This is a genomic window from Salipiger mucosus DSM 16094 (genome assembly GCF_000442255.1).
GTDB classification, from domain to species: Bacteria; Pseudomonadota; Alphaproteobacteria; order Rhodobacterales; family Rhodobacteraceae; genus Salipiger; species Salipiger mucosus.
In genome coordinates this window covers 240877-295425 of the sequence record NZ_KE557276.1, presented here as the reverse complement: position 1 = coordinate 295425, position 54549 = coordinate 240877, and the positions used below count along the sequence as shown (strand labels likewise).

Here is a 54549-nt window from a genome sequence, read left to right as displayed (position 1 = left end):
GAGCAGGAGATCCTCGACGGGATGGAGGAATTCGCCGGCCGCGCCGACCTCAGCCGCGAGGAATTCGTGCAGGCGCTCGCGGGCGCCGGCGTCGCCGAGCAGACCTTCCGCGACTTCGTGACGGCCGGCTTCGCCTGGCGCGAGCTGGTGCGCGCCCGCTTCGCCAACCGCGCCTCGGTCAGCGAGGACGAGATCGACCGCGCCCTCTCGGCCGGCGGCTCGGGCGGCTCGAACGTGCGCGTCCTGCTCTCCGAGATCATCATGCCGCTGCAGCGCGGACAGGAAGAGGCGATCCGCGCCCGCGCCAACCAGATCGCCGGCATGACCTCGACCTCCGAGTTCTCCGCCGCCGCGCGCCAGTATTCCGCCACCGCGACCCGCGAGAACGGCGGCCGCCTGCCCTGGCAGAACCTGACCGAGCTGCCGCCGCCGCTTCAGCCGCTGGTCCTCGGCCTTGCCCCGGGCGAGGTGACCGACCCGATCCCGGTGCAGGGCGCCATCGCGCTCTTCCAGATGCGCGACATCGAGGAGACCGGTTATTCCGCGCCCGAGATCGGCGCGCTGGAATACGCCGCCTACTACATGCCCGGCGGCCGCTCGGCCGAGACGCTGGCCCGCGCCCGCGTCCTCGATGAGCAGGTCGACCGCTGCGACGACCTCTACGCCGTCGCCCAGGGCCAGCCCCCCGAGGTGCTCGACCGCCAGACCCTGCCGCCTTCCGAGATCCCGACCGACATCGCCTACGAGCTGTCCAAGCTCGACGCCGGCGAGGTCTCGACCGCGCTCACGCGCTCGGGCGGACAGACGCTGGTCTTCCTGATGCTCTGCGGCCGCACCGTCGCCGCGAACGAGGACGCCGACCGCCAGCAGGTCACCATGAGCCTGCGCAACCGCCGGCTGACCGCGCTCTCGGAAAGCTACCTCGCGCAGCTGCGCGCCGACGCCCGCATCGTCGAGAAATGAGCCCCGCGCCCATTGCGCTCAGCTGCGGAGAGCCCTCCGGCATCGGCCCCGAACTGGCCGAGGCCGCGTGGGAAATCCTCGGCACCGACCTGCCCTTCGCGTTGATCGGCGCGCCGGGCCACCTGCCGGGCACCGTGCCGCACGTCGAGATCGGCGACATCTCCGAGGCCCCGCAGGCCGCCCGCGACGGCCTGCCCGTGCTGCCGATCGACATGCCCGGCCCCCGCGTGCCCGGCACGCCGCAGCCCGCGCAGGCCGCGGGCGTCGTCACCGCCATCGAGCGCGGCGTCGCGCTGGCCATGTCGGGCGCGGCCTCCGGGCTCTGCACCCTGCCGATCTCCAAGCAGGCGCTGATTGAGGGCGCAGATTTCGCCTATCCCGGCCACACGGAATTTCTCGCCGCGCTCGCGGGCGTCGACGAGGTGGTCATGATGCTGGCCAGCGACACCCTGCGCGTCGTGCCTGCCACGATCCACATTCCCGTCTCCGAGGTGCCCGCCGCGCTCACTCCCGAGCTTTTGGAAAAGCGCCTGCGCATCACCCACACCGCGCTGATCGAGCGCTTCGGCATCGCGCAGCCGCGCATCGCCGTCGCGGGCCTCAACCCCCACGCCGGCGAGGGCGGCCGCATGGGCCGCGAGGAAATCGAGATGATCGCGCCGGTCCTCGACCGCCTCCGCGCCGAGGGCATGGACATCGCCGGGCCGCTGCCCGCCGACACCATGTTCCACGCGCGGGCCCGGGCGCGCTACGACGCGGCGGTCTGCATGTATCACGACCAGGCGCTCATCCCGATCAAGACGCTGGCCTTCGACGAGGGCGTCAACGTCACCCTCGGCCTGCCCTTCATCCGCACCTCGCCCGATCACGGCACCGCCTTCGACATCGCGGGCAAGGGGCTGGCGAATCCTTCCTCGACGCTCGCCGCCCTGCGCCTCGCCTGGCGGCTGGCCGGCGGCACCGCCTGAGCGGCGCGAAGTCCGCAGGGGCATTGCCCCCCGCGCGGCCCCGGCGTATCCCGGTCGGACCATGACAGGTCAGGCCACAGCATGAGCACCATCGACGGACTCCCGCCCCTGCGCGAGGTCATCGCCTCGCACGATCTGCGCGCGCGCAAGGCGCTGGGGCAGAACTTCCTGCTGGACCTCAACCTCACCGCCAAGATCGCGCGGCAGGCGGGCGACCTCTCGGGTATGGACGTGCTGGAAATCGGTCCCGGCCCGGGCGGTCTCACCCGCGGGCTGCTGGCCGAGGGCGCCCGCCGCGTGCTCGCCATCGAGAAGGACGCGCGCTGCCTGCCCGCGCTCGAGCAGATCGCGCAGGCCTATCCCGGACGGCTCGAGGTGATCCAGGGCGACGCGCTGCAGGTCGATCCGCTGGCGCACCTGAGCCCGCCCATCGCGGTCTGCGCCAACCTGCCCTACAACGTCGGCACCGAGCTTCTGGTGCGCTGGCTCACGCCGGACGACTGGCCGCCCTTCTGGCAGACGCTCACGCTCATGTTCCAGCGCGAGGTGGCCGAGCGCATCGTCGCGCAGCCGGGGAACAAGGCCTACGGACGGCTCGCGGTGCTGGCCCAGTGGCGCTGCGAGGCGCGCATCGTCCTCGGCCTGCCGCCCTCGGCCTTCACGCCGGCCCCCAAGGTGGCCTCGGCCGTGGTGCACCTGCGCGCCCTGCCCGAGCCGCGCTTTCCGGCCGATCCCAAGGTGCTGGAACGCGTCGTGGCGACGGCCTTCAACCAGCGCCGCAAGATGCTGCGCGCCGCGCTGAAGGGCCTGTCGCCCGAGATCGAATCCGTTCTGGAACGCGCGGGCATCGAGCCCACCATGCGGGCCGAGCAGGTCTCGCTCGAACGCTTCTGCGCACTGGCCCGCGAACTGGCCTGAAGACGGGCCGCTCGCGACCCGCCGGCCTTATTCGGCGGCGTCCGAAGTCGTGGGCTCGCCCGACTTGCCGTCGCCGCCCTTGTCGGACTTCTCCGCCTTGTCGCCTTCGCCCGAGTTGTCCTCGGTCTTGGCCGGCTTGCGCGGCTTGCGCGGGCTGCGGCTGCGCTTGGGCTTCTCCGGCTTGTCGGACTTCTCGGCCTTCTCGCCCGAGCTGCGGTTCTCCGGCGTCTCCACCAGGCCGCTGTCGCTGTCGTCGCCGCCCAGGTCCAGCACGTCGGACTGCTGCGCGCCGCCGGTGTCGCCACCGCCGCTGCCGCCTTTGCCGCCACTGTTGCTGTTGCCACCGTTGCCGCCGCCTTCAGGCGCCTGCTGCCCGCTCTCGTCGGGTTTGGACTCCTCGCGCTCGGCCTGCTTCTGCGCATCGCGCTCGGCGCGTTCGCGGTCGCGCTGCGCCTGGCGTTCGCGGTTCTCCCGCTCCTGCTGTTCGCGGCGCTGATCGGCTTCCTTCTGCGCCTCCGACAGCATGCGCATGTAGTGCTCGGCGTGCTGCTGGAAGTTCTCCATCGCCACGCGGTCGTTCCCGAGCGAGGCGTCGCGGGCCAGCTGGTTGTACTTGTCGATGATCTGCTGCGGCGTGCCGCGCACCTTGCCTTCGGGGCCACTGCTGTCGAACACGCGGTTGACGACATTGCCCAGCGAATTGCGGTTGCGGTTGTTCTTCGACCGCGAGCGGGATTTCGAGGATCGCATCTCTTCGCTATCAGTCCTGTATCTGACTGTCCCGGTGACCCTGTGGTGCGCGAGGCGCGCCTTTACTGACCGGGTCACTCTCATGGAGGGTTGGCGTCGGGCGGGACCGCCGTGAGGCATCCACCGCGCCGACCCCCTCTACCAATCATGTCGGGGGCCTCGTGACAAGAAAAAAACCGGTCGAATCGGCCTGATTCCCGCGGGATTCCGCATGTTTTCGCCGGTCAGGCGGCCCCGAGCCGTCCTGAAACCACCCGGTCGCGCCCGTCGAGGTCGGGCGTCACGCTCACCCGCGCGAGCCCCGCCGCCTCGAAAAGCCGCGCCACGGCGGGCCCCTGCGTGGGCCCGATCTCGACCATCAGCCGTCCGCCCGGCGCCAGATGCGCCGCCGCCCCCGCCGCGATCGCGCCATAGGCCGAAAGCCCGTCGCCCTCGTCGGTCAGCGCCATGCGCGGCTCGTGCCCCAGCACCTCCGGCGAGAGCCCCGCCATCTCGGCGGCGGCGATGTAGGGCGGGTTCGACACGATCAGGTCGAACCGCTCCGGCCCCTCCAGCGCGCCATACCAGTCGCCCTGCGCCAGCGTGGCGCGCGGCTCCAGCTTCATCGCGTTGCGGTTCCAGTAGGCCACCTCCAGCGCCGCCGCGCCCAGGTCGGTGCCCGTGCCCGTCGCGCCCTCGCGCTCGGCCAGCAGCGTCAGCAGGATGCAGCCCGAGCCGGTGCCCAGGTCCAGCACCCGCGCGAAGGGCTCCGAGAGCGCCGCCTCGACCAGCACCTCGGTCTCGGGGCGCGGGTCCAGCACATCGGGCGTCACCAGGAACTCGCGGCCGTAGAACAGCCGCCGTCCCGTCAGGTGGCTCACCGGCTCGCGCGCCGCGCGCCGCGCGATCAGCGCCTCGAAGCTGGCCCCGGCCGCGTCCCCGACCGGCTCGGGCAGGAACAGCGTCAGCCGCCCCGGCGGCACCTTCAGCACATGCGCCAGCAGCCGCCGCGCATCGCGGCCCGCGTCGGGAATCCCCGCCTCGACCAGCCGCGCCGTGGCCCGCGCCAGCAGGACCGAGCCCGTCACGCCCGCGCTCATTGCATCTCGGCCAGCTGCGCCGCCTGCGCCTCGGCGGTCAGCGCATCGACGATCTCGTCGAGATCGCCGCCCAGGATCTGCTCCAGCCGGTAGAGCGTCAGCCCGATGCGGTGATCGGTCATCCGCCCCTGCGGGAAGTTGTAGGTCCGGATGCGCTCGGACCGGTCGCCCGAGCCCACCTGCGCCTTGCGGTCCGAGGCGCGCGCGTCGGCCGCCTTCTGCCGCTCCATGTCGAAGAGCCGCGTGCGCAGCACCTGCATGGCGATCTCGCGGTTGCGGTGCTGCGACTTCTCGGAACTCGTGACCACGACGCCGGTGGGAATATGCGTGATCCGCACCGCCGAGTCCGTGGTGTTGACGTGCTGCCCGCCCGCGCCCGAGCTGCGCATGGTGTCGACGCGGATGTCGCCCGGGGCGATCTCGATGTCGACCGCCTCGGCCTCGGGCAGCACCGCGACCGTGGCGGCCGAGGTATGGATGCGCCCGCCGCTCTCGGTCTCGGGCACGCGCTGCACGCGGTGCACGCCGGATTCGTACTTCAGCCGGGCAAAGACGCCCTCGCCCACGATCCGCACCACCAGCTCGCGCAACCCGCCCAGCTCGCTGGGCTGCTCCTCGATCACCTCCCAGCGCCAGCCCCGCGCCTCGGCGTAGCGCTGGTACATCCGCGCCAGATCGCCCGCGAAGAGCGCCGCCTCCTCGCCGCCGGTGCCGGGCCGGATCTCGAGGATCGCGGGCCGCGCATCGGCCGCGTCGCGCGGCAGCAGCGCCAGCTGCAGCGCATGCTCGACCTCGGGCAGCCGCGCGCGCAGGGCGGGCAGCTCCTCCTCGGCCAGCGCGGCCATCTCGGGATCCGCCAGCATGGCCTCGGCCTCGGTCAGATCGCCCTGCAGCGCCTCCCATTCGTGGATGCGCTCGACGACGGGCTTCAGCTCGGCGTATTCGCGCCCCAGCGCGGCGATGTCGCCCTCGCCCGTGGCCATGCAGGCCTCGAGGTATTCAAAGCGGTCTCGGATCTGCTGAAGTCGTTCTGCGGGCACCATGGCGCACTCCATGTCCCGAAAGCGCGCACAGGGTCAAGGCCGGGCGCGGCCCAAATTCCTTGGCAAGGAATCTGCAGATCTCTTCGAAGAGACTGGGCCCCTCAGCCCCCGGCGCGCAGGTCCGCCAGCCAGCCCTCGACGCGCTTGCGGTTCACGCCCAGGTCCGACTGCCCGAAGCGCTGCCGCGCGTAGAGCTCGAGGTGATCCTCGGCCTGCTGCACCGTGGTGTAGTCGGGAAAGCCCATCCAGAGCGAGCGGCTGACGTAGGTCACGCGGCCCTCGGTGGGCGTGCCCGCCAGCACCTCGGTGCGCGGCTCCTCGAGGATGATGCGGTGCAGTTCCTGGAAGGTCTCGGCGCCGCCGTCGATGCGCCGCCGCACGCCGCTTGCGAGGTCCTGGTCGGCGGTCACCTGCGGGTCGACGTGCCAGACCGCGGGGTCCGAGGGCGCCAGGCGAATCCACGCGAGGCCGCCGATGACGACAAGAACGATCAGCCAGAAGAACATGCGCACGATCCCTTACCCTCCACGCCTGGGGCCCGACAGCGGGCCGCTTTGGCCCGCCGGGCCAGCCACCGCGCCCTGTTCGCACGATTCCAACCACCGGGAAAAGGCCCAAGACCCCGTCCTCGCGGGAAATTGCCCGCCGGTCAGCGCCGGGTCCAGCCCCAGAGGCACAGCAGTTCCGTCGCCACGTGCGCCCCCGCGATGGCGGTGGCCCCGGTGGTGTCGAAGGGCGGCGAGACCTCGACCACGTCACCGCCCTTGAGGTCGATCCCCGCCAGCGCGCGCAGCATCACCGCCGCCTGGTTGCTCGTCAGCCCGCCCCAGACCGGCGTGCCCGTGCCCGGCGCAAAGGCCGGGTCCAGCGCGTCGATGTCGAAGGTGATGTAGCAGGGCCGGTCGCCCACGATCCGGCGCGCCCGCTCGGCGATGGCCTCGGGGCCCTCGCGGTGCACCTCGCGCGCATCGAGGATGGTGAAGTCCAGCGGTTCGGGGTTGTCGGTGCGGATGCCGATCTGGACCGAGTGCGTCGGGTCCACGATCCCCAGCTTCGCCGCCTTGTACATGAAGGTGCCGTGGTCGATCCGGTCCATGTCGTCATCGGCCCAGGTGTCGCCGTGGGCATCGAACTGGATCACGCTCATCGGCCCGTATTTTTCCGCGTAGGCCTTGAGGATCGGCAGCGTGATGAAGTGATCGCCCCCCAGCGTGACGGACCCCGCGCCGGCCCCGAGAATCCCCGCGATATGGGCCTGCAGCGTGGCCGGAAAGGCCGGCACGTCGGCATAGTCGAAGGCAAGATCGCCGTAGTCGGCGATGGCGAACTCGCTCAGCACGTCGTAGCCCCAGCCATACGGCGCGTCGCAGGGTTGCAGCAGCGAGGCCTCGCGGATCGCCCGCGGCCCCAGCCGCGTGCCCGGCCGGTTCGTCACCGCCTGGTCGAAGGGCACGCCCGTCACCGCGACATCCACCCCCGCGAGGTCCTTGGTGTACTTCCGCCGCAGGAACGAGGCCGCGCCCCCGAAGACGTTCTCGAAGCTCGGCCCCTTCAGATCCTCCCGGGTAAAGGCATGATCGATCTGCGTTTTCGCGTCTTCCAGCGCCATGACGGCTCCTCTTGTCCTGTTACGCCCCGCCGCCCGGCAGCGGCAGCGACCGCTCCACCAGCCGCGCCAGCAGGCTCGCGCCCACCGGCGCGATGGCGTCGTTGAAATCGTAGGCCGGGTGGTGACACATCGGCGTGTCGCCCTGCCCCACGAACATGTAGGCGCCCGGCCGCGCCTCCAGCATGTAGGCGAAATCCTCGGCCGGGGTGATCGGCTCGCAGTCGCCCTCGACGTTGCGCTCGCCCACCACCTCGCGCGCCACCTCGGCGGCAAAGCGCGCCTGCTCGGCATGGTTCACCAGCGGCGGGTAGCCGCGCTCGTAGATCACCTTCGCGCTGCAGCCATAGACCGCCGCCTGCGCCTCCGCGATGGCGGTCAGCCGCGCCTGCGCCATGTCGCGCACCGCGGGCCGGAAGCTGCGCACCGTGCCGCCCAGCCAGGCCGTCTCGGGGATGATGTTGTCCGCCGTGCCCGCGTGGATCTGCGTGACCGAGACCACCAGCCGGTCCAGCGGATCGGCGTTGCGGCTCACGATGGTCTGCAGCGCCTGCGCCGTGGCCGCGGCCGCCGGGATCGGGTCCAGCGTGGTCTGCGGCTGCGCCCCGTGGCCGCCACGCCCGGCGATCTCGATGCGGAACTCGTCCGCCGAGGCCATCAGCGGCCCCGGCGCCGTCGCCACCTGTCCCACCGGCCGCCCCGGCGTGTTGTGCAGCCCGTAGACCTCGGCGATGTCGAAGCGCTCCATGATCCCCTCGTCGACCATGACCTTGCCGCCGCCACCGCCTTCCTCGGCCGGCTGGAAGATCAGCGCCGCGCGCCCCGCGAAATTGCGCGTCCCGGCAAGGTATTTCGCCGCCGCGAGCAGCATCACCGTGTGGCCGTCGTGCCCGCAGGCATGCGCCATCCCCGGCACGGTCGAGGCATGCGCGGCGCCCGACAGGTCCTCCATCGGCAGCGCGTCCATGTCCGCCCGCAGCCCGATGGTCCGCCCCGGCGCGCGCCCCTCGATCACCGCAACGACGCCGGTATGCGCGATCCCCTCGTGGATCTCCGTGATGCCGAAACTCTTCAGCTTTTCAACGACGAAGGCGGCGGTCTTCACGCAGTCGAACAGCAGCTCGGGATGGGCGTGCAGGTGCCGCCGCCAGGCGGTCAGCGTCTCGGCCTCGGCGGCGATGGAATTGATGACGGGCATGGGCTCTCCGGTGGCGGGCTCGGGCGCATGAAACCGCGAAGCCCCCCGCTCCGCAAGGGCCCGCCCGCACTGGACTCCGCCCGGACGATGCCGCAGGACAAGGGCAAGACCGCGAAGGGAGACCGCAGCATGAGCGACGATCTGATCCACGACCCCAAGGGCGGCATGCCCCGCCTGCTCGAGATCATGCGCCGTCTGCGCGACCCCGAGACCGGCTGCCCCTGGGACGTCGCGCAGGACTTCTCGACCATCGCCCCCTATACCATCGAGGAGGCCTACGAGGTCGCCGACGCCATCGAGCGCGAGGCCTGGGACGAGCTCCGGGGCGAGCTGGGCGACCTGCTCTTCCAGTCGGTCTTCCACGCCCAGATGGCCGCCGAGCGCGGGCTCTTCACCTTCGACGAGGTGGCCGACACCATGTCCGACAAGATGGTCGCCCGGCCACCCCCATGTGTTCGGCGCGGAGTCCAACGCCAAGAGCCCCGACCAGCAGACCCGCGACTGGGAGGCGATCAAGGCTGCCGAACGCGCCGAACGCGCCGAGACCGGCGTGCTCGACGGCGTGGCCCTCGGCCTGCCCGCGCTCCTGCGCGCGCTCAAGCTGCAGAAGCGCGCCGCCCGCGTGGGCTTCGACTGGCCTTCCACCGACGAGGTGATCGACAAGATCGTCGAGGAGGCGCAGGAGCTGCGCGAGGCCACCGACCCCGACCACGCCGAGGAGGAATTCGGCGACCTGCTCTTCGTCATGGCCAACCTCGCCCGGCACATGGACATCGACCCCGAGGCCGCCCTGCGCCGAGCCAACGCCAAGTTCACCCGCCGCTTCGGCGCCATCGAGGAGGCCCTCGCGGAACAGGGCCGCAGCCCCTCGGACAGCGACCTCGCCGAGATGGACGCGCTCTGGGACGCGGCCAAGGCGCGGGAGAAGGCCGGCAGAACCTGAGATCAATTGTCGGGATTGACCCGATAGAAATAGTCGGATTTAAGACGCGCGAACGAACGCCCAAGAGGAGGAATTCATGTCGCTGCGTTTCGCATCCACGCTCGCCCTGCTGGCCACCGCCACGCCCGCGCTCGCGCAGGAGGTCAATCTCTATTCCTATCGCCAGCCGGAACTGCTGAAACCGCTCACCGATGCCTTCACCGAGAAGACCGGCATCACCGTGAACGTCGCCTATCTCGACAGCGGCATGGTCGAGCGCCTGCAGGCCGAGGGCGACCGCTCGCCCGCCGATCTCGTCTTCACCGTCGACATCTCGCGCCTCGCCGCGCTGGTCGACGCCGGCGTGACCCAGTCGGTCGAAAGCGACGTGCTGTCGGAAAACGTGCCCTCCGAGTACCGCGATCCCGACGGCCAGTGGTTCGGCCTGACGACGCGCGCGCGCATCGTCTATGCCTCCAAGGACCGCGTGGACCCCTCCGAGGTCACCACCTACGAGGATCTCGCCGATCCCAAGTGGGAAGGCCGCATCTGCACCCGCTCGGGCACCCACCCCTACAACGTGGCGCTGGTCGCGGCGATGCTGCACCACCACGGCGAGGAAGAGACCAGGACCTGGCTCGAGGGCGTGAAGTCGAACCTCGCGCGCAAGCCGCAGGGCAACGACCGCGCGCAGGTCCGCGCGATCTGGGCCGGCGAGTGCGACATCAGCCTCGGCAACACCTACTACATGGGCAAGATGCTGCAGGACGAGGAACAGCAGGAGTGGGCCAACTCGGTCAACGTGCTCTTCCCCGAGTTCGAGGATGGCGGCACGCACGTCAACATCTCGGGCGTCGCGATGACCCAGTCCGCGCCGAACCGCGAGAACGCGCTTCAGATGATGGAATTCCTCGCCTCGCCCGAGGCGCAGGAGGTCTATGCCCACGCCAACTTCGAGTACCCGATCGCGCCCGGCACCGAGGCCGACGAGCTGGTGCAGGGCTGGGGCGAGTTCGACGCCGACGAGGTCAACCTGATGACCCTCGCCGGCCTGCGCGGCGACGCCCTGCGCCTCATCGAAGAAGTGGATTTTGATGGGTGACCTGCGGTCCGCGCCTATGGCGCGGCAATCGCTCCAGTGGAGCGATTGAGCAGGTCACGGGCGGAGCCCCGGCACGGGCGGAGCCCCGGCACCGGCGGAACCCCGGTCACGGGCGGAGCCCCGGTCACGGGCCCGGCCTCAGGCCGCCAAGCCCCGAGCCCTTCCAACGGCCCGCGCTCCCCGCGCGGGCCGTTTTCCGTTCAAACCCGTGCCGGCTCCCACGCCTCACAGCAAAGCGCCCTGCCGCTCCCCGAAGTAATCCAGCACCGCCCGCACCCGCGCGGTCCGGCGCAGGTCGGGATGCGTCAGCAGCCAGAGGTCGACGGCCAGCGCGTCGATCTCTTTCCCGACCTGCACCAGTTCGCCATCCGACACGCCGAGGTAGCAGGGCAGCACCGCGACCCCGATCCCCGCGCGCACGGCGGCCTGCAGGCCCAGCACGCTGTCCACGCGGGCGACGCAGGCCGCCTCGCAGCCGCTATCGCGCATCCAGGCGCGCAACTGGCCATAGCCCATCGAGGCGCTCGGCCCGATCCAGGGCAACTCCGCCAGGTCCGTCCCCGGCGCGACCTCCAGCGAGCGGTGCGCGTAGACCGCCTGCCGGATTCGCCCCAGCCGCTTGCCCACCAGGTGCGGCTCCGGCGCCGCGGCGGGCCGGATCGCCACGTCGGCTTCGCGAAAGGACAGGTCGGAGACCGCGTTCGACAGCGCCACCTCCAGCACGATCCCGGGCTCGCGCTCCCGCAGGCATGCGATCTCGGGCGCCAGCAGCCCCGCGAGCAGCGTGTCGGTCGTCGCCAGCCGCACCACACCCGAGGGCCGCAGATCGCGCCCGGCCAGCCGCCGCTCGGTCTCGTTGGTCAGCGCCTCGATCTGGCGGGCGGCGGCGACCAGATCCTCGCCCGCCGTCGTCGGCACGTAACCCGTCCGGAACCGCTCGAAAAGCCGCACGCCCAGCCGGTCCTCGACGGCGTTGATCCGGCGGAACATCGTGGGATGGCTCGTCCCCAGCCGCTGCGCCGCGCCGGTCAGCGACCCGGCCTCGGCGATGCGCAGCACGGTCTCGTAATCGGTCCAGTCGAGCTTATCGTTCATACCTGAAAGTCCGGCTTGCAGAGTCTTGTGACGACATATCAGAAATGAACATTCAACGTCAGGGGCACGCCATTCCGACGACAGAGGCCCCCCAATGCAAACCCACATCGTTCACGCCCACCCCGAGCCGCAGTCCTACAACGCGGCCCTCACCCGGACCGCCGCGCAGGCGCTGCGGGCACGGGGCGGCACCGTGACCGTCACCGATCTCTACCGGGACGGCTTCGACCCGGTCGAAGCCCCGCGCCACTACCACGACCGCGCCGACCCGGACCGCTTCGCGGCCCTCGCCGAGCAGCGCCACGCCTGGACCACCGGCACCCTGCCCGGCGCAGTCAGAGCCGAGATCGCCAACCTCGAGCACGCCGATCTCGTGATCCTGCAATTCCCGCTCTGGTGGCACGGGCCGCCCGCCATCCTGAAGGGCTGGATGGACCGCGTCTTCGTGAGCGGCGGTCTCTACACCAGCCGGATGCGCTACGACGCCGGCTATTTCCGCGGCCGGCGCGCGCTGGTCTCGCTCAGCACCGGCGCCCCGGCCGAGGCCTTCGGCCCCGGCTGCCGCGGCGGCGACCTCGGGACGATGCTCTGGCCGGTGCACTACTCGATGCACTACATGGGCTTCTCGGTCCTGCCGCCCTTCACCTCCCACGGGGTGCAGGGGCACGGCTACAGCTACGAGGACGCGCAGGCCGCCGAGGATCGCCTGACCCGCAACTTCGCCACTTGGCGGCGCCGTCTCACGGCGCTCGACGGTGACATTCCGCTCGACTTCCCCGGCTGGTCCGACTGGACCGCCGAGGGTCGGCCGATCGCCAAAGGTGAAGACGCCCTTGCAGCACCGTGACGCAGGGTCCGGGGTCGGCGGGACGGCGGGCGGGGCGAGGCTCCGCAGGAGCGAGCGCCGTCCCGTCGCCCGGCCCAAACGAAAACGGCGCCCCGGAGGGCGCCGCATCAGGCAGTCTGTACGAAAACCCCGTACGACACGTACAGGAGGACCTTACGAGGCTTCCTTGATGAACTTCACCGCGTCGCCGAAGGTCTGGATGGTTTCGGCCGCGTCGTCCGGGATCTCGATGCCGAACTCTTCTTCGAAGGCCATCACCAGCTCGACGGTGTCGAGGCTGTCTGCGCCCAGGTCGTCGATGAACGAGGCGCTTTCGGTCACCTTGTCCTCTTCGACGCCGAGATGCTCGACGACGATCTTGCGCACGCGATCAGGAATATCGCTCATGTCTTGTCCTCACATGTGTCCGGGCCCCGGGGCCCCTTTCTTCCCCCCGCCGTGGGGGTGGCTGCTCTGATGCCCGAATACGGGCGCAAGGGCGCACCCTCAAGGGCCGCCCCACGTTCCTTTGCGCGCCTATATCACACGCGCGCGTGATGGCAAATGCTTTCGCAACTGCCGGCAAATCCCTGTCACAGCATGGCCATTCCGCCATTCACGTGCAGCGTCGCGCCCGTGGTATAGGCCGCCTCGGGGCTTGCGAGATAGAGCACGGCGGCGGCGATTTCCTCGGGCGCGCCCATGCGTCCGGCGGGCACCTGCTGCAGCAGACCGGCGCGCTGGTCGTCGGTCAGCTTCGCGGTCATCGCCGTCTCGATGAAGCCCGGCGCCACCGCGTTCACGGTGATCCCCCGTGTCGCAACCTCGTGGGCCAGCGACTTGGACATGCCCACCATGCCGGCCTTTGCGGCGGCGTAGTTGGCCTGGCCCGGGTTGCCGATCGAGCCCACCACCGAGGAGATGTTCACGATCCGGCCCCAGCGCGCCTTCATCATGCCGCGCATCACGCCCTTGCAGAGCCGGAAGGTCGCCGAGAGGTTCACGTCCAGCACGCTCTGCCACTCGTCGTCGGACATCCGCATGAAGAGGTTGTCGCGGGTGATGCCGGCGTTGTTCACCAGGATATCGACCGCGCCCATGGCCTCGGCCGCCTGCTTCGGCAGCGCGGTCACCGCCTCGGCGTCCGACAGGTCGCAGGGCAGCACATGCGCCCGCTCGCCCAGCTCCGCGGCCAGCTCACGAAGCGGAGCCTCGCGTGTCCCCGAGAGCCCCACGGTCGCCCCGGCATCGTACAGGGCCCGAGCGATGGCGCCGCCAAGACCGCCCGACGCGCCGGTAATCAGCGCGCATTTTCCAGTCAGGTCGAACATGCTGTCGCCCTCCTCCAATCAAGTTTCGACAATACGGCGCCGCCTATCCCATTCACGGCGCCACGCGACAAGCCCCCAGGCCTCCCGCCGCAGGGATGGTTCAGGCCGGCGCGGCCTCGGCGGCGGCGACCACGTCATCGGGCGTGCCGACGGCACGCGTCGCGGCCGGACGGTGGATGCGCCGCACCATGCCCGAAAGCGCCTTGCCCGCGCCGATTTCCCAGAACTCGGTGACACCGGACTCCACCATGGTGGCGACGGATTCGCGCCAGCGCACGGCCCCGGTCACCTGCTCGACCAGCAGGCGGCGGATCTCCGCCGGCTCCTGCACCGACGCTGCGGTGACGTTGGCCACCAGCGGCACGCGGGGCGCGGCGATCTCGACCGCCTCGAGCGCCTCGGCCATGACCTCGGCCGCCGGCGCCATCAGCGCGCAGTGGAAAGGCGCGCTCACCGGCAGCAGCATGGCCCGCTTGGCGCCCTTCGCCTTGGCGATCTCCACCGCCCGCTCGACCGCGGCACGGTGCCCCGAGATCACCACCTGGCCCGGGTCGTTGTCGTTGGCCGCCGCGCAGACCTCGCCTTCGGCGGCCTCCTCGGCCACCGCGCGCGCGCCTTCGAGGTCGAGCCCCAGCAGCGCCGCCATGGCGCCCTCGCCCACCGGCACCGCCTGCTGCATCGCGCGCCCGCGCGTGCGCAGCAGCCGCGCCGCATCGGCCACGCCAAGCGCGCCGGCGGCGGTCAGCGCAGAGTATTCCCCCAGCGAATGCCCGGCCACGAAGGCCGCATCGGCCACCGAGACCCCCTCGGCCTCGAGCGCGCGCATCGCCGCGAGCGAGGTCGCCATCAGCGCCGGCTGCGCGTTCTCGGTCAGTGTCAGCGTCTCGGCCTCGCCCTCCCAGATCAGCCGGGACAGCGGCTCGCCAAGGGCCTCGTCCACCTCGTCGAAGACGGCCCGCGCCGCCGGATAGGCCTCGGCCAGCGCCTGGCCCATGCCGATCGCCTGCGCGCCCTGGCCGGGGAAGATGAATGCTCGCGACATGCGGGGCCTCCTTGCCTGCTTTCGTTCTGACCGCGCTCTTTAGCGATACCGTCCCGCCCGCGCAACGTCTGCGGCGCGCGCACCATGTCTGTGCGCAGGCTCAGATTGCGCTGCGGCGCAGCAACGTTAGCTCTGTCGTCAACGCAGTTTCGGGACGGGAGCCGACCATGTCGCTTGCCAACACTTCCACCAGCTACGGCAGGATCAGCCGCAGCTTTCACTGGCTGATCGCCCTCGGCATCGCCGTCATGATCCCGCTGGGCTGGATCGCGCACTGGTGGTCCTTCGACACCGAGTCCCAGCTCGCGGTCAAGGCGCTGCTCTTCTCGGTTCACAAGACCGTGGGCATCGCGATCTTCGTCATCGCTCTCGCCCGCATCCTCTGGGCCCTGACGCAGCCGCGCCCCGCGCCCCTGCACCCCGAGCGCCGGGCCGAGACCGCGCTGGCCGAGGCGGTGCACTGGACCCTCTACGCCTCGCTGGTGCTGGTGCCGCTGACCGGCTGGATCGAACATGCCGCGACCGAGGGCTTCGCCCCGATCCTCTGGCCGCTCGGCCAGGACCTGCCCCTGGTGCCGAACTCGCCGGCGCTGGCCGAGACCTTCGCGGGGCTGCATTTCCTGTTCCAGTGGGTGCTGACCGGCGCGCTGGTCCTGCACATCGCGGGCGCGGTGAAACACGCCGCGGTGGACCGGGACGACACGCTCGCGCGCATGGCCCGCGGCCGCTCCGCCGGTCGCGCCACGGCGCATGGCGCAGGAATCGCACCGGCCGTGCTTTCGCTCGCTGTCTGGGCCGCGGTCATCGCCGGCGGCGCCGCGGCAGGCTACTTCACCGAGGACGAGCGCGAGGCCCCCGCGCTGGCCCAGGTCGACTCGGCCTGGCAGGTCGAGGAAGGCGCACTCGGGCTGCGCGTCAGCCAGATGGGCTCGGCGGTCGAGGGACGGTTCACCGACTGGACCGCCGACATCGACTTCACCCGCCGTGACGCGCCCGGCAAGGCGGGAGAGGTCACGGTGCAGGTCTCCGTGCCCTCGCTCGAGCTGGGCTCCGTCACCTCGCAGGCCCTGGGGCCGGACTTCTTTGCCGCCGAGACGCATCCGACCGCGACCTTCTCGGCGGACATCATGCAGGTCGCCGACGGCTACGAGGCGCAGGGCACGCTCGCGCTCAAGGGCGCCGAGGTGCCCCTCACCCTGCCCTTCACGCTCATGCTCGAGGACGACCGGGCCGAGATGTCGGGCCGCGCCACGCTCGACCGCCGCGACTTCGGCATCGGCGAGAACATGACCGACCCCGAGCAGCTGGGCTTCGAGGTGGCGGTCATCGTCGAGCTGACCGCGCGGCGCGCCGACCCCGCGCAGTGATTTCATCTTTCCCCAAATACGCGACCGAGACCGCGCCGGGCACTGACAGGCCCCCCGCCTTCCCTCTGGCGCGGTCGCGGGGGGCGTGCTAACGCCCCTCGCATGACGCAGATCACCCTCCGCCGCCCCGACGACTGGCACCTGCACCTGCGCGATGGCGCCATGCTGCAGGCCGTGACCCCCGAAAGCGCGCGCCATTTCGGCCGTGCCATCGTGATGCCCAACCTCGTGCCGCCGGTGGTGACCGGCGCCCAGGCCGCCGCCTACCGCGAGCGCATCGAGGCCGCGATTCCCGAGGGCAGCGATTTCACGCCGCTGATGACGCTCTACCTCACCGAGGAGACCGATCCGGCGGACGTGGCGCAGGCGCATGCCGAGGGGCTTGTCACGGCGGTGAAGCTCTACCCGGCGGGGGCGACCACGAACTCGGCCTCCGGCGTGCGCGACTTCGACCGGGTGCGACCGGTGCTCGAGACCATGGCCGAGCGCGGCATTCCGCTATGCGTGCACGGCGAGGTGACGGATCCCGAGGTCGACATCTTCGACCGCGAGGCGGTCTTCATCGACCACGTGCTCGACCCGATCCGCCGCGCCACGCCGGGGCTGCGGGTCGTCATGGAGCACATCACCACCCGCCAGGGCGCCGACTATGCCCGCGCGGGCGGGCCGGACCTCGGCGCGACGATCACGACGCACCACCTCGTGATCAACCGCAACGACATCCTCGTGGGCGGGATCAAGCCGCATTACTACTGCCTGCCGGTGGCCAAGCGCGAGGAGCACCGCCGCGCCCTGGTCGCCGCGGCGACCTCGGGCGAGGCCAGTTTCTTTCTCGGCACCGACAGTGCCCCGCACGTGGATGCGGCCAAGGAATGCGGCTGCGGCTGCGCGGGCTGCTTCACGGCGACCAACACGCTCTCGATCCTGGCCGAGGTCTTCGAGGCGCAGGGCGCGCTCGACCGGCTCGAGGCCTTCGCGTCGCTGAACGGGCCGGCCTTCTACGGGCTGGCGCCGAACGAGGCGACGGTCACGCTGGAGAAGGGCGCGCCGGTCACCTACCCTGAGAAGATCGACTGCGCGGACGGTCCCGTCACCGTCTTCGATCCGCGGATGCCGCTGCACTGGCGCGTCCTCTGAGAGGGGCCAGGGTTTTTCGGCGAAGAATCTTGCGCGCCACCCGGCCGGTTTGCCCGGGGGCCGACCCGGGGTTTGCGTATTTGGAACAAGAAGAAGCGCGCGGGTGCTTCACCGGGCGGGCGCGGCGCGCTAAGGAGCGCGGCACAGAGCCAAAGGAGTGCGCCCCATGATCCCCTCGTCCTATCCCCCGCCCGAAGAGATGGCCCGGCTGACCGCGCGGATGCTCTGGGAGATCGAGGCGGTGCATTTCATGGGCGACACGCCCTTCACGCTGGCCTCGGGCCTGCCCTCGCCGGTCTACATCGACTGCCGCAAGCTGATTTCCTTCCCGCGGATTCGCGCGACGCTCATGGACTTCCTGACCGTCACCGTGATGCGCGAGGCCGGCTTCGAGGCCTTCGACAACATCGCCGGCGGCGAGACCGCGGGCATTCCCTTTGCCGCGCTGGTGGCCGAGCGCATGGGCCTGCCGATGACCTACGTGCGCAAGAAGCCCAAGGGTTACGGCCGCAACGCGCGCATCGAGGGGGCCATGTCCGAGGGCGAGCGGGTACTGCTGGTGGAGGACCTGACCACCGATGGCGGCTCCAAGCTGAGCTTCGTGGACGCGATCCGCGAGACCGGCGCCTCCTGCGCGCATACGGCGGTGATCTTCTACTACGGGATCTTTCCCGAGACCACGAAGACTCTGGGTGACCACGGCGTGGCGCTGCATCACCTCTGCACCTGGTGGGACGTGCTCGCCGAGGCGAAGGCGCGCGACGTGGTGCCCGTGGAGACGCTGGCGCAGGTCGAGGCCTTCCTTCACGACCCGCGCGGCTGGCAGGCGGAAAACCGCGCCTGAGCACACATGGAGCGGTGGATAACTCCACCGCTCGAATCGCGTGGGCCGGCAAGATGTTGCGCGGCATCAGGCATGTGGTACCATATCGGGAGGGCAGTGTGGCCACCGGGGGCCATCCCCGGGGTTATCCCGGCGGTTATCCACGAAGTTGTTCCATCTTGGTAAAACGCCCCCGGACGGCATAGAACCCGCGAACACCGGGGCAACGGGGCAGAGAGGCGCAGGCATGAACGACATCAGCGTATTCAACGCGACAGGCGTGGAGGTCGAGCAGGCGGAGACCATGCCGCATTCGATCGAGGCCGAGCAGCAGCTTCTGGGCGCGATCCTCACCAACAACGACGTCTACGACCGCGTGGCCGGCATCCTGAACGCGCAGCATTTCTATGACCCGGTTCATTCTCGGATCTACGAGATCGCGGCAGCGCGGATCGCCAAGAACAACCTCGCCTCTCCGGTCACGCTCAAGGCCTTCATGGAGGACGACGAGGGGCTCAAGGAACTGGGCGGCCCGGCCTACCTCGTGCGGCTGGCGGGCGCCGCGGTCTCCTCCTTCGCGGTGCGCGACTACGCGCAGATGATCTACGATCTCGCGGTGCGCCGCGACCTCATCGGGCTGGGACGCGACATCTCGGCCCGCGCCTCGAAGGTCGACGTGACCTCGGAGCCCAAGGAACAGATCGTCGCGGCCGAACAGGCGCTCTACAAGATCGCCGAGCAGGGCCAGGCCGACGGCGGCTTCCAGTCCTTCCTGCGCGCGGTGACCGACGCGGTCAACGTGGCCAACGCCGCCTACCAGCGCGAGGGCGGCCTCGCGGGCATCTCCACCGGCCTCGTCGACATGGACAAGAAGCTGGGCGGCCTGCACCCCTCGGACCTGCTGATCCTCGCCGGGCGCCCCTCGATGGGCAAGACCTCGCTCGCGACGAACGTCGCCTTCAACATCGCCAAGGCCTACAAGCGCGGGCAGCGCCCCGACGGCACCGAGGGCGCGATCGAGGGCGGCGTCGTGGGCTTCTTCTCGCTCGAGATGTCGGCCGAACAGCTCGCGGCGCGGATCCTGTCGGAGGCGGCCGAGGTGCCCTCGGAGCAGATCCGCCGCGGCGACATGACCGAGGCCGAGTTCCGCCGCTTCGTCGACGCGGCCAAGGCGCTCGAGGCCTGCCCGCTCTACATCGACGATACGCCTGCGATTCCCATCGCCCAGCTTGCCGCGCGGGCGCGACGGCTCAAGCGGACGCACGGGCTCGACGTGCTGATGGTCGACTACCTGCAGCTGGTGCGCGGCACCGCCGACAACCGGGTGAACGAGATCGCCGAGATCTCGATGGGCCTCAAGGCCGTGGCCAAGGAACTCAACATCCCCGTGATCGCGCTCTCGCAGCTTTCGCGCCAGGTCGAAAGCCGCGACGACAAGCGGCCGCAGCTGTCGGACCTGCGGGAATCGGGCTCGATCGAGCAGGACGCCGACGTGGTGATGTTCGTGTTCCGCGAGGAATACTACGTCGAGCGGGAAAAGCCCTCGGACGACCGGCTCGACGAGATGGCCGCCTGGCAAGAGCGCATGGAGCGGCTGCACGGCAAGGCCGAGGTCATCATCGGCAAGCAGCGTCACGGTCCCATCGGCACCGTGGAGCTGAGCTTCGAGGGCCGCTTCACCCGGTTCGGCAACCTCGTGAAGCCCTGGCAGCAGGGCGAGGACGCGGGCTTCTGAGGCGCAAGCGGGCACGCCCCCGCACCATGCCCTGCGTTCCGCCGCGGCCAAGACGCTTTTCGCCTTGACCCGGCGGGCCAGCGTGGCATTCAACCCGCATGGCCCAGGCACAGCTCACCATCGATCTCGACGCGCTGCGCGCCAACTGGCGCGCGCTCGACGCGAAAACCCGTTGCGAAACCGCCGCCGTGGTCAAGGCCGACGGCTACGGTCTGGGTGCCCACCGCGTCGCCCCGGCGCTGGCCGAGGCGGGCGCGCGCAGGTTCTTCGTCGCCCTCGCCGAAGAGGGCGTCACCCTGCGCCGCATCCTCGGGCCCGGCCCCGAGATCAGCGTCTTCTCGGGCCACATGGCCGGCGATGCCGCTGCGATCTCCGAGGCGCAGCTGGTGCCGATGATCAACGACATCGACCAGATGCTGCGCCACGTCGAGGCGCTGCCCGGCCATCCCTTCGGCATCCAGCTCGACAGCGGCATGAACCGGCTCGGCATGGAGCCCGCCGAGTGGGCCGCGCTGCGCGACGTGGCACTCTCGCAGAACCCGCGCCTCGTGATGAGCCACCTCGCCTGCGCCGACGAGCCCGGGCACCCGATGAACGCCCAGCAGCGCGACACCTTCCGGGAGATGACCGATGGCATCGACGCGCCGCGCTCGCTCTCGGCCACCGGCGGCGTGCTGATGGACGAAAGCTTTCACTTCGACGTCACGCGCCCGGGCATCGGCCTCTACGGCGGCCGCCCCTTCACCGAGGCGCGGCACGTCGCCACGCTCGAGATCCCCGTGATCCAGTCGCGCGAGGTCCTGCCGGGCGAAACCGTGGGCTACGGCAACACCTGGACCGCCGAGCGGCCGACCCGCGTCGCCACGATCTCGGGCGGCTATGCCGACGGCATCCTGCGCGCACAGGGGCCGGCGGGCTACCTCATGGCGGGCGAGACGCGCTGCAAGATCCTCGGCCGCGTCTCCATGGACCTCATCGGCGTCGACGTGAGCCACCTCGAGACCGTGCCGGACGCGCTCTCGCTGCTGAACGCGCACCAGGGCGTCGACACGGTGGCCGATGCCGCCGGCACCATCGGCTACGAGGTGCTCACCTCGCTCGGCTCCCGCTACGCGCGGCGCTACACCGGCCAATGACCGCCCTCGCGCTTCTGGCCGCGCTCGGCCGGCTGGTCCCTGGCCGCGCTGGCGGTGGTGGGGCGCGTCGCGCTCTTCGCCGCCTCGGCGCTGAGCCACGTGGTCCGCCCGCCCTTCTACCTGCGCGAATTCGGCCAGGCCCTGCTGCACATCGGCTGGCTCTCGCTGCCCGTGGTGGGGCTCACGGCGGTCTTCACCGGCGGCGCGCTGGCGCTGCAGATCTACTCGGGCGGCGCGCGCTTCAACGCCGAGGCGGTGGTGCCGCAGATCGTCGCCATCGGCATGGTGCGCGAGCTGGGGCCCGTGCTGGTGGGCCTGATGATCGCGGCGCGCGTCACCTCCTCGATCGCGGCCGAAATCGCCACCATGAAGGTAACCGAGCAGATCGACGCGCTGGTCACGCTTTCGACCCACCCGATGAAATACCTCGTGGCGCCGCGCGTGCTGGCGGGACTGCTGGTCGTGCCGCTGCTGGTCGCGGTGGGCGACGTGATCGGCATCTTCGGCGGCTACGCGGTGGCGACCGGCAGCCTCGGCTTCAACCCGGCAGCCTACCTCAAGAACACCGTCGACTTCCTCGAGACGCTCGACATCGTCTCCTCGCTCGCCAAGGGCTGCGCCTTCGGCGGCATCGCGGCGCTCATGGGCTGCTATTTCGGCATGCACTCGGGCCGCGGGGCGCAGGGCGTGGGCCGCGCGACCAAGGGCTCGGTCGAGGCGGCGGCAGTGCTGATCCTCGCGGCGAACTTTCTGCTCACGGGGGCGTTCTTCTCGCTATGATCACCCTGTCCGGCGTCCACAAGAGCTTCGACGGCAACGCGGTCCTGCGCGGCGTGGACCTGCGCGTCGAGAGCGGCACCTCGATGGTCATCATCGGCGGCTCGGGCACGGGCAAGTCGGTGATGCTCAAATGCATCCTGGGGCTGGTCGAACCCGACGCCGGCACCATCGAGCTCGACGGACGCGACGTGCACCAGGGCGACCGCGACGCCTTTCTCGCGCGTTTCGGGATGCTCTTCCAGGGCGGCGCGCTCTTCGATTCGCTCCCGGTCTGGCAGAACGTCGCCTTCCGCCTGCTGCGCGGCCCGCTCAAGCGCCCGCGCGACGAGGCGCGCGCCATCGCCGTCGAGAAACTGCGCCGGGTGGGCCTGAAGCCCGAGGTCGCCGACAAGCTTCCCGCCGAGCTCTCGGGCGGCATGCAGAAACGCGTGGGCCTCGCCCGCGCCATCGCCGCCGAGCCCGAAATCATCTTCTTCGACGAGCCCACCACCGGCCTCGACCCGATCATGGCCGGCGTCATCAACGACCTGATCCGCGAAATCGTGACCGAGATGGGCGCCACCGCCATGACCATCACCCACGACATGAGCTCGGTCCGCGCCATCGCCGACGATGTCGCCATGCTGCACGACGGGATGATCAAGTGGTCCGGCCCCGTCGCAAAGATGGACGCCGCCCCGGACCCCTTCCTGCAGCAGTTCATCCACGGCCGCGCCGAGGGCCCGATCGAGGCCGTCCGATGACCGCGTTCGATCCGCATCCCGTCCTGCTGGCCTTCGTCTTCGTGAAGACCTTCGTCTACCTCGAACTCGTCGCCGTGCTCGCGCTGCTGCGGCTCGCCTTCAGCGCGCGCTGGTCGCGGCTCGCGGCCTTCCTTGCCATGGGCCTTGCGCTCGCGGGCATCGCGATCACGCTGGCCCCCGTCATGAACCTCGCCTCCCATCCCGCCTATGCCCCGGCGGCGCGCTTCATGGCCGGGGGACAGGGAATGTGGGGCCTCCTTCTTCCGTCCGTCCCGCTGGCGGCCAGCGCCATGCTGCCCCGTCCCCGGGCCCGCTGGATCGACCTGGTCCACGCGCTGGCGCTCTGGGGCCTCGTGGGTCTCTGGATCGCGACCAGGCTCGTCTGAGCCGCCCGGTCCTTCTTCTTGTTCCAAATACGCCAATCCGCTCTCGGCATGGCTTGACGACGGCGGAAGCGCCTCCCGTGCATTGACGCGTGCCACGCCGACACTTCCTTTCAAAATCAAAAATTGTTGCTACCGGCGAAACAAAATCGCCTTTTGGAAAAAAATCTAGGTCATTTTGAAACCTTCAGGTTACTCTGGGCGATATATTTATTAACAAGACGATTTTCGCGAGGGACTTGCGATGACAATGCCGGCACGTGCCGCAGGCTATTTCCTGCGTGACCTGATGCAGCGACTTTCGCTCATCGCAATCATCGCTCTCGCAGCAGCCCTTGTCTTGTATTCTATAGCCTGCGCAACAGGTTACGCCTCCTGGCTCACCCTCGACATGAGATTCGGCGACCAGATTGTCCCCGACGCCGGCATCTACGTTCAGCTCGGCATCACCGCGCTCGCTGTCGGACTGCTCTTCTTCCTGCCCGCGAACGGCCGGATCATGGCGCTCGAGACCTCGCACCGGCGCTTCCACATGAACATGAAGGACGTGGCCCGCGCCTATGCCGCGTCGCACCGTGCAGACCGCGAAGGCGTCTTCAAGCTGCCCTCCGAGTTCGATTCGGTGCGCGAGCGCATCGCCTTCCTGCGCGACCACCCCGATCTCGCCGACCTCGAGCCCTCGGTTCTCGAGGTGGCGGCGCAGATGAGCCACATCTCGCGCGAGCTGGCGCAGACCTACTCCGACGGCAACGTGCAGCGGGCGCGCGACTTCCTGACAGCGCGGCAGCAGGAGATCGAGGATTTCAATATCCGCATCGAAGAGGCCAAGGCTGTCGTCAACGACATGCGCACCTGGCACACGCGGGTGGAACTCGAGGAATCCGTGGCCGAGGCGCAGCTGGCCCGCCTGCTCGAGGAACTCGACGAAATCCTGCCCGAGATCCTCTCCGAGGCGCCGGCGCAGGAGGACGAGACCGCCGATGCACCGGTGGCCGAGCCCCTGCCCGAGCACGACGCGCCCGCCGAACGGCCGGCCGCACCGGCGATCGCCGCCGCACGCCAGGCGCCAGACCCGCGCGTGGTCACGCTGACGGCCGCGCAGCGCGCCGCGGAATAACCGCGCGCTTGCCCCCGGACCGAAGCTGCGCCTAGAAGGCGGCATGGCGAAATCCTCCAAGACCTTCGTGTGTCAGTCCTGCGGGGCCACCTTTTCCAAGTGGTCGGGCCGCTGCGAATCCTGCGGCGAGTGGAACACCATCCAGGAAGAAACTCCGCTGTCGCAGGGACCCGCGGGCAAGACGCTGGGCAGCTCGCGCGGCAAGGCCGTGGCGCTGCACGACCTCTCGACCGCCGAGGCGCCGCCCCCGCGCAGTGCCAGCGGCATCGCCGAGCTCGACCGCGTGCTGGGCGGCGGGCTGGTGCCCGGCTCCGCCGTGCTGGTCGGCGGCGATCCCGGCATCGGCAAGTCCACGCTGCTCCTGCAGGCCGCCGCGGCCTTTTCCAAGGCCGGGCTGGGCGTCGTCTATGCCAGCGGCGAGGAAGCCAGCGCGCAGGTTCGCATGCGCGCCCAGCGGCTGGGACTGGCCGACGCGCCGGTCAAGCTCGCAGCCGAAACCAACCTGCGCGACATCCTCACCACCCTCGAGGCCGAGCGCCCGGGCCTCATCATCATCGACTCGATCCAGACCATGTGGGCCGACAACGTCGACAGCGCGCCCGGCTCGGTGAGCCAGGTGCGCGCCGCCGCGCACGAGCTCACGAACTTCGCCAAGCGCCGGAACACCGCCGTCATCATGGTGGGCCACGTCACCAAGGAGGGCCAGATCGCCGGCCCCCGCGTGGTCGAGCACATGGTCGACACGGTGCTCTACTTCGAGGGCGAGCGCGGTCACCAGTTCCGCATCCTGCGCAGCGTCAAGAACCGCTTCGGCCCCGCCGACGAGATCGGCGTCTTCGAGATGACCGGCGGGGGCCTCTCCGAGGTGGCCAACCCCTCGGCGCTTTTCCTGTCGGAGCGCGGTCAAACGGCGCCCGGCTCCACCGTCTTTGCCGGAATCGAGGGCACGCGGCCGGTCCTGGTGGAATTCCAGGCGCTCGTTTCGCCCACCCCGCACTCGCAGCCGCGCCGCTCGGTCGTCGGCTGGGACGGCGGGCGGCTGGCGATGATCCTCGCGGTGCTGGAATCGCGCTGCGGCATCCCCTTCGCGGGGCTCGACGTCTATCTCAACGTCGCCGGCGGCATCCGCATCGCGGAACCCGCGGCCGACCTCGCCGTCGCCGCGGCGCTTCTTTCAGCGCGCGAGGATACGGCATTGCCCGCGGAAACCGTTGTTTTCGGAGAAATCTCGCTGTCCGGCGCGCTGCGTCCGGTGGCGCAGACGGAAAACCGGTTGAAAGAGGCGCAAAAACTTGGTTTCTCCACGGCGATCCTCCCGGAGGGCGGCAAGGCCGCCGGTTCGGGCGGCATGACGCTGACGCAAAAGCCCGATCTGGCAGCAGTCGTCGGAGATATTTTCGGCGCCGGATAGGCGCGGCGGACATTCGGCGCCGGCACGGCGCAGCGGACAAGGAACGGTTCCATGGACGGATTCACAGTCGTCGACGCGGTGGTCGCGGTCGTCATCGTGCTTTCGGCACTGCTGGCATACTCCCGCGGCCTCGTACGCGAGGCACTGGCCATCCTGGGCTGGATCGCGGCCGCGATCCTCGCGGTGATCTTCGCGCCCCAGCTTCAGCCGCTGGTCAAGGAAGTTCCGGTCATCGGTGAATTCCTGTCCGACAGCTGCGAACTCTCGATCATCGCCGCCTTCGCCGCCGTCTTCGCGCTCGGGCTGGTGCTCTTCTCGCTCTTCACGCCGGTCTTCGCCGGTCTCGTGCAGCGCTCCGCGCTCGGCGGGCTGGATCAGGGGCTCGGGTTCCTCTTCGGCGTGGTGCGCGGCATCGTTCTCGTGGCCGTGGCCTTCTTCGTCTACGAAACGGTCATGACCGCGCAGGACACGCCGATGATCGACAACTCGCGCTCGGCGGCGATCTTCTCGCAGTTCACTGACCGGATCGAGGGTCAGAACCCCGAGCAGGCGCTCGGCTGGATCACCAGCCAGTACGAAAGCCTCGTGAGCGTCTGCGAAGCCCCCGGCCCGAACGACGCCTGATTGCTTTCGACCCGCCTTTGTGCAGGCGCGCGGCACCACCGCGACCTGTTACAAGTTCGCGCGGTCGTTATGTGATCCTTCCGTGACAGTGGTCCCTCGGGAGAGTATGGAGGGGCCATTCCCGCATACAGGATTCGGAGCCGCCCTTGTCCGAGCGCCAGATGCCGCCCACCCATCCCTTCGACTTCGACGCCGCCGAGGGAGATACCCTGCACGAAGAGTGCGGCGTCTTCGGGGTCGTCGGCGTGACCGACGCCGCCAACTTCGTGGCCCTCGGGCTGCACGCGCTGCAGCACCGCGGCCAGGAGGCCGGCGGCATCGTGTCCTACGCCCCGGACGAGGGGTTCAACTCGGCCCGCCGCTTCGGCTACGTCCGCGACAACTTTACCCGCGCCTCGCTGATGGAAACACTGCCGGGCTCGCTGGCCATCGGCCACGTCCGCTATTCCACCGCCGGGTCCAAGGGCGCCGCGATCCGCGACGTGCAGCCCTTCTTCGGCGAGTTCTCGATGGGCGGCGCTGCCATCGCCCACAACGGCAACATCACCAATGCCGAGGCGCTGCGCCGCGAGCTGATCGACCGTGGGTCGATCTTCCAGAGCTCCAGCGACAGCGAGTGCATCATCCACCTCATGGCCCGCTCGCTGCAGCGCGACATCCCCGCCCGGATGGAAGACGCGCTGCGCCGCGTCGAGGGGGCCTTCTCGGTCGTCGCCATGACGCGGACCAAGCTGATCGGCGTGCGCGACCCGCTGGGCGTGCGGCCGCTGGTGCTGGGCAAGGTCGGCGACGGCTGGGTGCTGTCCTCCGAGACCTGCGCGCTCGACATCATCGGTGCCGAATACGTCCGCGAGATCGAGCCAGGCGAGATGGTGGTCATCACCGAGAAGGGTGTCGAGAGCATCCGCCCCTTCCGCCCGCAGCGTTCGCGCTTCTGCATCTTCGAGCACGTCTATTTCTCGCGCCCCGATTCGATCATCGGCGGCCGCTCGGTCTACGAGACGCGGCGCCAGATCGGCGTCGAGCTGGCGCGCGAAGCGCCCGTCGATGCCGATCTCGTCTGCCCTGTGCCCGACAGCGGCACGCCGGCCGCCATCGGCTTCGCGCACGAGTCGGGCATTCCCTACGGCATGGGGATCATCCGCAACCAGTACATGGGCCGGACCTTCATCGAGCCGACCGAGCAGATCCGGAACATGGGCGTGCGGCTCAAGCTCAACGTCAACCGCGCGCTCATCCGAGGCAAGCGGGTGATCCTGGTCGACGACTCGGTCGTGCGCGGCACGACCTCGCGCAAGATCAAGGAAATGATCCTCGACGCCGGCGCGGCCGAGGTGCACTTCCGCATCGCCTCGCCGCCCACGTCCTGGCCCTGCTTCTACGGCGTCGACACGCCGCAACGGGAAAAGCTGCTGGCCGCCACGATGTCCGAGGACGAAATGCGCGACCACCTGGGCGTCGACTCGCTGAAGTTCGTCTCGCTCGACGGGCTTTACCGCGCCGTTGGCGAGGCGTCGGGCCGCAAGGCCGACTGCCCGCAGTATTGCGACGCCTGCTTCTCGGGGGAATACCCGGTGGAACCCTCGGACATGATCGAGAAGGGCTTCCAGCTCAAGACGGCGGCCGAGTGAGCCTTCTCGACCTCGACGCACGCTGGCGCCGCTTCAACGATCCAGACCGCGCCTGCCCCTGCTGCGGGCGGCGCTTCTCGGGGATCTTCGACCTTGGCTTCGAAGCGCCCGACGCATGGCCCCACGGCCCGCGCGAGGATGACGAGCTGCGCGTGGGCGAGGACCGCCTGACGCCCGAGCTCTGCCGCCTGGACGCCCAGTATTTCCTGCGCGGCGTGCTGCACGTCCCGGTGCGCGGCGCGGACGACGCGCTGGCCTTCGGCCCCTGGGCCGAGGTGCCGCGCGAGCTGCTGCACGCCTATCTCGACAGCTTCGAAGGCGCCGGTTTCGCCGGCGGCGAGGGCCTGCTTGCCAACGCCCTGCCCGGCTTCGAGGAGAGCGAGGGCACGCCGGTCACGCTGGCCGCCACCGACTCGCAGGAGCGTCCGGCGCTCGCCGCGCAGGACGGCCCGCTGGCCGAGGCGCAGGCCGGAGGCATCAGCTTCGACGCGCTGCTCGACCTCTACGCGGCGGCAGGGCACGACATTCGGCCGCACCTCGCACAGGACTAGGCAGGCGCCTTGCGCGGCTCGGCGCCGATGTGCGCACCGGGCCGGCGGCAGCCTGCCGATGTCACGAAGCCGCCCCTTTTCCGGATGGCGACGGGGGGGTATGTCATCGCTTCGTGCCGCGCCCGAGGGCCGGCCGTTCCAAGGCAACAGAGTTTTCAGACATGCTCGACACTTCCCTGCGTCCCCGGCCCCGGCCGGAGGATCTCGACACGACGTATCGCACGCCCTTCGTCTCATCGAAGGGAGAAGCACAATCCAAGGCAACGACGCGTGCCCGGATGAATCCGCGCGACCTGATCGTGCTGGGCGTCTTCGGTGCATCCGACGACATGCGCGCGCTGTTGCGGCTGCCCAACGGACGGGTCACGCAGGTCGGACGCGGCGACCGCGTGGGCGGCCGACAGGTCGTCGCCATCGGCGAGGATGGCGTGGTGGTCTCGCGCTCCGGACGCACGGAGCGGCTCGAAATTCCGTCCTGATCCCTGCACGACGCGGCGGCCTTGACGCCGCCGCGTTTTGCGCCGAAACCCCTGCCCCATGACCGATCGCATCGCACTCGTCACCGGCGCCTCGCGCGGCCTGGGCTTCGCCCTCGCCGAGGCGCTCGCGCCCCGCTACCACATCGTCGCCGTCGGCCGCACCACGGGCGCGCTCGAGGCACTCGACGACCGGATCAAGGCCAAGGGCGGCTCGGCCACGCTGGCTCCCAATGGACATCGTCCAGCCCGAGGCCATGGCCCAGCTCTGCCGCTCGTATCCACGACCGCTGGGGCGGCGTGGCGCTCTGGGCGCACACGGCGGTGCACGCGGGCCCGCTGACACCGGCGAGCCACATCGATGGCAAGGACTGGGCGCGCTCGGTCGACACCAATCTGCGGGCGCTGGGACACCTCGTGCCCTACATCACGCCGCTGCTGGGGGCCGACGGGCTCGCGCTGTTCTTCGAGGACGACCACGCCGGCGAGAAGTTCTACGGCCACTACGGCACCACCAAGGCCGGGCAGATCGCGCTCGCGCGGTCCTGGGCGGCCGAGACGGTCAAGACCGGCCCCCGGGTCGAGATCCTGTCGCCGCAGCCGATGGACACCACCGTGCGGATGCGCTTCCATCCGGGCGAGGACAAGTCGGTGCTGGCGCGCCCGGCGGACGAGGCCGCGCGTCTTCTGGGCGGTCTCGACCTGCCCTGACGCGGGGCGCCCGCGCCCGCTTGCCCCTGCCCTGCACTTTCCCTATTCAGGGCCAAACAGGGGCAGATCATGCGTATTCTCATCACCAACGACGACGGTATCAACGCGCCGGGCCTTGCGGTCCTGCAAGCCATCGCCGAGGAGATCGCGGGCCCCGACGGCGAGGTCTGGACCGTCGCGCCGGCCTTCGAGCAGTCGGGCGTGGCGCATTGCATCAGCTACACCCATCCCACGATGATCAGCGAGCTCGCGCCGCGCCGCTTTGCCGCCGAGGGCAGCCCGGCGGACTGCGTGCTGGCCGGGGTGCACGACGTGCTCGACGGCACGCCGCCGGACCTCGTGCTTTCGGGGGTCAACCGCGGCAACAACTCGGGCGAGAACGCGCTCTATTCCGGCACGCTCGGCGGCGCCATGGAAGGCGCGTTGCAGGGGCTGCCCGCGATCGCGCTCTCGCAGTACCTCGGACCCGGCACGCGGGATCTGGAAAATCCCTTCGAGGCCGCCGCGACGCACGGCGTCGAGGTGGTCCGGCGCATCCTGTCGCTGACCGACGACGGCACCCCGGACTACCCGCTCTTCTGGAACGTGAACTTCCCGCCGGTGGCGGCCGACAAGGTGCGCGGCACCAGCCTCGCGCCGCAGGGCCGCCGGCATGGCACGCGGTTTTCCGCCGTGGCGCATCTGTCGCCCGCCGGGCGGCGCTTTCTCTGGGTCAAGGGCGGCGACCAGCGCGCCCCCGCGACCGAGGGCAGCGACGTGGCCGGCAACCTCGAGGGCCGGATCACCGTCACGCCCATGCGCGCCGACCTGACCGCGCACGACGCGCTGGCGGCCATGAGGGACGCCTTCGCATGAGCTTCGACGCCGAGGCCAAGATGCAGCTTCTCTTCGCGTTGCGCTCACGCGGCGTGACCGAGACGCAGGTGCTCGAGGCCATGGAGAAAATCGACCGCGGCGCCTTTGTCACCGGGTATTTCGCCGAACGCGCCTACGAGGACATGCCCCTGCCGATCGCCTGCGGGCAGACCATCTCGCAGCCCTCGGTGGTCGGGCTGATGACGCAGGCGCTCAAGGTCAGCGCGCGCGACAAGGTGCTCGAGGTCGGCACCGGCTCGGGGTACCAGGCCGCGGTGCTCAGCCAGCTTGCCCGGCGGGTCTATACCGTCGACCGGCACCGCCGGCTGGTCGCCGCCGCGCGGCGGGTCTTCGAGACACTCGATCTGGCCAATATCACCGCCTTCACAGCCGATGGCAGCCACGGTCTCGCCGACCAGGCGCCGTTCGACCGCATCATCGTCACCGCCGCGGCCGAGGATCCGCCCGGCCCGCTCTTGGCGCAACTGCGCATCGGCGGTATCATGGTGCTGCCCGTGGGCCAGTCCGACGCTGTGCAGCGGCTGATCCGGGTGACCCGCACCGAGGCGGGGTTCGACTATGACGAGTTGCGCCCCGTGCGCTTCGTTCCGCTGGTGGAGGGGTTGGCCCGTGACAGCTGACCGCCCGCGCAATGCCATGACGCCCCGGCCAACAAGGGGCGCATACGAGGATATCGAGATGGACCGCATTTCCCGCCACCGTTCCCGTCTGGTCGCACCGCTGGCCCTGCTTGCCGCGCTCGGGGCCTGCTCGGAACCGCTGGACTTCGACATGAGGGGCCGCATGGGCGGCCAGGTCGACACCAGCCAGGCGGCGCTCGGCGTGACCGCCGACCGCCCGGCGCCCGACAACCGTGGCATCATTTCCTACCCCGGCTACCAGGTCGCGGTGGCGCGGCGCGGCGACCGGCTTGCCGACGTGGCGACCCGCATCGGCCTGCCGGTGGGCGAGCTTGCGCGCTACAACGGCATGCAGCCTGACGACCAGCTGCGCGACGGCGAGATCGTCGCCCTGCCGCGCCGCGTCTCCGAGCCTTCGCCGGCCACCGGCGCAACCACGACTGGCCCCATCCGTCCGGCTGCCGAGGTCGACATCACGACGCTGGCCTCGAACGCCATCGACCGCGCGCCCGCCGACACCGGCACGGCCCCAGCCCGCGGCCGCATCGAGCGGCGTCGAGCCGGTCCGCCACCAGGTCAAGCGCGGCGAGACCGCCTATACCATCGCCCGGCTCTACGACGTGACGCCTCGCGCGCTGGCCGAATGGAACGGGCTCGGGCAGGACTTCTCGCTGCGCGAGGGCCAATACCTGCTGATCCCCGTGGTCCAGCGCGAGGAGGCATCCACCGCGCAGGACGACACGCCCGCCCCCGGCAGCGGATCGCCCACGCCGCAGCCGCCATCTTCCTCGGCACCCCTGCCGGAGGACGAGCCCTCGGCCGCCTCAAGCGCGGCCGCCGAGGCCGAGGCGGAATCCGAGCCGGTGGCGGACATCGGCCAGTCGCAGCCAGCGGCCCCGGCCCCGGCGGCCTCGAATGCCGCCATGGCCATGCCGGTGAGCGGCGCGATCATCCGCGAGTACTCGAAGGGCCGCAACGACGGCATCGACATCTCGGCCGACGCAGGCACCCCGGTGAAGGCCGCGGCCAGCGGCACGGTCGCGGCGATCACCAAGAATACCGAGAACGTGCAGATCCTCGTGATCCGTCACCCGGACGAGGTGCTCTCGGTCTATACCCACGTGGACCAGCTGAAGGTCTCCAAGGGGGACGCCGTCAGCCGCGGCCAGACCATCGGCGCGGTGCGCGCGGGCGATCCGGCCTTCCTGCACTTCGAGGTGCGCAAGGGCTTCGAGAGCGTCGACCCGTTGGGCTATCTCCAGTAAAAAATCGGCCCACGAAAATTTTTGGCCCGCGCGGATCCCGCGCGGGCCATTTTTTTCGGACGAAAGATCCCGGGATCATCAGACGCTGACGCCGCACCGTCCCGCGAGGTCCGTGAAATACTGCCATGCCACGCGGCCCGAGCGGGAGCCGCGCGTCGCCTGCCACTCGATCGCCTCGGCGCGCATGGTCTCGTCGTCGATCTCGACCCCGTGCGCCGCGCAGTAGCCTCGGATCATGTCCAGGTACTCGTCCTGGCTGCAGGGGTGGAACCCGAGCCAGAGCCCGAAGCGATCAGAGAGCGAGACCTTCTCCTCGACCGACTCCGAGGGGTTGATGGCCGAAGAACGCTCGTTCTCGATCATGTCGCGCGGCATGAGGTGGCGCCGGTTGGACGTGGCATAGAACACCACGTTGTCCGGGCGTCCCTCGACACCGCCGTCCAGCACGGCCTTGAGGCTCTTGTAGTGCTGGTCGTCATGGCTGAACGACAGGTCATCGCAGAAGAGCACGAAGCGCTTGTCCGAGCCGCGCAGCAGCGACAGCAGCCGGCCCACGCTCGGCAGATCCTCGCGCTGCAGCTCCACGAGTTTCAGGTCGTGCCCCTCGGCGCGAACCTCGGCATGCACCGCCTTGATCACGCTCGACTTGCCCATGCCGCGCGCGCCCCAGAGCAGCGCGTTGTTGGCCGGCAGGCCGCGGGCGAACTGCATGGTGTTCTGCATAAGCGTGTCGCGCGTGCGGTCGATGCCGAGCAGCAGGTCGAGCTCGACCCGGTTCACCTCCGGCACCGGCACCAGCCGGTCGGGCTCGACGTGCCAGACAAAGGCCTCGGCCTCGTCGAGGTCGGGCCGGTCCAGCGGCGCCGGAGCGATACGCTCCAGCGCCGCCGCAATGCGGTCGAGTGTCATGTCGGTCACTTTCGGTCGTCCCCGTCGTCTTCGGGTTCGTCGTCAGCCTCGTCAGCCTCGTCCGCGTCGAACTCGTCCATCAGCGGATCGTTCTCGGTGTCGGGCTCTTCCTCGAACCAGAGGCCCTGGGCCTTCAGCTCTTCCTCGCGCTTGCGCTCCACGCGGCGCACCAGGAAGATCGAGATCTCGTAGAGGCCGTAGACCACCACGAAAAGGATCACCTGCGTGATGACGTCCGGCGGCGTCACCAGCGCGGCAAGCACGAGGATCGCCACGACGGCATACTTGCGCACGGCGCCCAGCCCCTCGGCCGAGACGAGCCCGGCCTTGCCCATGAGCGTCAGCAGGACCGGCAACTGGAAGCAGAGGCCGAAGGCGACGATGAACTTGATCGTGAGGTTGAGGTATTCCTGCGCCGAGCCCTGGAAGACCACCGACAGGCCCTGGTTGACCTCCTCGCCGGTCACCGCCTCGCCGCCGGAGCCGAACTGCTGGAAGCCCAGGAAGAAGTCGTAGGCCAGCGGCGTGACGACGTAGAAGGCAAAGCTCGCGCCCAGAAGGAACATGAAGGGCGAGGCCAGCAGGAACGGCAGGAAGGCACCCTTTTCCGAGCGGTAGAGCCCGGGCGCCACGAAACGCCACATCTGGTTGGCGATGTAGGGAAAGGCCAGCATGAAGCCGCCCAGGAACGAGATCTTGATCGCCACGAAGAAGCCTTCCTGCGGCGAGATGAAGATCAGGTCGCAGTCCTGACCGCGCTCGGCCAGAACCTGGCAGAGCGGCGCGGTCAGGAAGTTGAAAATCGGCGTGGCGACGCCGAAGCAGATCACCATGCCGATGACGAAGGCCACGACGGAATGGATGAGCCGCGTGCGCAGCTCCGCGAGGTGCTCGATCAGCGGGGCGGCGCTGTCCTCGATCTCGTCCTGGTCGGCGTGGCTCATGCCTGGTCGTCCTTCTTAAGCCCGGCCTCGAGGTCGTCGGCCTTGCGCGCGGCCTCTTCGGCGCGTTTCGCGGCCGCCTCGGCCTCGCGCTTCTGGCGATCTGCCGCGGCGCGTGCGGTGCCCGCCTCGATCTTGCGCTTCTGCTCGGCGCGCTCGGCCTTTTCGGCCTCCTCGGCGCCGGGATCCTTCTTGAGGCCCTCGTCCTTCGACCCGGGCGTCGGATCGGTCATCCGCCGCGCGGCGTCCTTGACCCCGTCCATCGCAGAGCCGAGCGGGTTGGTCGCGCTCTTGAAGGTATTGGCCGCGTCACGCATGCCGCTGTCGTCGGCGGCCTCGTTCATGGCGCGCGAGAACTCGCGCGCCATGCCGCGGGCCTTGCCGACGAAGCGGCCGACGTTGCGGAAGAGCACCGGCAGGTCCTTCGGCCCGACGACGATCAACGCCACCACGCCAATGACCAGAAGCTCGGTCCAGCCGAGGTCCAACATGGGCGTTTACACCTTGTCCTTCTCGTTCTCGGGGGTGACGTCGCGGGCCTCTTCGGCCTTTTCGTCATCCTCGAGTTCCTTGCTTCCGTCGCTCACGCCCTTCTTGAAGGCGGTGATCCCCTTGCCGACCTCGCCCATGAGGCTCGAGATCTTGCCACGACCGAACAGCACCAGCACCACCACGGCAATGAGCAGAAGGCCCGGAAGGCCGATATTGTTGAGCATCGTCTCTCTCCTGTCTGGCGGGCGGCGCCCGGCTGCACCCGCGAAATCCGTTCCCGTTGTCTAGTGAAAATCGCGCCCCCGCGAAAGCGCCAATGCCGCGACTGCGAGGGCGTGGACGGGACATTTCGGCACAGCAAATGTCAGCAGGTTGTCAGTTGTCAGGATTTTGTCAGTATGTGGCCCGAGGCAACGGCCAATGGAGGCGAATCGGGTGAAACGCGGGGACCGTCTCTACGCGCTGATGCAGCGGCTCAAGGACGGCAAGCTGCACACGGCCGAGGCACTGGCGCAGGACCTCGGCGTCTCGGTGCGCACGATCTACCGGGACATGGAGACGCTGGCCGCTTCGGGCGTGCCGGTCGAGGGGGCGCGCGGCTACGGCTACAGCGCGCGGGCGACGATCACCCTGCCGCCGCTGAACCTCACCGAGACCGAGTTGGAGGTTCTGCACCTGGGGCTTGCCGCCGTGGGCGCGGGTGGCATGCCCGAGCTTTCGGAAGCGGCGCGCGCGCTTTCGGCCAAGATCGACGCGGTGCTGCCCGAGGATGCGGGCGCGGCGAGCGGGCAGTTCGGCTTTGCCACCTATCCCTTCAAGGAGGCGGCGCAGGGGTTCCGCTTCATGCCGGCCTTTCGGGCCGCGATCCGCTCGCGCCAGAAGCTGCGGGTGACGATCGAGGGCCATGACGCACCGCAGGACGTTCGGCCGCTGCACATGGATTACTGGGGACGGATCTGGACCTGCGTGGTCTGGAACGAGACCGCGGGCGATTTCGAGACCTTCCGCATCGACCGCGTCACCGACCTGCGGCCCCTGCCCGGTCTTTTCGTGGACGAGCCGGGCAAGCGGCTGGCGGATTTCCGGGCGCGGGAGGCGTGAAGCGCGCGACCCGCGCGGCACGCCGTAGCCGATGGCGGGTTTGCGTATTTGGAACAAGAAGAAGCATGGGAGCGGCGCGCCCGCCCGCAGGGGGCGCGCCGGGGCCGGATCACTCGGCGGGCATCGCCTCGACCGAGATCTCGACCTCGACCTCGTCGCTGACGTAGGGCGCGAAGGCGCCGACGTTGTAATCAGAGCGCACCAGCGTGGTGGTGGCCGAGAAGCCCAGCCAGGGCTTGTTCTCCATCGGGTGCTCGCCGGCCTGGTTCAGCTGGGTGTCGAGCACGACCTCGTTTGTCACGCCGTTGAGCGTCAGGTCGCCGGTGATGAGCGCGGTGTCCTCGCCGGTCACCTCGATGCCGGTGGAGGTGAAGGTCACCATCTCGTCGTCGGCGGCGTCGAAGAAGTCCTCGCTCATGAAGTGCTCGAAGCGCGCTTCCCAGCCGGTCATCATCGAGCGCACGGGGAAGGAGACCTCGACCGAGGACTCGGCCGGCGCGTCCTCGTTCCAGGCGATCTCGCCCTCGAAGCCCGAGAACATGCCGTAGCCGGTCGAGAAGCCGAGGTGGTTGTAGGAGAACACGATCTGGCTGTGGCTCGAGTCCAGCACGTAGGTTTCCGCATCCGCGAGGGCGGCGACGGGGGCGAGCGCGAGGGCGCCGGCGAAGAGGATGGGTTTCATGTCGGAGAACTCCGTTTGCGTGTTGCAGATGCCCGGAAGGTCGGGTCATTTCCGCACCGCGGCAACTGGCGTTGGCCACACAGAGTCTGTTGAGAAACGAACAGGTCCTGTTCAGTCGAGCGCGCCGCGCCCGCCCATGATGCAAAAGAGGCCCGAGGTCAGCAGGAATGCCGAGAGGCCCAGCTTCATCAGCATGAGCGCGGGCGCGGTCGAGGAGCCCGGCAGCACCCAGAGCGTCGGCGTCGCCAGCAGCAGCGCCCAGCCGGAGACCGTCAGCCCCTGGCGGAGCAGGAGGCCCGCGGCGTCGGTGGGCTGCGGGCTGCGGGCGGGATGCCCGGAAAGGGCGGTATCGCGGTGACCAGTCATCTGAAACCTTTTGTTAACCTTACTGGCATCGTGCAGCGGAACTGGGCGGGATTGCGGCGCGCAGGTGAAACTTGGCGGGCGTCTCGGCGGCAGGCCGCGCCCCCTTGATCCTGTGCCCGAGACGTGTATAGAGCGGCATCCCTCCGCGAGATCACATGAACCGCGCAGTCTCTCGTGGGCAGGAGCGGACGGGACGCCTGCCCTATGAAATGCGCCTCGATAGAAATGGAGTGCACATGCCGCTTTACGAGCATGTTTTCATCGCGCGTCAGGACCTGTCCAACGCGCAGGCCGAGGGCCTCGTCGAACATTTCAGCTCGGTGCTCTCGGACAACGGCGGCAAGGTCGTCGAATCCGAGTACTGGGGCGTCAAGACGATGGCCTACAAGATCAACAAGAACCGCAAGGGCCACTATGCCTTCCTCCGGACGGACAGCCCCGCGACCGCCGTGCAGGAGATGGAGCGCCTGATGCGCCTGCACGACGACGTGATGCGCGTCATGACCATCAAGGTCGACGAGCACGACGAGGGTCCGTCGATCCAGATGCAGAAGAAAGACGAGCGCGACAACCGTCGCGGCCGCAACTGATCACCTGAAGAAGAGGACATAACCAATGGCTGCAAAACCGTTTTTCCGCCGCCGCAAGGTCTGCCCCTTCTCGGGCGACAATGCACCCAAGATCGACTACAAGGACACCAAGCTGCTGCAGCGCTACATCTCCGAGCGCGGCAAGATCGTGCCCTCGCGCATCACCGCCGTGTCCTCCAAGAAGCAGCGTGAGCTGGCCCGCGCCATCAAGCGCGCCCGCTTCCTCGCCCTGCTCCCCTACGCCGTGAAGTGAGGAGACAACCATGCAAGTGATCCTTCTGGAACGCGTGGCCAAGCTGGGCCAGATGGGCGACGTCGTCGACGTCAAGCCCGGCTACGCACGCAACTACCTGCTGCTTCAGGGCAAGGCGCTGACCGCCTCGAAAGAGAACATCTCGCAGTTCGAAGCGCAGAAGGCGCAGCTCGAGGCGCGCAACCTCGAGAGCCGCAAGGAAGCCGAAGCCCTGGGCGAGAAGCTCGACGGCCAGCAGTTCGTCGTGATTCGCCAGGCATCGGACGGCGGCAACCTCTACGGGTCTGTCACCACGCGTGACGCGGCCGATACCGCGAGCGAGGCCGGCTACTCGGTCGACCGCAAGCAGGTCATCATCCGCACGCCGATCAAGGAGCTCGGCCTGCACGAGGTCGAGGTGCACCTGCACCCCGAGGTCATGGTCACCATCGAGCTCAACGTCGCCCGCTCGCCCGAAGAGGCCGAGCTGCAGGCCTCGGGCAAGTCCATCCAGGAACTTGCCGCCGAAGAGGAAGCACAGGCCGAGTTCGAGATCTCGGAACTCTTCGACGATATCGGCGGAGCCACCTCGGACGACGACCAGTCCTCCGAGCCGGCTGCCGAGACCGAGGAGGCCGAGCGGGACTGATCCCCTCTCGGACCACGGACAGACACGACAGGGCGCCGCACGGATCACCGTGCGGCGCTTTTTCATGCATTTTCATGCGCGATCATTGCGCCGGGGAAGCGACAAGCCCCGCACCAAAGCAAAATCGTTGCGAATATTCCGACAGTTAATCTACCGTTCTAGTTGAACTTGCACTTCCGCAACAAAACCTGTTTTCAATCGTTGTTCATCCAGTTTCACCAGTGTCCGGGGACGAGTCGTGAGTATCGAAGAAAATATCGGCCAGCGCGTTCGGCGCGTTCGTGAGGGCGCCGGCATGAGCCGCGCGCAACTGTCGGCCCGCATCGGGGTCGGGCCGCAGCAGTTGCAGAAGTACGAGATCGGGCTGAACCGCGTGCCCGCATCGCGGCTCTGGTCCATCGGCGAGGCGCTGGACTGCCCGCTGCAGGCTTTTTTCCCCGCCTCGGGCGTCCCCATTCCGCAGGATCACACGCATTCCGAGATCACGCCGCAGGAGGCGCGCACCCTCGTGTCGCTCTACGAGCGCCTTAGCGAGGAAGAGCGCACCTCGATCCTGGGCCTGCTGCAGGCCATGGCCAGCCAGACCGAGCCCGACTGACCGCGGGAGCCCTCTTCCGAAAACGCAAACGGCCGCCCCGAGGGGCGGCCGTCGACGTTTTGGCGCATGAAGCGCGGGATCACTCGTCGTCGAGTTCTTCCACGGCCTTCTGCAGCTCTTCGCGGGTGATTTCCTTCTCGGTCACCTCGGCGTTCTCGGTGATCTGGTCGATCACCTTGTCCTCGAAGATCGGCGCGCGCAGCTGCTGCTGCATCTGCGGGTTCTGGCGCACGAAGTCAAAGAACTGGCGTTCCTGGCCGGGGTACTGGCGCGCCTGCGCCATGATCGCCTGGGTCATCTCGGCGTCGGTCACCTCGATCTCGGACTTCTGGCCGAGGTCGGCCAGCAGCAGGCCAAGGCGCACGCGGCGCTCGGCAAGCTTCTGGTGCTCCTCGGTGGGCTCGATCTCGCCGTGGTCGTGGCCGTGATCCTCGGGGTGCTCCTCGTGGTAGAGCTGGTGCGCGATCTGCTTGGCCTCGGCCTCGACGAGGCTCGGCGGCAGATCGAAGCTGACCATCTCGTCGAGCGCGTCAAGCACGGCACGCTTCATCACCTGGCGCGCGGCGCCGGCGTATTCCGACTCGAGGCGCTCGCGGATCTGGGTCTTGAGCGCGTCGAGATCCTCGGCGCCGTACTTGGTCGCCAGCTCGTCGTCGATCTCGGCCTTGGCAGGCGCCTTGACGGCCTTGACGGTCACGTCGAACTCGGCGGCCTTGCCTGCCAGGTTCTCGGCGCCGTATTCCTCGGGGAAGTTCACCTCGACGGTCTTCTCGTCGCCGACCTTCACGCCAACCAGCTGCTCTTCGAAGCCGGGGATGAAGGAATCCGAGCCCAGCACCAGCGGGTAGTCCTCGGCCGAGCCGCCCTCGAAGGCCTCGCCGTCGACCTTGCCGACGAAGTCGATGGTCACCTGGTCGCCGTTCTCGGCGGCGGCACCCTCTTCGCGGTCCTCGAAGTTCTGCGCGTTCTCGGCGAGCGAGGTCAGCGCCTCGTCGACGGCCGCGTCGTCGGCCTTGACCACGAGCTTTTCGACGGAAATCTTGCTCGCGTCGATCTCCGGCACCTCGGGGAGCTTTTCATAGCTCATCTGGACTTCGACGTCGTCGCCCTCTTTCCAGTCCTCGTTGGTCATCTTGACCTCGGGCTGCTGGGCCGGACGGTCGCCGGTATCCTCGAAGTGCTGGTTCATCGCGCCGTCGATGGTTTCCTGCATCGACTCGCCCAGCAGGCGCTGGCCGAACTGCTTCTTGAGCAGCGCCATCGGCACCTTGCCCTTGCGGAAGCCCTTCATCTCGACTTCGGGCTGCGCTTCCTTGAGCTTCTCGTTGACCTTCGCGTCCAGCTCGTCGGCCGTGACGGTGATCGCGTAGCTGCGCTTGAGACCGTCGTTCTGCGTCTCGGTGACCTGCATGCCATTCCCCATGTCTTCATCGGGGCGCGGAATGGCCCCGGCTTGCGAATTTGCGGTCTTCTATGCGTCCGCGCGCCCCCGTGCAAGGTGCTTTCGGCCCCTTTGGAAGCGCGACTGCCGCCTCCGGGCGGCAGGCCGCGCAGAGCCCCGAACGCCCCACATCGCTGGCGACTGCCTGCCCCGCGCCCGCCCTGCCGCGGCGTTCTGCATCGTGGCGGTTGATCGGCCTGTGCCTATGATATATCAGAATATATACCTATTGCACCCGGGAGTAGCACTTGGACGCCGCGACACGCAATGCTCCGGATACCGGCGCGAAGAAGCAGAAGAAACCCTCGCTGACCGAAACCGTCTATGCCCAGCTGCGGCGCGAGATTCTGACCTGCGAGCTGAAACCCGGCGCCGACCTCTCCGAGGCCGACCTTGCCGCGCGGTTCGAGGTTTCCAAGACACCGGTGCGCGAGGCACTCGCGGCGCTGCGCCTGGACGGGCTGATCCGCACCTTCCCGCGCCGGGGCTACCAGGTGGCGGCAATCACCTTCGGCGACATGAACGAGCTTTTCGACGTCCGCACGATCCTCGAGTCGGGCGCGGCCGAGCTGGCCACCAGCCGGATCACCGAGGCCGAGCTTGCCGATCTCGCCGAGCTGGCCGAAGGCACCTACGATGCCTCCGCGCAGACCGCGCTGGCCGAGTTCGTCGGCAAGAACCGCAGCTTTCACCTGGCCATCGCCCGCGCCTCGCGCAACGAGCGGCTCTACACCATGCTGGAACGCCAGATCGACGAGCTCGAACGCTTCTTCTATCTCGGCGCGACGCTACGCGACGTGAACTCCGAGACCAACGAGGAGCACAAGGAGATCGTCGAGGTCCTGGCCAGCCGCGACCCTGCCCGCGCGCGCGAGATCATGATCCGCCACAACGACGCGACACGGCAGGGTCTGATGACGACGCTGGCGAACAGCCCGAACTTCGGATCGGTCTCGCTCTAGGCAGCCCCCGGGAAAAGGCCGCGCAACGGCCGGAAAACCCGGGCACGGGCTTGCATGGCTTCGTGATATATCTCAAACTATATTAATCGACATAACAACTCGTATCAGCGTGCCCCCATGACCCGTATCTACGTCCTGAACCCGAACAGCTCGACCGATGTCACCGACAGCATGGAGCAGTCGGCGGCGCTGGTCGCTCCGGGGCTGGCCGCGGAGCTGGTCTTCGGCACGCTCGACGGCGCCCCCGCGGGCATCGAGAGCCAGGCCGACGTCGAGGCGGTCGTGCATCCGCTGGTCGCACGGCTCGAGGCGGAGCCGGCCGACGCCCATGTGATCGGATGCTTCTCGGATCCCGGCCTTCACCTCGCGCGCGAGCGGCTGGCGGGCCCCGTGGTGGGCATCGCCGAGGCCGCCTACGGCGAGGCCCTGCTCATGGGCGGTCGCTTCGGCGTGGTCTCCATCGTGCAGGCCTCCATCGGGCGGCACCGCCGCGCAGTGCGTGCCCTGGGCTACGAGAGCTTTCTTGCCGGGGACCGCTCGCTCGACATGGGCGTTGCGGCGATGGCCGACGCCGAGCGGGCGGTGGCGCGCATCTGCGAGGTCGGCACCGCGCTGCGCGACCGCGACGGCGCCGAGTGCCTGGTGCTGGGCTGCGCCTCGATGGGCATCTACCGGCCCGAGATCGAGTCGCGCCTCGGCCTGCCGGTGATCGACCCGGTGCAGGCCGCCGTGCTGCGCGGCGCCGCGCTGGTCGCCCTGCGCTACCCCCGTTTCTCCTGACAGACCGAGAGGCCGCATGACCCATGATCTCCTGATGTGCGGGGCCGTCGTGACCCCGTCGGGCATCCTCGACGACGGCTGGGTGGCCGTGACCGGCGAGCATATCTCCGCCGTGGGCCAAGGCCCACGCCCCGACGCAAAGCGCGTGATCGACGCGGGCACCGACTGGGTGATCCCCGGCATCGTCGATGGCCAGACCCACGCGACCAGCTACCGAGGCCTGCCGGGCTTTGCCGAGACCTCGCAGTCGGCGCTGGCGGGGGGCATCACGACCATGGTCGACATGCCCTACGACAACCCCGATCCGCTCAACACCATGGCGCGGCTCGAGGCCAAGGTCGCCGCGGTCGAGGCCCATTCGCATTGCGACGTGGCGCTCTACGGCACCGTGGCGCCGGGCCAGGGCACCGACGAGATGGCGCCGCTCGCCAAGGCGGGCGTCTGCGCCTTCAAGCTGTCGCTGATCGAGAGTCACCCGGTGCGCTTCCCGCGCATTCCCGCCGACGAGATCATGTCGATCCTCTCGGCCTCGGTCCCGACCGGACTGCCGGTGGGGCTTCACAACGAGGACCAGGAGATCGTGCAGGCGATGATCGCGCGGCACCGCGAAGCCGGGCAGATCACGCCGGAGTTCCACGAACCCTCGCGCCCCGAGGTCGCCGAGCTGACCGCCACCGCGCAGTTCATGGAGCTGGGCGCGGCCACCGGAGCGCATGTGCACATCGTGCACCTCTCCTCCTCCCGCGGTTTCGAGATCGTCGCCGAGCATGCCGCGCGCGGCGTGCGGGCCACCGGCGAGCTTTGCGTGCACTACCTGCACTTCGACGCCGCCCGCGACGTCGATCGGCTGGGCGCGCGGATGAAGGTCTCTCCGCCGATCCGCTCCGGCGCGATCGAGGGGCTCTGGGAAGCCTGCGAAGCGGGCCGAGTCACCTTCATCTCCTCGGACCATTCGAGTTGGCCCATCGACAACAAGCTGGTGCCCTCGATCTTCGACGCGGGCGCGGGCATCCCCGGTCTCGAGACGCTGGGGCCGTCGTTCTACACCGACGCCGCCGCGCGCTACGGCGCGCGCGAGGCCGTGATGCGGCTGGCAGAGACGCTCTGCCGGGCGCCGGCGGACTTCTTCGGGATCGCGCCGCGCAAGGGCGCGATCGTGCCGGGCGCCGACGCGGACCTCGCGGTGCTCAAGCGGGGGCCCGCGCCCTTCGATGCCTCCACCACGCGCGACGGGCTGAACTGGAGCCCCTACGACGGCGAAACCTTCGACGTCTCGGTGAGCACGACCGTGCGCCGGGGCGAAATCGCCTGGGACGGGACCGAGATCCTGTCGCGGGCGGGCAGCGGCGCCTTCATCGCGCGCCACTGAACGGACCTGGAAAGAGGACGGACATGGATCTTGGACTGAACGGAAAACGCGCGCTCGTGCTCGCCTCCTCGCGGGGGCTGGGCCTGGGCATCGCCGAGGCGCTGGTCGCCGAGGGCGCGCATGTGCTTCTGACGGGTCGCGACGCGACCCGGCTCGAGGAGGCCGCCGCGCGGCTCACCGAGGGCGGACCGGGCCGCGCCGATTTCGCGGTGGCGGACCTCGCGGCGCCGGACGCGGTGGCGCAGCTGCAGGCTGCGGCAACGGACAAGCTGGGCGGCGTCGACATCCTGGTGAACAACACCGGCGGCCCGCCGCCTGGCCCGATCACCGAGACCTCGTCCGAGGCCTGGGTCTCCAGCTTCTCGACCATGGTCGAGCGCGTCATCGGGATCACCAACGCGCTGCTGCCGGCCATGCGCGCGCAGGGCTGGGGCCGCGTGCTGACGCTGACCTCGTCGGGCGTCGAACAGCCGATTCCCAACCTCGGCATGTCGAACACGCTGCGCGCCGCGTTGCTGGGCTGGTCCAAGACGACGGCCTCGGAAGTCGCGGGCGACGGGGTGACCTGCAACGTGCTGCTGCCCGGCCGCATCCACACCGCCCGTGTCGACGATCTCGACGCCGCGGCGGCCAAGCGGCAGGGCAAGTCGGCCGAGGAGGTCGCCGCCGCCTCGCGCGCGAGCATCCCGACGGGCCGTTACGGCAAGGTCGAGGAATTCGCCTCGGTCGCGGCCTTTCTCGTGAGCGAGAAGGCCAGCTACGTCACGGGCGCCAAGGTCCGCTGCGACGGCGGGATGATCCGCTCCATCTGACCAAGTGCGCCGCCTCCGGCTCGCGGGGGCGGCGCCTGCACAGGGTCGGGTCCTCGCGGCTCACTCCGCCAGTTCGGCAAGCCGCCGGTCGAGCCGCCCAAGCGTGCGGTCGAGCTCGGCCATGTCCTCGGCATCCAGCTTCGGCCCCGGGCGCCGCACGAAGGGCGAGGCGATGGCGCCCCGACGGAACAGCACCTGCTTGCGGAAGGCGAGACCAAGGCCGGGCTGCGTCTCCAGCCGGATGAGCGGCAGGTGCGCGTCGAACACGTCCTCGACCGCGTCGCGATTGCCCGCGGTCATGCCCTCGACCACCTGGACCAGCATCTCGGGATAGGCGTACCCCGTCATCGCCCCGTCGGCGCCGCGCGCCATCTCCTGCGGCAGGAAGAGCCCGCCGTTGCCGACGAGAATCGACACATGGGGCGCGCGGCCCTCGGCCTCGAGCGCGCGCAGGCGGCCCAGCTTGGCGAGACCCGGCCAGTCCTCGTGCTTGAGCATGACGATCTGCGGATGCGCGGCGAAGATCCGCACGAGGCAATCGACCGAGAACTGCACCCCCAGCGCCAGCGGAAAGTCCTGCAGCACGACCGGCACGTCGGGGCCCAGCGTCTCGCAGACCAGCGCGTAGTAGGCCTCGATCTGCTGGTCGGTGCGCAGGTTCGGCGTGGGCGCCACCATGACGCCCGCCGCACCGCGCTCCATCGCCTGTTTCGCCAACGCCCCCAGCGCCACGATGCCGGGTGCCGAGACGCCCACCACCACCGGCACCCGCCCCGCGACCACGCGCAGGACCGTGTCGAGGAAGGCAAGGCTTTCTTCCGGAGTCAGCTTGGCCGCCTCGCCCATCATGCCCAGGACCGTCAGGCCCGAGGCGCCCTTCTCGAGGTAGAACTCGGTCAGCCGCGCCGCGCTCTCGAGGTCGAGCGAACCGTCCTCGGCAAAGGGCGTGGCGGAAATCACGAAGACGCCGCGCGTCCGGGTGTCGATCATCTGTCCTGTCTCCATTGCTTGGCCGGGCCGCGCGGGCGGTCTGGCCTGTCGTCCGGGGTCTCTTGCCCAAAAACCGGTCGTTTGCGCGTGACGCGGCAAAACCTGCGGCTTCGGGTCTGGACATACCCTAAAGGATATTCTTGATATATCACAACACATACCATTTCGCCCCAAGCCGGGCGGAGACGGAGAGCCTGCATGAAGGACGACCTGCACAGCGATGTGGCAGAGGGTGGCGGCGCCTTCGTCCACCTGTTCGAGCCGATCACGATCAACGGCTGCCGGATCCGCAACCGCATCGTGATGACGGGCCACGGCACCGGCATGCCCACCGACGGCACGCCCAACGACCGGATGGTCGCCTATTACGCCGAGCGCGCGCGCGGCGAGGTCGGGCTCATCATGCTGGGCACGCAGCAGGTGCACCCCTCCTCGCCGGGCATCACCGGGCTGCTCACCAATTACGACGACCGCATCGTGCCCGGCCTCGCCCGCGTGGCCCGCGCCGTGCAGGCCGAAGGCGGGCGCATCTTCGGTTACCTCGGGCACATGGGCATGGCCACCTCGGCCCGGCCTGTGGCGCTGTGGTCGGCCTCGGCGGACTACGAGCAGAAGTACGGCGAAGTCGCCCACGCCATGACCGCGGGCGAGATCGCCGAGCTGGTCGCGGCCTTCGCGGCGGCCGCACGGCGCAACCTCGAGGCCGGGCTCGACGGGATCGAGGTGCATTGCGGCCACGGGCTGCTGCTGAACCAGTTCCTCTCGCCGCTCACCAACCACCGCACAGACGCCTACGGCGGCTCGGTCGAGAACCGGACCCGTTTCCCCCGCGAGGTGCTCGCGGCCGTGCGCGCCGAGATCGGGCCGGACGTTCCGCTTGGCATCCGCGTCTCGGGCGACGAGCTGATCCCGGGCGGTCTCACCGCCGAGGACATGGCCGTGATCTGCCCGATGCTGGTGGAGGCCGGCGCGCTCGACTATCTCGACGTGAGTGCGGGCAGCGACGGCGACCTTGTCTCGAACATGCTGCACGAGCCGCCGATGGGGCTGCCGCCGGCGCCCTTCGCCTCGCTCGCAGGACGCATCCGGTCCGCCTGCCCCGGCACCGCCGTGCTGCACGCGACCCGCATCCACACCGCAGCCGAGGCCGAGGCCCTGCTGGCACGGGGCGACGCGGACATGGCGGGTATGGTGCGCCCGCTCATCGCCGACCCGCACCTGCCCGCCAAGGCGCGGCGCGGCGGGACGGACCGCGTGACGCCCTGCGTCGCCTGCGAGCAGGCCTGCTTCGGCCGGCTCTACCGCGGGCGCCACATCTCCTGCGTCGGCAATCCCACGACGGGGCGTGAAGAACGCTGGCACGCGCTGCCGCCCATCGAGCGAGCCCGGCGCGTGAGTGTCATCGGCGCCGGGCCGTCGGGCATGGAGGCCGCCCGCGTCGCCGCGCTGCGCGGCCATGATGTCACGCTCTACGACGAGCACGAGTGCCTCGGAGGCCGCATGAACGTGGCCCGCCTGCCCGAGGGCCGCGCCGAGTGGGGCCGGATGATCGACCACAAGGCCGCGGAGATCGAACGGCTCGGCGTCACCCTGAGGCTTGGCGCCCGCGCGAGTGCCGCGCGCATCGCCGAGGCCGCGCCTGACGTCGTGCTGCTGGCCTGCGGCGCGCGGCCCGGCACCCTGCGCACGCCCGGGGCCGAGGCGGCGCCGATCCTGACCGTCGACGAGGCGGTGCAGGATCCCGCGCGCTGCGGCGCGCGCGTTCTGGTCATCGACAACATGAATCGCACGCCGGGCATGGCCGCGGCGATCCACCTCGCGCGGCTCGGGCGCAACGTCGACCTCAGCACGCAGGGCCTGCACGCGGGCCACAACCTGGTAATCCAGAACCTGACCTATTTCTGGAAACAGGCGGCCGAGCTGGGCGTGACCTTCCTCCCCGCGACGCGGCCCGCTCGCTTCGACGGCGGACGCGTCACGCTGGAGAACGTCTTCAGCCGCCAGCCCATGCCCCTGCGCAGCTACGACAGCATCGTGCTGGCCGACCCCGGCCTTCCCCGCGACACCCTGCGCGCACCGCTCGAGGCGGCGGGCCTCACGGTCCGGGCCATCGGCGACTGCTACGCCCCGCGCGACATCGAGGCCGCCTTCCTCGACGGCTACGAGGCCGCGCTCGCGCTTTGACATAACCGCAATGCAAAGGACCAGCCCCATGACGCAGGCCACCGGAACACAGGCCCTCGAAGACACCATCCAGTGGGCGCGGCAGGAAGACGTGCCGCTGACCTGGGTGCACGAGGGCAAGGAATTCTCGCACCGCCTCATCACCAAGAACCAGAACGGCTGCTCGTTCTCGTTCCACATCACCACCTACATGCCGCATTTCGACGTCATGGTCGAAGGCAAGGGCGAGAACCAGGTCGTGCTCTACTGCCTGCACGGCTGGTCGCGCCAGATCGTCGAGGCCACAGGCGAGGAACGCATCTTCCGCCAGGGCGACGCGATGTACCTGCCCAGGACCTACCGTTACCGTCACATCATCGGCGAAGCCGGCCTCGTGGTCGCCGTCTGTTCGAATCCGTCGAAGGAACACGGCGACATGTGACGGTGCGCGCCGGGCCGTTCCATCCCTTGCGGTCCGGCGCCCCTTTTCCCGAAAGGCCCCGCCCATGCTTCACTCCTGGCAGGATCTGACCCGCGCCGAACTCGCCCGCCTGGGCGCCGAGGGCGCGCTGGTCGTGGTGCCCACCGGCGCGACCGAACAGCACGGCGACCACCTCCCGGTGGACACCGACACGCGGCTCGCCGCCGCCATCGCCCGGCGTGCCGCCGAGCGCGCCGCCGGCGCGGTGGTCGTGGCGCCCCCGGTCGCCGCCGGCTTCTCGCCGCATCACGCGGCCTGGGCGGGCACCCTCTCGCTGCGGCTCGAGACCTACCTCGCGCTGCTGGGCGATCTCGCGCGCTCGGTGCTGGGGGCAGGGTTTCGGCGCATGCTCTTCGTCAACGGGCACGGTGGCAACACGGCCCCGCTGCGCTCTCTCGTCGGGCAGATGGTGACCGACGGCCATGCGGTCGGAATGATCGACTACTTCGCGCCTTCAGAGGCCGACTGGGTGCCGCTCCTGCGCGGCGCCCTGCCCCGCGTCGGCCATGCCTGCGAGATGGAGACGTCGCTGAGCATGGCGCTGGCCACACCCGACAAGGCGGCTGCCATCGCCCGGGCGATCCGGGATCTGCCGTCGCGCTGCACCCAGCCCTGGATGGCCGAGGCCGGCGACGCCGACCCGATCACCGCGGCCGGAGCGGGCTGGCCGCCGATCTTCCAGCCCGGTGACTGCGGCTACTACGGCGACCCTGCCACCGCGACCGCCGAGACCGGCGACGCGATCCTCGCGGTGGTCACCGAAGGGCTGGCAGGGTTCTTCGACGCCTTCGCCAACGCGAATCTGCGTGTCGGCACCCGGGGCGGGCTCGCGCCGCAAGCGGCAGGGTCATCGGCCGACAGGCACTGATCTGTGCAAAAATCCATCACGCAGCACATCACCCGTGTTTTCGTGATATATCACTAATAATTTTAAATTGATATCAGCCCGGGAAGCCGCTTCGCTGAAGGCGTCCGGCGCAGCAACGACCCGGACGCGCAAGAACGAGACCCGCAACCAAGAGTCCAACCGGAGACCGCAATGACCCTTTCCATCCGCAAGACCGCCACCGCCTTCGCGGCCGCGCTCGCCCTTCTTGCCCCGCTGGGTGCGGCGCAGGCGCAGGGCATCGACCTCGACAGCCTCGAGGTCAGCCTCGACTACCCGGATCCCTGGCCGCTGGAGAACCTCATCGAAGAGGGCAAGCTGATCATCGCGACCACCGGCAAGACCCAGAAGGAAACCTTCATCGGCGACGACGGCACGCTGCAGGGCGCGCGCATCGACCTCTGGACCAAGCTGGCCGAGGACCTCGGCCTCGAGCCCGAGTTCGTGCGCGTCGACTGGTCCGGCGTCATGCCCGGCCTTGCCGCCAACCGCTTCGACATGGGCTGCGAGGGCGCGAGCTGGAACAACGACCGTCTCACCTCGCCCGACTTCTTCCTGACCCGACCGGTCAAGGTCGCGATCGACGTGGCCGTGGTGAAGAAAGACAGCGGCATCGAAAGCCTCGACGACCTGGCCGACGCCAAGCTCGGCGGCGTGAAGGGCGAGATGGAGCTTCAGCACCTGCTCTCGACCGCCGGCCAGGACGAGACCGACGCGCTGGCCCTGCCCGGCGTGACCGAGGCGCGCCTTGCACTGCTCAACGGCCAGATCGAGGCCTACGGCACCGGCATCCATGCCGCGAGCGCGCTGCTCGACGGGCCGGACGGCGACCAGTTCAAGATCCTGCCGCAACCCACCGCCGTGGGCGTGGGCGGCTTCTGCGTCAACGCGCGCGAGCCCGACCTGCTGACCGCCGTGAACTTCCTGATGGCCAAGTACCGCACCGACGGCACGATCAAGGCGCTCAACGAGAAGTGGGACCTGCCCGACACCTCCGAGATGCTCTCGGTCGTGGGCTACTGATCGAAGGGCGCGCCTGACCGATGGACTTCGACCTGTCGATCTGGGCCGTCCGCGGCCCCTACATCCTGCAGGGGCTGTGGCTGACGCTGGCGCTGGTGGCGGGGGTTCTCGCCATCAGCACGCCGCTGGCGCTGGCGGTCGGGCTTGCCCTCGAAGCGCGCAGCCGCTGGCTGCGCGCCCCGGCCACGGTGCTGAGCTGGATGGTGCGCGGCGTGCCGCCGCTCATCATCCTTTTCATCGCCTACTACGTCCTGCCCATCGTGCTGGACCTGCGGCTTGAATCGCTGACCGCCGCCATCGCGGGCTTTGTCGTCTACAACACCTTCATCCTCGGCGAGGTGGTCAGCGCGGGCCTGCGCGCCGTGCCCAAGGGCCAGCACGAGGCCATCGCAGCCGCGGGCCTGCCCATGACCCGGTCGCTGCGGCGGATCGTGCTGCCGCAGGCCATGCCGTCGATCATCCCGCCCTACGTCTCCTACTCGATGGACATGGTGAAGGGCACGGCGCTGGCCGGGGCCATCGGCGTGACCGAGCTCGTCACCCGCGCCAACCAGGCCATCGTCGCCACCAACCGCCCCTTCGAGATCCTTCTCGGCGTCGCGATCATCTACGGCGTCATCGACGCCATGCTGATCGCCGTGCAGATGTGGTCCGAGCGGCGCTGGGACCACCAGGGACACGTCTCGCCATGAATTTCGACCCGACGCTCATCGAGAACGCACTGCCGAGCCTGCTCTACGGGGTCCGCACGACGATCTGGCTCTTCCTCGCCATCATGGGCCTGTGCACGCCGCTGGCACTGCTGGTCGCGCTGGCGCGCGTCTCGCGGGTCCGTGGCCTGCGCCGCGCCGCCGCGACCTACGTCAACGTGATCCGCGCGCTGCCGCTGCTGGTGATCCTCTACTTCACCTTCTACGGGCTGCCCTCGCTCGGCGTCTTCGTCTCGCCCTTCACGGCGGCGCTGGTCGGCCTAACCGTCGTCACCACCGCCTACCTTGCCGAGGACCTGCGCTCGGGCCTCATGGCGGTGCCGCGCGGCCAGTTCGAGGCCGCCGATGCACTGGGCCTGCCGACCTGGCGTTTCGTGTGGCGCGTGCTGGTGCCGCAGGCGCTGCCGGTCATGTGCGGCCCCTACTTCACCCGCGCCATCGTCACCGTGAAGGCCACCTCGATCGCCTCGCTTGTCGCGGTGAGCGAGCTGACCGCCCAGAGCATGGCCAAGGTGACCGAGACCTACCGCTCGGTCGAATTCCTGGCCTTCGCGGCCGTGGTCTACCTGCTGCTGACCTCGCTGATGGCGATCCTGCAGTCCCGCGTGCAGCGCCGCGTGACCCTGCCGTGACGGAGCCCCCGAGATGAAAGACACCTGCATGACCGCCAACCCCGCCACGCCTGCGCGCGCCCACGACCGCCCGATGCTGGAACTCGTGAACCTGCGCAAATCCTTCGGCAACAAGACCGTGCTGCACGGCGTCGACCTGAAGGTGCCCGCCGGTCAGGTCGTCTCGATCATCGGCGCCTCGGGCTCGGGCAAGTCGACGCTGCTGCGCTGCGTGAACCACCTCGAGACGCCCGACGCGGGCAGCGCCGTGCTGATCGACGGCCAGCGCATCGGCGGCCCCGACCCCGCGCGCGTCTCGCGGCGCGACCTGCGGCGCAGGCGCGTCGAGATCGGCATGGTCTTCCAGCACTTCAACCTCTTCCCCAACATGACCGCGCTCGAAAACGTCATGGAGGCGCCGCTGGCCCACCGCCGCGGCACCCGGGCCGAGATCCGCGACATGGCCGCGGGGCTGCTCGACCGCGTGGGGCTCGCCGACCGGATGGACCACCACCCCGGCAAGCTCTCCGGCGGGCAGCAGCAGCGCGTCGCCATCGCCCGCGCGCTGGCGATGACGCCCAAGCTGATGCTCTTCGACGAGGTGACCTCGGCGCTCGACCCCGAACTGGTCGACGACGTGCTGCAGGTGATGCGCCAGCTGGCCGAGGAGGGCATGACCATGCTGGTCGTCACCCACGAGATGGCCTTCGCCGAGGACGTGGGCGACCGGGTGATCTTCATGGCCGACGGCGCCATCCACGAGGACGGCACGCCCGCCGAGGTGCTGCGCAACCCGCAGCAGGCGCGCACGCGCTCCTTCCTCGGCCGCGCCATGCGGGCACGCTGACCGTCATGGTCGCGGAAACCTTCGACCGCTCGCTCTGGTCGGCGATCACGCCGCCGGGGCCCGACCTGCCCTCGCTGAGGGGCGAGGTCACGGCGGACATCGTTCTGGTGGGCGCGGGCTATCTCGGCATGACCACGGCGCTGACGCTGGCCGCCGAGGGGCTCACCGTCGCGCTGGTCGAGGCGCGGGAACCCGGCTGGGGCGCCTCCGGGCGCAATACCGGTTTCGTCGTGCCGACGCTGAAGAAGGCGCTGTCTCCGGCCAACGTGCGCGCCGCCTTCGGACCCCGCCGGGGCGAGGCCTTTTCGCGCATGATCGGCGGCTCTGGCACCAGGCTCTTCGAGCTTGCCCGAGAGCAGGGGATCGAGGGCGCGGAACAGACCGGCTGGCTGCAGCCGGCCCATTCCGGCGCCGCGATGGCGGCCAATGCCGCGCAGGTCGCGGAATGGCAGGCCCTGGGCTTCGACGTGCGGCAACTGGGCCGCGAGGACGTCGCGGCGCGCACCGGCATGGACGGCTACCACGGCGCCATGCTGATCCCGACCGGCGGGCAGCTGAACCCGCTGGCCTATGCACGCGGCCTGGCGCGGGCCTGCCAGCAGGCCGGTGTCCGGCTCTTCGCGGCCTCACCCGTCACCGGCATCGCCCGCGACGGCCTGGGCTGGCGGGTCAGCACCCCCGGCGGCAGCGTCAGCGCGCCTCGGGCGGTGCTGACCACCAACGCGCTGGTCGGCAGGCTCTGCCCCGCGGTCGATCGCGCGGTCATCCCGACGCGCAGCTTCCAGATCGCCACGCAACGCTTCGGCGCCGAGACGCAGGCCCGAGTCCTGCCGGCGCGCAGCCCCGTCGCCGACACCCGGCGTCACCTCTTCGCCGCGCGCTGGTCGCCCGACGGGCGCATCGTCGGCGGCGGGCTGGTCCATCCCGGCCCCGGACGCCTCGCCCGCACCCGACGCCGGTTCGAGCAGCGCTTCGCCCGTTTCCTGCCGCAGCTCGGCCCGGTGCGGGCGGACTATGCCTGGACCGGCACCGTCGCCGTCACCCTCGACGCCCTGCCGCGCCTGCACCGGCTGGGCGACGGGCTCTGGGCTCCCATTGCCTGCAACGGCCGCGGCGTGGCACTGACCGGCGCCTTCGGCCACGAGCTGGGCCGCTTCCTCGCGGGACGCGTCACGGCCGAGGAGTTCGTCGTGCCCGTCACCACCCCCGAGCCGGTGCCGCTGCGCGCGCTGGCCACCCTAGCCCCCTATGCCTGGCTTCCCTGGAGCGAGTTTCGCGATAGGATCGAAGCCGAGCGTCCCTCCTGACGAAAGATCCCCATGTTCGACACCGCCCCCGACGCGCCGCTCCTTGAAATCCGCGGCATCGAGAAGACCCTCGGCGAACAGCACGTCCTGCGCGGCATGGACTTCACCGTCCGCCGCGGCGAGGTGCTGGCCATCATCGGCGCCTCCGGCTCTGGCAAGTCGACCCTGCTGCGCTGCCTCAACCTGCTGATCCGGCCCGACAACGGCCGCATCTACTGGCAGGGCGCCGAGGTCGGCTGGCACCAACGCGGCGACAAGCGCCTGCCGATGGCCGAGCGCGAGCTTCTGCCCTTCCGCACCCGGCTGGGCATGGTCTTCCAGAGCTTCAACCTCTTTCCGCACATGTCGGCGCTGGAGAACGTCTGCGAGGCGCCGATGACGGTGCAGCACCGCGACAAGTCCGAGGTGCGCGCCGAGGCCGAGGCGCTGCTGGCCAAGGTGCGGCTGTCGCACCGGATGCACGCCTACCCGCACCAGATGTCCGGCGGCGAGCAGCAGCGCGTCGCCATTGCCCGCGCACTGGCCATGCGCCCCGAGGCGCTGCTCTTCGACGAGGTGACCTCGGCGCTCGACCCCGAGCTCAAGGCCGAGGTGCTGCGCGTCATGCGCGAGCTTGCCGAAGAAGGCATGACGATGATCTCGGTCAGCCACGAGATGGACTTCGTGCGCAACGTGGCCGACCGGGTGATCTTCATGCACGCGGGCCGCATCGCCGAACAGGGCGTGCCCGCCGAGGTCTTTGCCGATCCGCAAACGCCCGAGCTGCGCGCCTTTCTCGGGCGCGCCGGGGACTGACACTCAGAACCGCTGCGGCGAACAGGCCTCGAGCGCGGGCGCGTCGCCCGCGATCAGCGCCGCGACCTGCCGCGCGGTCGCGGGCGCGGTGGTGACGCCGAGATGCCCGTGGCCGAAGGCATGCACGATCCGCGACGAGGCCCGCGCGCGCCCGATGACCGGCAGGCTGTCGGGCGTGCTGGGCCGCTCGCCCATCCAGCGCTCGGGCTTACTCTCGGGCGCCATGTCGGGGAAGAGCCGCCGCCCGAGCCGTTCCAGCGCCTCGGTCCGGCGCCAGTTCGGCCGCGCACCGAAGCCCGCGAACTCGGCCGTGCCCGCAAAGCGCAGCCCGCCGCCGGTGGGCGCCGCGAGGATCTTTTCCGAGGGCGAGAAGACCGGCATGTCGATCGTCAAGCCCGGTTGCCGGAAGGTCGAGGAATAGCCGCGCTCGGCCTGGAGCGGCACCCGATCGCCCGCGTCGCTGGCCAGCGCCGCCGAACGCGCGCCGCAGGCCAGCACCACCGCCTGCGCCGGCACCCGTTCGCCGCCCTCCAGCAGCACGGCCGGCCCGCCCGGCTCGAGCCCGGTCACCCGCGCGCGCCGC

The 54549-nt window shown here is 69.7% G+C and carries 57 protein-coding genes and 4 pseudogenes (1 of these 61 only partly in view); 42 read left to right on the top strand and 19 right to left on the bottom strand.

Annotation, left to right across the window (positions count from 1 at the left end; all coding sequences use genetic code 11):
- The 3 genes from SALMUC_RS13520 to rsmA all read left to right on the top strand — a co-directional run.
- Positions 1-963 carry the 3' portion of a peptidylprolyl isomerase gene (locus SALMUC_RS13520; RefSeq protein WP_020040200.1) on the top strand. Its footprint begins 267 nt before the window's first position, so only the last 963 of its 1230 coding nucleotides appear in the window; its start codon lies beyond the left edge, outside the window; its stop codon occupies positions 961-963.
- Positions 960-1931, top strand: coding sequence for a 4-hydroxythreonine-4-phosphate dehydrogenase PdxA (pdxA, locus tag SALMUC_RS13515; protein WP_020040201.1), 972 nt, complete (start codon positions 960-962; stop codon positions 1929-1931). Before SALMUC_RS13520 ends, pdxA begins: the two co-directional genes overlap by 4 nt.
- A gap of 81 nt (positions 1932-2012) precedes the next feature.
- On the top strand, positions 2013-2849 hold the full coding sequence (gene rsmA / locus SALMUC_RS13510) for a 16S rRNA (adenine(1518)-N(6)/adenine(1519)-N(6))-dimethyltransferase RsmA (RefSeq protein ID WP_020040202.1): 837 nt from the start codon (positions 2013-2015) through the stop codon (positions 2847-2849).
- 27 nt (positions 2850-2876) lie between these two features.
- Here rsmA and SALMUC_RS13505 read toward each other — a convergent pair whose 3' ends face one another.
- The 6 genes from SALMUC_RS13505 to SALMUC_RS13480 form a co-directional block, all read right to left on the bottom strand.
- Positions 2877-3599 (bottom strand): DUF4167 domain-containing protein, encoded by a 723-nt coding sequence (locus SALMUC_RS13505; RefSeq protein ID WP_020040203.1) that lies wholly within the window; start codon positions 3597-3599, stop codon positions 2877-2879.
- A 224-nt stretch (positions 3600-3823) separates the two neighbouring features.
- Complete coding sequence (gene prmC / locus SALMUC_RS13500; RefSeq protein WP_020040204.1) at positions 3824-4678, bottom strand: peptide chain release factor N(5)-glutamine methyltransferase; 855 nt, start codon at positions 4676-4678, stop codon at positions 3824-3826.
- On the bottom strand, positions 4675-5721 hold the full coding sequence (gene prfA, locus SALMUC_RS13495; protein WP_020040205.1) for a peptide chain release factor 1: 1047 nt from the start codon (positions 5719-5721) through the stop codon (positions 4675-4677). Before prfA ends, prmC begins: the two co-directional genes overlap by 4 nt.
- A gap of 101 nt (positions 5722-5822) precedes the next feature.
- Positions 5823-6227 (bottom strand): DUF1499 domain-containing protein, encoded by a 405-nt coding sequence (locus tag SALMUC_RS13490; protein ID WP_020040206.1) that lies wholly within the window; start codon positions 6225-6227, stop codon positions 5823-5825.
- A gap of 143 nt (positions 6228-6370) precedes the next feature.
- On the bottom strand, positions 6371-7330 hold the full coding sequence (gene speB / locus SALMUC_RS13485) for an agmatinase (RefSeq protein WP_020040207.1): 960 nt from the start codon (positions 7328-7330) through the stop codon (positions 6371-6373).
- A gap of 19 nt (positions 7331-7349) precedes the next feature.
- A complete protein-coding gene (locus SALMUC_RS13480; RefSeq protein WP_020040208.1) occupies positions 7350-8525 on the bottom strand; it encodes a M20 aminoacylase family protein in 1176 nt (391 codons plus the stop codon).
- 129 nt (positions 8526-8654) lie between these two features.
- Between SALMUC_RS13480 and mazG the strand changes: the two are divergent.
- Together mazG and SALMUC_RS13470 are read left to right on the top strand one after the other, a co-directional pair.
- Positions 8655-9468, top strand: a pseudogene (gene mazG, locus SALMUC_RS13475) (nucleoside triphosphate pyrophosphohydrolase).
- Between the two features lie 76 nt (positions 9469-9544).
- A complete protein-coding gene (locus SALMUC_RS13470; RefSeq protein ID WP_020040210.1) occupies positions 9545-10549 on the top strand; it encodes a Fe(3+) ABC transporter substrate-binding protein in 1005 nt (334 codons plus the stop codon).
- Between the two features lie 225 nt (positions 10550-10774).
- On the opposite strand, the gene SALMUC_RS13465 is transcribed toward SALMUC_RS13470, so the two are convergent.
- Complete coding sequence (locus SALMUC_RS13465) at positions 10775-11644, bottom strand: LysR family transcriptional regulator (RefSeq protein WP_020040211.1); 870 nt, start codon at positions 11642-11644, stop codon at positions 10775-10777.
- Positions 11645-11738: 94 nt separating this feature from the next.
- Between SALMUC_RS13465 and SALMUC_RS13460 the strand changes: the two genes are divergently transcribed.
- Positions 11739-12491: an NAD(P)H-dependent oxidoreductase gene (locus tag SALMUC_RS13460; protein WP_020040212.1), complete on the top strand. Its 753-nt coding sequence runs from the start codon at positions 11739-11741 to the stop codon at positions 12489-12491.
- A gap of 153 nt (positions 12492-12644) precedes the next feature.
- Here SALMUC_RS13460 and SALMUC_RS13455 read toward each other — a convergent pair whose 3' ends face one another.
- From SALMUC_RS13455 to fabD, 3 genes are all read right to left on the bottom strand, one after another.
- The gene (locus SALMUC_RS13455) at positions 12645-12878 is read right to left on the bottom strand and encodes an acyl carrier protein (RefSeq protein WP_007800270.1); all 234 of its coding nucleotides are present in this window, start codon (positions 12876-12878) and stop codon (positions 12645-12647) included.
- A gap of 185 nt (positions 12879-13063) precedes the next feature.
- Entirely contained in the window at positions 13064-13801 is a 738-nt protein-coding gene (gene fabG / locus SALMUC_RS13450; protein WP_020040213.1) for a 3-oxoacyl-ACP reductase FabG, read from the bottom strand.
- Between the two features lie 100 nt (positions 13802-13901).
- On the bottom strand, positions 13902-14843 hold the full coding sequence (fabD, locus tag SALMUC_RS13445) for an ACP S-malonyltransferase (RefSeq protein ID WP_020040214.1): 942 nt from the start codon (positions 14841-14843) through the stop codon (positions 13902-13904).
- Between the two features lie 167 nt (positions 14844-15010).
- On the opposite strand from fabD, the gene SALMUC_RS13440 reads away from it, so the two are divergent.
- The 18 genes and pseudogenes from SALMUC_RS13440 (at position 15011) to SALMUC_RS13355 (ending at position 32229) form a co-directional block, all read left to right on the top strand.
- Complete coding sequence (locus SALMUC_RS13440; protein ID WP_020040215.1) at positions 15011-16210, top strand: cytochrome b/b6 domain-containing protein; 1200 nt, start codon at positions 15011-15013, stop codon at positions 16208-16210.
- Between the two features lie 102 nt (positions 16211-16312).
- Positions 16313-17347, top strand: coding sequence for a dihydroorotase (pyrC, locus tag SALMUC_RS13435; RefSeq protein WP_020040216.1), 1035 nt, complete (start codon positions 16313-16315; stop codon positions 17345-17347).
- Positions 17348-17513: 166 nt separating this feature from the next.
- Complete coding sequence (locus tag SALMUC_RS13430) at positions 17514-18191, top strand: orotate phosphoribosyltransferase (protein WP_020040217.1); 678 nt, start codon at positions 17514-17516, stop codon at positions 18189-18191.
- A 226-nt stretch (positions 18192-18417) separates the two neighbouring features.
- A complete protein-coding gene (locus tag SALMUC_RS13425) occupies positions 18418-19905 on the top strand; it encodes a replicative DNA helicase (RefSeq protein ID WP_020040218.1) in 1488 nt (495 codons plus the stop codon).
- 98 nt (positions 19906-20003) lie between these two features.
- Positions 20004-21041, top strand: a complete 1038-nt coding sequence (alr, locus tag SALMUC_RS13420; protein ID WP_020040219.1) for an alanine racemase — start codon at positions 20004-20006, stop codon at positions 21039-21041.
- Positions 21038-21821: pseudogene (locus SALMUC_RS13415) on the top strand (MlaE family ABC transporter permease). Before alr ends, SALMUC_RS13415 begins: the two are co-directional and overlap by 4 nt.
- Entirely contained in the window at positions 21818-22564 is a 747-nt protein-coding gene (locus SALMUC_RS13410; RefSeq protein ID WP_020040221.1) for an ABC transporter ATP-binding protein, read from the top strand. The pseudogene SALMUC_RS13415 and the gene SALMUC_RS13410 overlap by 4 nt, the downstream one beginning before the upstream one ends.
- Positions 22561-22950 (top strand): hypothetical protein, encoded by a 390-nt coding sequence (locus SALMUC_RS13405; RefSeq protein ID WP_020040222.1) that lies wholly within the window; start codon positions 22561-22563, stop codon positions 22948-22950. The genes SALMUC_RS13410 and SALMUC_RS13405 overlap by 4 nt, the downstream gene beginning before the upstream one ends.
- Positions 22951-23338: 388 nt before the next feature.
- Positions 23339-24064 carry a hypothetical protein gene (locus tag SALMUC_RS13400; RefSeq protein WP_020040223.1) on the top strand — a complete coding sequence of 242 codons (726 nt, stop codon included), beginning with the start codon at positions 23339-23341 and terminating at the stop codon, positions 24062-24064.
- Between the two features lie 43 nt (positions 24065-24107).
- A complete protein-coding gene (gene radA, locus SALMUC_RS13395) occupies positions 24108-25475 on the top strand; it encodes a DNA repair protein RadA (RefSeq protein WP_020040224.1) in 1368 nt (455 codons plus the stop codon).
- Positions 25476-25526: 51 nt separating this feature from the next.
- A complete protein-coding gene (locus tag SALMUC_RS13390) occupies positions 25527-26099 on the top strand; it encodes a CvpA family protein (RefSeq protein WP_020040225.1) in 573 nt (190 codons plus the stop codon).
- Between the two features lie 161 nt (positions 26100-26260).
- Complete coding sequence (purF, locus tag SALMUC_RS13385) at positions 26261-27730, top strand: amidophosphoribosyltransferase (protein WP_037371977.1); 1470 nt, start codon at positions 26261-26263, stop codon at positions 27728-27730.
- A complete protein-coding gene (locus tag SALMUC_RS13380; protein ID WP_020040227.1) occupies positions 27727-28281 on the top strand; it encodes a DUF2199 domain-containing protein in 555 nt (184 codons plus the stop codon). The genes purF and SALMUC_RS13380 overlap by 4 nt, the downstream gene beginning before the upstream one ends.
- A 161-nt stretch (positions 28282-28442) precedes the next feature.
- Positions 28443-28760 carry a type IV pilus biogenesis protein PilP gene (gene pilP / locus SALMUC_RS29855; protein WP_021120370.1) on the top strand — a complete coding sequence of 106 codons (318 nt, stop codon included), beginning with the start codon at positions 28443-28445 and terminating at the stop codon, positions 28758-28760.
- A 58-nt stretch (positions 28761-28818) separates the two neighbouring features.
- Positions 28819-29468 (top strand): annotated as a pseudogene (locus SALMUC_RS13370) (SDR family NAD(P)-dependent oxidoreductase).
- Positions 29469-29537: 69 nt separating this feature from the next.
- Positions 29538-30323, top strand: coding sequence for a 5'/3'-nucleotidase SurE (surE, locus tag SALMUC_RS13365; protein WP_020040230.1), 786 nt, complete (start codon positions 29538-29540; stop codon positions 30321-30323).
- Complete coding sequence (locus tag SALMUC_RS13360) at positions 30320-30964, top strand: protein-L-isoaspartate(D-aspartate) O-methyltransferase (RefSeq protein WP_020040231.1); 645 nt, start codon at positions 30320-30322, stop codon at positions 30962-30964. The genes surE and SALMUC_RS13360 overlap by 4 nt, the downstream gene beginning before the upstream one ends.
- A 58-nt stretch (positions 30965-31022) precedes the next feature.
- A pseudogene (locus SALMUC_RS13355) lies at positions 31023-32229 on the top strand (peptidoglycan DD-metalloendopeptidase family protein).
- A gap of 78 nt (positions 32230-32307) precedes the next feature.
- On the opposite strand, the gene SALMUC_RS13350 reads toward SALMUC_RS13355, so the two are convergent.
- From SALMUC_RS13350 to SALMUC_RS13335, 4 genes are read right to left on the bottom strand one after another with little or no spacing between them, the layout of a single operon-like run.
- Complete coding sequence (locus SALMUC_RS13350; protein WP_020040233.1) at positions 32308-33147, bottom strand: ATP-binding protein; 840 nt, start codon at positions 33145-33147, stop codon at positions 32308-32310.
- Positions 33144-34082, bottom strand: coding sequence for a twin-arginine translocase subunit TatC (tatC, locus tag SALMUC_RS13345; RefSeq protein WP_020040234.1), 939 nt, complete (start codon positions 34080-34082; stop codon positions 33144-33146). Before tatC ends, SALMUC_RS13350 begins: the two co-directional genes overlap by 4 nt.
- Positions 34079-34570, bottom strand: a complete 492-nt coding sequence (gene tatB, locus SALMUC_RS13340; protein ID WP_020040235.1) for a Sec-independent protein translocase protein TatB — start codon at positions 34568-34570, stop codon at positions 34079-34081. Before tatB ends, tatC begins: the two co-directional genes overlap by 4 nt.
- A 6-nt stretch (positions 34571-34576) precedes the next feature.
- Positions 34577-34795, bottom strand: a complete 219-nt coding sequence (locus SALMUC_RS13335) for a twin-arginine translocase TatA/TatE family subunit (protein ID WP_020040236.1) — start codon at positions 34793-34795, stop codon at positions 34577-34579.
- Positions 34796-35006: 211 nt separating this feature from the next.
- Between SALMUC_RS13335 and SALMUC_RS13330 the strand changes: the two genes are divergently transcribed.
- Positions 35007-35672, top strand: coding sequence for a helix-turn-helix transcriptional regulator (locus SALMUC_RS13330; protein WP_037371976.1), 666 nt, complete (start codon positions 35007-35009; stop codon positions 35670-35672).
- Positions 35673-35781: 109 nt separating this feature from the next.
- Here the strand turns inward: SALMUC_RS13330 and SALMUC_RS13325 are convergent, their stop codons facing one another.
- Positions 35782-36354: a YceI family protein gene (locus SALMUC_RS13325; protein ID WP_020040238.1), complete on the bottom strand. Its 573-nt coding sequence runs from the start codon at positions 36352-36354 to the stop codon at positions 35782-35784.
- Between the two features lie 111 nt (positions 36355-36465).
- Entirely contained in the window at positions 36466-36720 is a 255-nt protein-coding gene (locus SALMUC_RS13320; RefSeq protein ID WP_020040239.1) for a hypothetical protein, read from the bottom strand.
- Between the two features lie 236 nt (positions 36721-36956).
- Here SALMUC_RS13320 and rpsF point away from each other — a divergent pair, with 236 nt between their 5' ends.
- The 4 genes from rpsF (at position 36957) to SALMUC_RS28265 (ending at position 38789) form a co-directional block, all read left to right on the top strand.
- On the top strand, positions 36957-37310 hold the full coding sequence (gene rpsF / locus SALMUC_RS13315) for a 30S ribosomal protein S6 (RefSeq protein ID WP_020040240.1): 354 nt from the start codon (positions 36957-36959) through the stop codon (positions 37308-37310).
- 25 nt (positions 37311-37335) lie between these two features.
- Positions 37336-37563, top strand: coding sequence for a 30S ribosomal protein S18 (rpsR, locus tag SALMUC_RS13310; protein ID WP_020040241.1), 228 nt, complete (start codon positions 37336-37338; stop codon positions 37561-37563).
- Positions 37564-37573: 10 nt separating this feature from the next.
- Complete coding sequence (gene rplI / locus SALMUC_RS13305; protein ID WP_020040242.1) at positions 37574-38191, top strand: 50S ribosomal protein L9; 618 nt, start codon at positions 37574-37576, stop codon at positions 38189-38191.
- 238 nt (positions 38192-38429) lie between these two features.
- Positions 38430-38789, top strand: a complete 360-nt coding sequence (locus tag SALMUC_RS28265) for a helix-turn-helix domain-containing protein (RefSeq protein ID WP_281168851.1) — start codon at positions 38430-38432, stop codon at positions 38787-38789.
- A 79-nt stretch (positions 38790-38868) separates the two neighbouring features.
- Here the strand turns inward: SALMUC_RS28265 and tig are convergent, their stop codons facing one another.
- Complete coding sequence (gene tig / locus SALMUC_RS13295) at positions 38869-40200, bottom strand: trigger factor (protein WP_020040244.1); 1332 nt, start codon at positions 40198-40200, stop codon at positions 38869-38871.
- Between the two features lie 278 nt (positions 40201-40478).
- On the opposite strand from tig, the gene SALMUC_RS13290 reads away from it, so the two are divergent.
- The 4 genes from SALMUC_RS13290 (at position 40479) to SALMUC_RS13275 (ending at position 44153) form a co-directional block, all read left to right on the top strand.
- Positions 40479-41192, top strand: a complete 714-nt coding sequence (locus tag SALMUC_RS13290) for a GntR family transcriptional regulator (RefSeq protein ID WP_020040245.1) — start codon at positions 40479-40481, stop codon at positions 41190-41192.
- A 117-nt stretch (positions 41193-41309) separates the two neighbouring features.
- Positions 41310-41972 (top strand): aspartate/glutamate racemase family protein, encoded by a 663-nt coding sequence (locus SALMUC_RS13285; RefSeq protein ID WP_020040246.1) that lies wholly within the window; start codon positions 41310-41312, stop codon positions 41970-41972.
- A gap of 16 nt (positions 41973-41988) precedes the next feature.
- Entirely contained in the window at positions 41989-43341 is a 1353-nt protein-coding gene (locus tag SALMUC_RS13280) for a dihydroorotase (RefSeq protein ID WP_020040247.1), read from the top strand.
- Positions 43342-43364: 23 nt separating this feature from the next.
- Positions 43365-44153 (top strand): SDR family oxidoreductase, encoded by a 789-nt coding sequence (locus SALMUC_RS13275; RefSeq protein WP_020040248.1) that lies wholly within the window; start codon positions 43365-43367, stop codon positions 44151-44153.
- Positions 44154-44213: 60 nt separating this feature from the next.
- On the opposite strand, the gene SALMUC_RS13270 is transcribed toward SALMUC_RS13275, so the two are convergent.
- Entirely contained in the window at positions 44214-45143 is a 930-nt protein-coding gene (locus SALMUC_RS13270) for a dihydrodipicolinate synthase family protein (RefSeq protein ID WP_020040249.1), read from the bottom strand.
- Between the two features lie 198 nt (positions 45144-45341).
- Here SALMUC_RS13270 and SALMUC_RS13265 point away from each other — a divergent pair, with 198 nt between their 5' ends.
- The 9 genes from SALMUC_RS13265 (at position 45342) to SALMUC_RS13225 (ending at position 53966) form a co-directional block, all read left to right on the top strand.
- Positions 45342-47327: an oxidoreductase gene (locus SALMUC_RS13265; RefSeq protein WP_020040250.1), complete on the top strand. Its 1986-nt coding sequence runs from the start codon at positions 45342-45344 to the stop codon at positions 47325-47327.
- A gap of 28 nt (positions 47328-47355) precedes the next feature.
- Positions 47356-47748, top strand: coding sequence for a hypothetical protein (locus SALMUC_RS13260; protein WP_020040251.1), 393 nt, complete (start codon positions 47356-47358; stop codon positions 47746-47748).
- 64 nt (positions 47749-47812) lie between these two features.
- Positions 47813-48655: a creatininase family protein gene (locus tag SALMUC_RS13255; protein WP_020040252.1), complete on the top strand. Its 843-nt coding sequence runs from the start codon at positions 47813-47815 to the stop codon at positions 48653-48655.
- Between the two features lie 171 nt (positions 48656-48826).
- Positions 48827-49696 (top strand): substrate-binding periplasmic protein, encoded by an 870-nt coding sequence (locus tag SALMUC_RS13250; protein ID WP_020040253.1) that lies wholly within the window; start codon positions 48827-48829, stop codon positions 49694-49696.
- Positions 49697-49716: 20 nt separating this feature from the next.
- On the top strand, positions 49717-50388 hold the full coding sequence (locus SALMUC_RS28260) for an amino acid ABC transporter permease (RefSeq protein ID WP_020040254.1): 672 nt from the start codon (positions 49717-49719) through the stop codon (positions 50386-50388).
- Positions 50385-51038 (top strand): amino acid ABC transporter permease, encoded by a 654-nt coding sequence (locus SALMUC_RS13240; protein WP_020040255.1) that lies wholly within the window; start codon positions 50385-50387, stop codon positions 51036-51038. The genes SALMUC_RS28260 and SALMUC_RS13240 overlap by 4 nt, the downstream gene beginning before the upstream one ends.
- 13 nt (positions 51039-51051) lie before the next feature.
- Positions 51052-51864, top strand: a complete 813-nt coding sequence (locus SALMUC_RS13235) for an amino acid ABC transporter ATP-binding protein (protein ID WP_020040256.1) — start codon at positions 51052-51054, stop codon at positions 51862-51864.
- 5 nt (positions 51865-51869) lie between these two features.
- Complete coding sequence (locus tag SALMUC_RS13230; RefSeq protein WP_020040257.1) at positions 51870-53171, top strand: NAD(P)/FAD-dependent oxidoreductase; 1302 nt, start codon at positions 51870-51872, stop codon at positions 53169-53171.
- A gap of 12 nt (positions 53172-53183) precedes the next feature.
- On the top strand, positions 53184-53966 hold the full coding sequence (locus SALMUC_RS13225; protein WP_020040258.1) for an amino acid ABC transporter ATP-binding protein: 783 nt from the start codon (positions 53184-53186) through the stop codon (positions 53964-53966).
- 3 nt (positions 53967-53969) lie between these two features.
- Here the strand turns inward: SALMUC_RS13225 and SALMUC_RS30485 are convergent.
- Positions 53970-54549, bottom strand: a 580-nt coding sequence (locus SALMUC_RS30485) for an NAD(P)/FAD-dependent oxidoreductase (protein WP_198014583.1), incomplete at its 5' end; no start/stop codon positions are given.

Coding starts and splice junctions, on each gene's coding strand:
- prfA (WP_020040205.1), bottom strand. CDS start 5,721: ATGGTGCCCGCAGAACGACTTCAGCAGATCCGAGACCGCTTTGAATAC.
- SALMUC_RS13360 (WP_020040231.1), top strand. CDS start 30,320: ATGAGCTTCGACGCCGAGGCCAAGATGCAGCTTCTCTTCGCGTTGCGC.
- alr (WP_020040219.1), top strand. CDS start 20,004: ATGGCCCAGGCACAGCTCACCATCGATCTCGACGCGCTGCGCGCCAAC.
- SALMUC_RS28260 (WP_020040254.1), top strand. CDS start 49,717: ATGGACTTCGACCTGTCGATCTGGGCCGTCCGCGGCCCCTACATCCTG.
- purF (WP_037371977.1), top strand. CDS start 26,261: ATGCCGCCCACCCATCCCTTCGACTTCGACGCCGCCGAGGGAGATACC.
- SALMUC_RS13270 (WP_020040249.1), bottom strand. CDS start 45,143: ATGATCGACACCCGGACGCGCGGCGTCTTCGTGATTTCCGCCACGCCC.
- SALMUC_RS13425 (WP_020040218.1), top strand. CDS start 18,418: ATGAACGACATCAGCGTATTCAACGCGACAGGCGTGGAGGTCGAGCAG.
- SALMUC_RS13235 (WP_020040256.1), top strand. CDS start 51,052: ATGAAAGACACCTGCATGACCGCCAACCCCGCCACGCCTGCGCGCGCC.
- SALMUC_RS13320 (WP_020040239.1), bottom strand. CDS start 36,720: ATGACTGGTCACCGCGATACCGCCCTTTCCGGGCATCCCGCCCGCAGC.
- SALMUC_RS13470 (WP_020040210.1), top strand. CDS start 9,545: ATGTCGCTGCGTTTCGCATCCACGCTCGCCCTGCTGGCCACCGCCACG.
- SALMUC_RS13285 (WP_020040246.1), top strand. CDS start 41,310: ATGACCCGTATCTACGTCCTGAACCCGAACAGCTCGACCGATGTCACC.
- SALMUC_RS13275 (WP_020040248.1), top strand. CDS start 43,365: ATGGATCTTGGACTGAACGGAAAACGCGCGCTCGTGCTCGCCTCCTCG.
- SALMUC_RS13325 (WP_020040238.1), bottom strand. CDS start 36,354: ATGAAACCCATCCTCTTCGCCGGCGCCCTCGCGCTCGCCCCCGTCGCC.
- surE (WP_020040230.1), top strand. CDS start 29,538: ATGCGTATTCTCATCACCAACGACGACGGTATCAACGCGCCGGGCCTT.
- SALMUC_RS13260 (WP_020040251.1), top strand. CDS start 47,356: ATGACGCAGGCCACCGGAACACAGGCCCTCGAAGACACCATCCAGTGG.
- SALMUC_RS13410 (WP_020040221.1), top strand. CDS start 21,818: ATGATCACCCTGTCCGGCGTCCACAAGAGCTTCGACGGCAACGCGGTC.
- SALMUC_RS13460 (WP_020040212.1), top strand. CDS start 11,739: ATGCAAACCCACATCGTTCACGCCCACCCCGAGCCGCAGTCCTACAAC.
- rplI (WP_020040242.1), top strand. CDS start 37,574: ATGCAAGTGATCCTTCTGGAACGCGTGGCCAAGCTGGGCCAGATGGGC.
- SALMUC_RS13465 (WP_020040211.1), bottom strand. CDS start 11,644: ATGAACGATAAGCTCGACTGGACCGATTACGAGACCGTGCTGCGCATC.
- pilP (WP_021120370.1), top strand. CDS start 28,443: ATGCTCGACACTTCCCTGCGTCCCCGGCCCCGGCCGGAGGATCTCGAC.
- rpsF (WP_020040240.1), top strand. CDS start 36,957: ATGCCGCTTTACGAGCATGTTTTCATCGCGCGTCAGGACCTGTCCAAC.
- SALMUC_RS13280 (WP_020040247.1), top strand. CDS start 41,989: ATGACCCATGATCTCCTGATGTGCGGGGCCGTCGTGACCCCGTCGGGC.
- SALMUC_RS13335 (WP_020040236.1), bottom strand. CDS start 34,795: ATGCTCAACAATATCGGCCTTCCGGGCCTTCTGCTCATTGCCGTGGTG.
- SALMUC_RS13230 (WP_020040257.1), top strand. CDS start 51,870: ATGGTCGCGGAAACCTTCGACCGCTCGCTCTGGTCGGCGATCACGCCG.
- SALMUC_RS13240 (WP_020040255.1), top strand. CDS start 50,385: ATGAATTTCGACCCGACGCTCATCGAGAACGCACTGCCGAGCCTGCTC.
- speB (WP_020040207.1), bottom strand. CDS start 7,330: ATGGCGCTGGAAGACGCGAAAACGCAGATCGATCATGCCTTTACCCGG.
- SALMUC_RS13250 (WP_020040253.1), top strand. CDS start 48,827: ATGACCCTTTCCATCCGCAAGACCGCCACCGCCTTCGCGGCCGCGCTC.
- SALMUC_RS13405 (WP_020040222.1), top strand. CDS start 22,561: ATGACCGCGTTCGATCCGCATCCCGTCCTGCTGGCCTTCGTCTTCGTG.
- tig (WP_020040244.1), bottom strand. CDS start 40,200: ATGCAGGTCACCGAGACGCAGAACGACGGTCTCAAGCGCAGCTACGCG.
- SALMUC_RS13440 (WP_020040215.1), top strand. CDS start 15,011: ATGTCGCTTGCCAACACTTCCACCAGCTACGGCAGGATCAGCCGCAGC.
- tatB (WP_020040235.1), bottom strand. CDS start 34,570: ATGTTGGACCTCGGCTGGACCGAGCTTCTGGTCATTGGCGTGGTGGCG.
- prmC (WP_020040204.1), bottom strand. CDS start 4,678: ATGAGCGCGGGCGTGACGGGCTCGGTCCTGCTGGCGCGGGCCACGGCG.
- rpsR (WP_020040241.1), top strand. CDS start 37,336: ATGGCTGCAAAACCGTTTTTCCGCCGCCGCAAGGTCTGCCCCTTCTCG.
- SALMUC_RS13265 (WP_020040250.1), top strand. CDS start 45,342: ATGAAGGACGACCTGCACAGCGATGTGGCAGAGGGTGGCGGCGCCTTC.
- SALMUC_RS13480 (WP_020040208.1), bottom strand. CDS start 8,525: ATGCCCGTCATCAATTCCATCGCCGCCGAGGCCGAGACGCTGACCGCC.
- fabG (WP_020040213.1), bottom strand. CDS start 13,801: ATGTTCGACCTGACTGGAAAATGCGCGCTGATTACCGGCGCGTCGGGC.
- SALMUC_RS13255 (WP_020040252.1), top strand. CDS start 47,813: ATGCTTCACTCCTGGCAGGATCTGACCCGCGCCGAACTCGCCCGCCTG.
- rsmA (WP_020040202.1), top strand. CDS start 2,013: ATGAGCACCATCGACGGACTCCCGCCCCTGCGCGAGGTCATCGCCTCG.
- radA (WP_020040224.1), top strand. CDS start 24,108: ATGGCGAAATCCTCCAAGACCTTCGTGTGTCAGTCCTGCGGGGCCACC.
- SALMUC_RS13490 (WP_020040206.1), bottom strand. CDS start 6,227: ATGTTCTTCTGGCTGATCGTTCTTGTCGTCATCGGCGGCCTCGCGTGG.
- SALMUC_RS13400 (WP_020040223.1), top strand. CDS start 23,339: ATGAGATTCGGCGACCAGATTGTCCCCGACGCCGGCATCTACGTTCAG.
- SALMUC_RS13430 (WP_020040217.1), top strand. CDS start 17,514: ATGATCCCCTCGTCCTATCCCCCGCCCGAAGAGATGGCCCGGCTGACC.
- SALMUC_RS13455 (WP_007800270.1), bottom strand. CDS start 12,878: ATGAGCGATATTCCTGATCGCGTGCGCAAGATCGTCGTCGAGCATCTC.
- SALMUC_RS13390 (WP_020040225.1), top strand. CDS start 25,527: ATGGACGGATTCACAGTCGTCGACGCGGTGGTCGCGGTCGTCATCGTG.
- pdxA (WP_020040201.1), top strand. CDS start 960: ATGAGCCCCGCGCCCATTGCGCTCAGCTGCGGAGAGCCCTCCGGCATC.
- pyrC (WP_020040216.1), top strand. CDS start 16,313: ATGACGCAGATCACCCTCCGCCGCCCCGACGACTGGCACCTGCACCTG.
- tatC (WP_020040234.1), bottom strand. CDS start 34,082: ATGAGCCACGCCGACCAGGACGAGATCGAGGACAGCGCCGCCCCGCTG.
- SALMUC_RS13225 (WP_020040258.1), top strand. CDS start 53,184: ATGTTCGACACCGCCCCCGACGCGCCGCTCCTTGAAATCCGCGGCATC.
- fabD (WP_020040214.1), bottom strand. CDS start 14,843: ATGTCGCGAGCATTCATCTTCCCCGGCCAGGGCGCGCAGGCGATCGGC.
- SALMUC_RS13505 (WP_020040203.1), bottom strand. CDS start 3,599: ATGCGATCCTCGAAATCCCGCTCGCGGTCGAAGAACAACCGCAACCGC.